The sequence below is a fragment of the Alishewanella tabrizica genome (assembly GCF_014652375.1).
Taxonomy (GTDB): domain Bacteria; phylum Pseudomonadota; class Gammaproteobacteria; order Enterobacterales; family Alteromonadaceae; genus Alishewanella; species Alishewanella tabrizica.
Map to the genome: position 1 here is coordinate 1 of NZ_BMYR01000001.1, position 57,671 is coordinate 57,671.

The 57,671-nt window shown below is 42.9% G+C and carries 46 protein-coding genes (1 of these 46 running past the window's edge); 4 read left to right on the plus strand and 42 right to left on the minus strand.

The annotated features are described in order from the left end of the window. The first annotated feature begins 144 nt into the window (after positions 1-144). Positions 145-1,452: a glycosyltransferase family 2 protein gene (locus tag IE070_RS00005; protein WP_189479229.1), complete on the plus strand. Its 1,308-nt coding sequence runs from the start codon at positions 145-147 to the stop codon at positions 1,450-1,452. 139 nt (positions 1,453-1,591) lie between these two features. Further along, on the plus strand, positions 1,592-3,253 hold the full coding sequence (locus tag IE070_RS00010) for a sulfotransferase family protein (protein WP_189479230.1): 1,662 nt from the start codon (positions 1,592-1,594) through the stop codon (positions 3,251-3,253). Positions 3,254-3,360: 107 nt separating this feature from the next. Here IE070_RS00010 and IE070_RS00015 read toward each other — a convergent pair whose 3' ends face one another. The 20 genes from IE070_RS00015 to IE070_RS00110 all read right to left on the minus strand — a co-directional run bounded on the left by IE070_RS00015 (position 3,361) and on the right by IE070_RS00110 (position 30,082). Continuing rightward, positions 3,361-4,248 (minus strand): glycosyltransferase family 2 protein, encoded by an 888-nt coding sequence (locus IE070_RS00015; protein WP_189479231.1) that lies wholly within the window; start codon positions 4,246-4,248, stop codon positions 3,361-3,363. Next, complete coding sequence (locus tag IE070_RS00020) at positions 4,245-5,438, minus strand: NAD(P)/FAD-dependent oxidoreductase (RefSeq protein ID WP_189479232.1); 1,194 nt, start codon at positions 5,436-5,438, stop codon at positions 4,245-4,247. The genes IE070_RS00015 and IE070_RS00020 overlap by 4 nt, the downstream gene beginning before the upstream one ends. A gap of 246 nt (positions 5,439-5,684) precedes the next feature. After that, positions 5,685-7,337: a hypothetical protein gene (locus IE070_RS00025; protein WP_189479233.1), complete on the minus strand. Its 1,653-nt coding sequence runs from the start codon at positions 7,335-7,337 to the stop codon at positions 5,685-5,687. A 26-nt stretch (positions 7,338-7,363) separates the two neighbouring features. After that, positions 7,364-10,159 carry a glycosyltransferase gene (locus IE070_RS00030; protein ID WP_229796870.1) on the minus strand — a complete coding sequence of 932 codons (2,796 nt, stop codon included), beginning with the start codon at positions 10,157-10,159 and terminating at the stop codon, positions 7,364-7,366. Positions 10,160-10,293: 134 nt separating this feature from the next. Then, a complete protein-coding gene (locus IE070_RS00035; protein ID WP_189479234.1) occupies positions 10,294-11,259 on the minus strand; it encodes a glycosyltransferase family protein in 966 nt (321 codons plus the stop codon). A gap of 110 nt (positions 11,260-11,369) precedes the next feature. Continuing rightward, complete coding sequence (locus IE070_RS00040) at positions 11,370-15,110, minus strand: glycoside hydrolase family 99-like domain-containing protein (protein WP_189479235.1); 3,741 nt, start codon at positions 15,108-15,110, stop codon at positions 11,370-11,372. Between the two features lie 24 nt (positions 15,111-15,134). Next, positions 15,135-15,677 carry a dTDP-4-dehydrorhamnose 3,5-epimerase gene (rfbC, locus tag IE070_RS00045; RefSeq protein ID WP_189479236.1) on the minus strand — a complete coding sequence of 181 codons (543 nt, stop codon included), beginning with the start codon at positions 15,675-15,677 and terminating at the stop codon, positions 15,135-15,137. Positions 15,678-15,695: 18 nt separating this feature from the next. After that, positions 15,696-16,571, minus strand: a complete 876-nt coding sequence (gene rfbA, locus IE070_RS00050) for a glucose-1-phosphate thymidylyltransferase RfbA (RefSeq protein WP_189479237.1) — start codon at positions 16,569-16,571, stop codon at positions 15,696-15,698. Between the two features lie 20 nt (positions 16,572-16,591). Next, positions 16,592-17,500 carry a dTDP-4-dehydrorhamnose reductase gene (gene rfbD / locus IE070_RS00055; protein ID WP_189479238.1) on the minus strand — a complete coding sequence of 303 codons (909 nt, stop codon included), beginning with the start codon at positions 17,498-17,500 and terminating at the stop codon, positions 16,592-16,594. 11 nt (positions 17,501-17,511) lie between these two features. Continuing rightward, positions 17,512-18,573 carry a dTDP-glucose 4,6-dehydratase gene (rfbB, locus tag IE070_RS00060; RefSeq protein WP_189479239.1) on the minus strand — a complete coding sequence of 354 codons (1,062 nt, stop codon included), beginning with the start codon at positions 18,571-18,573 and terminating at the stop codon, positions 17,512-17,514. 23 nt (positions 18,574-18,596) lie between these two features. Then, complete coding sequence (locus IE070_RS00065) at positions 18,597-19,685, minus strand: hypothetical protein (protein ID WP_189479240.1); 1,089 nt, start codon at positions 19,683-19,685, stop codon at positions 18,597-18,599. 2 nt (positions 19,686-19,687) lie between these two features. Beyond that, positions 19,688-21,307, minus strand: coding sequence for a coiled-coil domain-containing protein (locus IE070_RS00070; RefSeq protein ID WP_189479241.1), 1,620 nt, complete (start codon positions 21,305-21,307; stop codon positions 19,688-19,690). A 28-nt stretch (positions 21,308-21,335) separates the two neighbouring features. After that, the gene (galU, locus tag IE070_RS00075) at positions 21,336-22,238 is read right to left on the minus strand and encodes a UTP--glucose-1-phosphate uridylyltransferase GalU (protein WP_189479242.1); all 903 of its coding nucleotides are present in this window, start codon (positions 22,236-22,238) and stop codon (positions 21,336-21,338) included. Positions 22,239-22,408: 170 nt separating this feature from the next. Continuing rightward, entirely contained in the window at positions 22,409-23,554 is a 1,146-nt protein-coding gene (locus IE070_RS00080) for a glycosyltransferase family 4 protein (protein WP_189479243.1), read from the minus strand. A 3-nt stretch (positions 23,555-23,557) separates the two neighbouring features. Continuing rightward, positions 23,558-25,336 (minus strand): capsular polysaccharide export protein, LipB/KpsS family, encoded by a 1,779-nt coding sequence (locus IE070_RS00085; protein ID WP_189479244.1) that lies wholly within the window; start codon positions 25,334-25,336, stop codon positions 23,558-23,560. 68 nt (positions 25,337-25,404) lie between these two features. After that, a complete protein-coding gene (locus IE070_RS00090; protein WP_189479245.1) occupies positions 25,405-26,508 on the minus strand; it encodes a KpsE/RkpR family capsule polysaccharide export protein in 1,104 nt (367 codons plus the stop codon). Next, the gene (locus tag IE070_RS00095) at positions 26,505-27,176 is read right to left on the minus strand and encodes an ABC transporter ATP-binding protein (protein ID WP_189479246.1); all 672 of its coding nucleotides are present in this window, start codon (positions 27,174-27,176) and stop codon (positions 26,505-26,507) included. Before IE070_RS00095 ends, IE070_RS00090 begins: the two co-directional genes overlap by 4 nt. Next, positions 27,173-27,961, minus strand: coding sequence for an ABC transporter permease (locus IE070_RS00100; RefSeq protein ID WP_189479247.1), 789 nt, complete (start codon positions 27,959-27,961; stop codon positions 27,173-27,175). The genes IE070_RS00095 and IE070_RS00100 overlap by 4 nt, the downstream gene beginning before the upstream one ends. After that, positions 27,961-29,679: a polysaccharide biosynthesis/export family protein gene (locus tag IE070_RS00105; protein WP_189479248.1), complete on the minus strand. Its 1,719-nt coding sequence runs from the start codon at positions 29,677-29,679 to the stop codon at positions 27,961-27,963. Before IE070_RS00105 ends, IE070_RS00100 begins: the two co-directional genes overlap by 1 nt. Before the next feature lie 4 nt (positions 29,680-29,683). After that, on the minus strand, positions 29,684-30,082 hold the full coding sequence (locus IE070_RS00110; protein WP_189479249.1) for an RT0821/Lpp0805 family surface protein: 399 nt from the start codon (positions 30,080-30,082) through the stop codon (positions 29,684-29,686). 446 nt (positions 30,083-30,528) lie between these two features. On the opposite strand from IE070_RS00110, the gene IE070_RS00115 reads away from it, so the two are divergent. Further along, the gene (locus IE070_RS00115; RefSeq protein ID WP_189479250.1) at positions 30,529-31,881 is read left to right on the plus strand and encodes a hypothetical protein; all 1,353 of its coding nucleotides are present in this window, start codon (positions 30,529-30,531) and stop codon (positions 31,879-31,881) included. Between the two features lie 114 nt (positions 31,882-31,995). On the opposite strand, the gene IE070_RS00120 is transcribed toward IE070_RS00115, so the two are convergent. Further along, positions 31,996-32,748, minus strand: coding sequence for a hypothetical protein (locus IE070_RS00120; RefSeq protein ID WP_189479251.1), 753 nt, complete (start codon positions 32,746-32,748; stop codon positions 31,996-31,998). Between the two features lie 361 nt (positions 32,749-33,109). Here IE070_RS00120 and wecC point away from each other — a divergent pair, with 361 nt between their 5' ends. Next, entirely contained in the window at positions 33,110-34,357 is a 1,248-nt protein-coding gene (gene wecC / locus IE070_RS00125) for a UDP-N-acetyl-D-mannosamine dehydrogenase (RefSeq protein ID WP_189479252.1), read from the plus strand. Between the two features lie 23 nt (positions 34,358-34,380). On the opposite strand, the gene IE070_RS00130 is transcribed toward wecC, so the two are convergent. The 21 genes from IE070_RS00130 to cysD form a co-directional block, all read right to left on the minus strand. Then, positions 34,381-35,925 carry a phosphomannomutase gene (locus IE070_RS00130; RefSeq protein ID WP_189479253.1) on the minus strand — a complete coding sequence of 515 codons (1,545 nt, stop codon included), beginning with the start codon at positions 35,923-35,925 and terminating at the stop codon, positions 34,381-34,383. Between the two features lie 153 nt (positions 35,926-36,078). Then, positions 36,079-37,512 carry a mannose-1-phosphate guanylyltransferase/mannose-6-phosphate isomerase gene (locus tag IE070_RS00135; protein ID WP_189479254.1) on the minus strand — a complete coding sequence of 478 codons (1,434 nt, stop codon included), beginning with the start codon at positions 37,510-37,512 and terminating at the stop codon, positions 36,079-36,081. Between the two features lie 263 nt (positions 37,513-37,775). Further along, positions 37,776-41,189, minus strand: coding sequence for a LamG domain-containing protein (locus IE070_RS00140; RefSeq protein ID WP_189479255.1), 3,414 nt, complete (start codon positions 41,187-41,189; stop codon positions 37,776-37,778). Then, positions 41,186-41,596, minus strand: coding sequence for a PilX N-terminal domain-containing pilus assembly protein (locus IE070_RS00145; protein WP_189479256.1), 411 nt, complete (start codon positions 41,594-41,596; stop codon positions 41,186-41,188). Before IE070_RS00145 ends, IE070_RS00140 begins: the two co-directional genes overlap by 4 nt. Beyond that, positions 41,586-42,374 carry a PilW family protein gene (locus tag IE070_RS00150; RefSeq protein ID WP_189479257.1) on the minus strand — a complete coding sequence of 263 codons (789 nt, stop codon included), beginning with the start codon at positions 42,372-42,374 and terminating at the stop codon, positions 41,586-41,588. Before IE070_RS00150 ends, IE070_RS00145 begins: the two co-directional genes overlap by 11 nt. Continuing rightward, on the minus strand, positions 42,374-42,964 hold the full coding sequence (locus IE070_RS00155; RefSeq protein ID WP_229796871.1) for a type IV pilus modification PilV family protein: 591 nt from the start codon (positions 42,962-42,964) through the stop codon (positions 42,374-42,376). Before IE070_RS00155 ends, IE070_RS00150 begins: the two co-directional genes overlap by 1 nt. Continuing rightward, positions 42,958-43,413, minus strand: a complete 456-nt coding sequence (locus IE070_RS00160) for a type II secretion system protein (RefSeq protein ID WP_189479258.1) — start codon at positions 43,411-43,413, stop codon at positions 42,958-42,960. Before IE070_RS00160 ends, IE070_RS00155 begins: the two co-directional genes overlap by 7 nt. Positions 43,414-43,422: 9 nt before the next feature. Next, a complete protein-coding gene (locus IE070_RS16560) occupies positions 43,423-43,917 on the minus strand; it encodes a prepilin-type N-terminal cleavage/methylation domain-containing protein (protein WP_229796872.1) in 495 nt (164 codons plus the stop codon). A gap of 8 nt (positions 43,918-43,925) precedes the next feature. Next, the gene (locus IE070_RS16710; protein ID WP_189479259.1) at positions 43,926-44,504 is read right to left on the minus strand and encodes a prepilin-type N-terminal cleavage/methylation domain-containing protein; all 579 of its coding nucleotides are present in this window, start codon (positions 44,502-44,504) and stop codon (positions 43,926-43,928) included. 96 nt (positions 44,505-44,600) lie between these two features. Next, entirely contained in the window at positions 44,601-45,818 is a 1,218-nt protein-coding gene (locus tag IE070_RS00175) for a type II secretion system F family protein (RefSeq protein WP_189479260.1), read from the minus strand. Next, the gene (locus IE070_RS00180; protein WP_189479261.1) at positions 45,818-47,557 is read right to left on the minus strand and encodes a GspE/PulE family protein; all 1,740 of its coding nucleotides are present in this window, start codon (positions 47,555-47,557) and stop codon (positions 45,818-45,820) included. Before IE070_RS00180 ends, IE070_RS00175 begins: the two co-directional genes overlap by 1 nt. 6 nt (positions 47,558-47,563) lie before the next feature. Beyond that, positions 47,564-48,805 carry a hypothetical protein gene (locus tag IE070_RS00185; protein ID WP_189479262.1) on the minus strand — a complete coding sequence of 414 codons (1,242 nt, stop codon included), beginning with the start codon at positions 48,803-48,805 and terminating at the stop codon, positions 47,564-47,566. After that, the gene (locus IE070_RS00190) at positions 48,802-49,680 is read right to left on the minus strand and encodes an ExeA family protein (RefSeq protein WP_189479264.1); all 879 of its coding nucleotides are present in this window, start codon (positions 49,678-49,680) and stop codon (positions 48,802-48,804) included. Before IE070_RS00190 ends, IE070_RS00185 begins: the two co-directional genes overlap by 4 nt. A gap of 3 nt (positions 49,681-49,683) precedes the next feature. Next, on the minus strand, positions 49,684-51,348 hold the full coding sequence (gene mshL, locus IE070_RS00195; protein WP_189479266.1) for a pilus (MSHA type) biogenesis protein MshL: 1,665 nt from the start codon (positions 51,346-51,348) through the stop codon (positions 49,684-49,686). Then, positions 51,338-51,670, minus strand: a complete 333-nt coding sequence (locus IE070_RS00200; RefSeq protein WP_189479267.1) for a hypothetical protein — start codon at positions 51,668-51,670, stop codon at positions 51,338-51,340. Before IE070_RS00200 ends, mshL begins: the two co-directional genes overlap by 11 nt. After that, positions 51,648-52,298: a type II secretion system protein GspM gene (locus IE070_RS00205; RefSeq protein WP_189479269.1), complete on the minus strand. Its 651-nt coding sequence runs from the start codon at positions 52,296-52,298 to the stop codon at positions 51,648-51,650. Before IE070_RS00205 ends, IE070_RS00200 begins: the two co-directional genes overlap by 23 nt. After that, entirely contained in the window at positions 52,295-52,885 is a 591-nt protein-coding gene (locus IE070_RS00210; RefSeq protein ID WP_189479271.1) for a PilN domain-containing protein, read from the minus strand. The genes IE070_RS00205 and IE070_RS00210 overlap by 4 nt, the downstream gene beginning before the upstream one ends. After that, positions 52,869-53,813 (minus strand): hypothetical protein, encoded by a 945-nt coding sequence (locus tag IE070_RS00215; protein WP_189479273.1) that lies wholly within the window; start codon positions 53,811-53,813, stop codon positions 52,869-52,871. The genes IE070_RS00210 and IE070_RS00215 overlap by 17 nt, the downstream gene beginning before the upstream one ends. A gap of 137 nt (positions 53,814-53,950) precedes the next feature. Further along, positions 53,951-55,678: an SLC13 family permease gene (locus tag IE070_RS00220; RefSeq protein WP_189479275.1), complete on the minus strand. Its 1,728-nt coding sequence runs from the start codon at positions 55,676-55,678 to the stop codon at positions 53,951-53,953. Position 55,679: 1 nt separating this feature from the next. Beyond that, positions 55,680-57,086: a sulfate adenylyltransferase subunit CysN gene (gene cysN / locus IE070_RS00225; RefSeq protein WP_189479277.1), complete on the minus strand. Its 1,407-nt coding sequence runs from the start codon at positions 57,084-57,086 to the stop codon at positions 55,680-55,682. Continuing rightward, positions 57,086-57,671, minus strand: partial view of a sulfate adenylyltransferase subunit CysD gene (gene cysD, locus IE070_RS00230; RefSeq protein WP_189479279.1) — the 3' portion only. Its footprint extends 323 nt past the window's final position; only the last 586 of its 909 coding nucleotides appear in the window; the start codon falls outside the window, past its right edge — the gene reads right to left on this strand; it ends in the stop codon at positions 57,086-57,088. The genes cysN and cysD overlap by 1 nt, the downstream gene beginning before the upstream one ends.

A 57,671-nucleotide genomic window follows, 5' to 3' on the forward strand; every position in this document is an offset into this window, starting at 1 on the left:
CCTGCCAAATTTGAAGAAACGTATTTTTTGGAACAACAGACTGTCTAGTAAAAGCTGGGAAGTCCATAGTAAAGTTTTTGACCAGCAAGAAATTGAATACCTAAAAAGCGGCCTTAACACTCTTCTCTACTCGGAGATATTTTCATGAAACAAACAGAGAGCAACTTATCAACAAATTCAGAGTTAAAAAAGCTTACTGAAGAAAAAAACTGGCAAGAAATTCTAAACTTAACTAATGGGTTGGCAACAATTGACGCCAATACGAAATTCTTTGTGGCTAATGCTTACAAAGAACTTTCTAATTTTGAATTGAGTTTAGAAAATGTTGAGGAAGGGCTAACACAACAACCTAACAGCAGCTGGGGAATAATTCTTAAATATCAAACATTAAAAAAATTAAATAGAATTGATGAAGCTATTTCATTTGCAAGTAAAAAAATATTTGAAAGCAATATAGATAATTACTCTCTCACATCTGATCTAATAAAAGATTTAATCGAAAAAGATGATTTCGATAGTGCTGTAAATATAAATGAAAAAAGAGATGTTTTCAAAGATAAAGTTGAGAAAAAAATATGCATTTGTATTCAATCATTTAATAAAGCCGACACACTGGAAAAACTTCTTGATTCAATTGTAAAATGCAAAGATACAGAAAACTTTTCAATAATAATAATTCAAGATTCTTGGATAGGTTCAAAAAATGAATCAAAATATAAAATTGGTTTCGATGAAGTTACAGCTGTTATATCTAGACATGTCTCAACACTGAGTGAGTGTTTTCACAATGTAGAAATCATAAAAAATAAAAAAAATCTCGGCACAGCAACTACTTGCAGAAAATTATTAGATTATGTTTCTAGTAAATATGACGCGTTTGCTTTTTTTGAAGACGATTGCGTACTAGCTGATGATTGTCTAAATTGGATTAACTTCTGTGTTAGCAGTGCTATATCTGAGTATGGCGCACACTTTGCAACATGCGAATCAGTTTTTTTTGACTATGGTAAAAAAGAAAAACCCACTGAGTCAAAGATTGAAGAACTAATTGAAATCTCAAAGAAGCTTAGTAAGTATTATTGTAAACTTAGTTTCGTACCTTCGACATCTTTCATTACTACAAGCAAGATTTGGCAATCATATAACAAGATTAGAAGTTTTCCACGCGGTCCAGAGAGCCTGAACAGCTATTATAAAAAGCATTCTCAAAAAACAATATTCCCTATTGTCGCTAGAGCTATAGATATAGGCATGGAGCATGAATCAGGCTATAGTATAGCCAATCTTGGAAAAGGCAATGTAAAAGAGATTAAAAATTCATATGCGATGGCAAAAGATTATGGTGACATTAGATATTTAGAATACAGTGAGAATTTAGATTTACTTTTTTCAGCTACATCTAACATTGAAGAAAAAAGCATAATGAAACTTACAAAAATATTTGAAATTTAACTAGATTTCATAAATCGTTTATTTAAAAATTACTCAAAGAAGAAATTAGGCAGAAGCAATTTATAGTTATGGCTGCATAAAATCTTCCGAATAATCTATTTTGTAATTATAAATACGAACCTTAAGCGAAATATAAGATATGGATAACGCTCTTTTATGTACTGGTTTTCATCGTAGCGCCACATCAGTCACCACAAATTATTTATATAATGCAGGTTTGCGCATAGGCTCTAATTTAATGCCGGGAGGTATTAGCAATCCCAAAGGCCATTTTGAAGATATCGACTTAGTCTCACTACATGATAGTCAGCTAAAGTTCTCAGGTACTAACTGGCAATACCATGATGAGGTATTACTAAAAACTGAGCCTAACTTTCTTGAAAATTACGTTAAAAGACGTTTCGAAGCAGATCGTATTTGGGGAGTAAAAGATCCAAGAGCCTGTTTATTTCTTGATGAATGGGATAAGGCACTGGGTGAAAATGGTTCTTACTTGTTCGTAATACGGCATTGGAGCAGTTGTATAGAGTCTTTATTACACCGCCATAGTCGAGAATTTGCTTATGACTTAGATAACAAGGCGGTAAGTTCTAACTTACTCGATTTTTGGCGTGATCCTACCTTAGCAGCAAAAATGTGGTTAAGTTATAACAAAAGAATTTTATCTTTTACCAAGAAAAACCCGCAAAAAGTTATTATTGTCAGTCAACGCGCATTATTTAATGGCGCGCCAATAATTGAAAAGATCAACAATAAATTTGGTTTAACTTTAAACAATGAGGTTAAGTCACCTTTTGATTTAACTCTTTTAAGAGATGAAAGCAACCAAGAAATATTTGAAACGCTGTCAATTTCTCTTAAATCGCAGCTTGATGCAGTTTGGCTTGAGTTGTTGGCACTTGCTGATTTTTCAGCGGAGGATGAGCATCCTAAAATTTATTTTCATCCTCCCTTGGAGTCCAGCCTGTTTAAAGAGTACCAAACCGCTCTTAGCACTGTAAAAGTTACAACTACGTCGTTAACTGAGCAGACTACTATCAACGAGAGTGAAGTGTGGCTAGATGTATTAAATACAATTAAAGTAGATACTGAATTGGTGGTTTATTTAGATGCGGCTACAAAAAAAGATATCGCTACCGATAAACATTTAACATTGCTGAGTATCATAGATACTAAATTTCCTACTAGTGCAGTAGTTCAGCTCTCAGCCGCGAAATTACTACTCAAACTTGAAGCTTATTCTCTGGCATTAGCGCGTTTTAAAACCGCTCTATCCTTAGGTGTCTACTTTCCCTACGTTGATATGATGATAGCACAGTGCTATCAGGCGCTGCCTGGGCACCGGCTAGAAGCTGAATTCTTTTACAATAAAGCATTAAAAGCAAACCCCAAAAATGTGAGTTTCTATATACATTTTGCACGTTTTTTATCCCAAAACAGCGAGAATACTCGAGCAATAGCTATTATTAACCAATCTTTTGAAGTCTGCGGCCAGCAGCCTAATAATATAATCGCTTTATGTGAGCTACTCGAAAAAGAAAACAGGCTTCCAGAAGCGATTGACGCGCTGGAAAAACTAAAAAATACTGGCGATAACAGAGGCGTAGCATTTTTAGCCAGGCTTAAATTGCAAACTCAGTATCAAAATGGCATCGCCGATTATAATGAAATTACAAGAGAAAAAATTAAAGATAAAGATAAATTAATCTGGTTGGCTAAAGTTGGTAATCAATTAAATATTGCTTCTGCAGAAAACGATTTTATTTCAAGATGTGTTAAGCACTGGAAATTATTAGAATAACTATCCCCCAAGGACAGGCTCTAAAAAATGAACATAAAGCATTAACTTTATGTTCATTATTATATTTTTAAAAAATTAAACAGCATAACGATATTAATTTCAAAGACTTAATTATTATTAAAAGGATTTATCCAAATTGGCGTTATGCCTCTTTCGCTATATATGTAATCTTTTGCACAGTAAAACCAGTTACGATTTACAGCCTGTTTAGCTTTATCGTTAGACAGTATTTGCTTGCAATATTTTGCCATAACATTCGCCGAAGCAATCCGTTGTTGTAAATGTATACGCCATTGGCTATGCGTGCTGTCAGAGTAATACCGCTTTTGTAGCATCTCTATATCAACATAGATAAATGATCCAGTTAGTCTTAGCGCTGCCAACCACAGGCGTTCAGAGTGAATTAACTCTGGGGTAGCTATTATAAATAAATTAAGTTGATGTATTACTTTACACCTAATTACGCCTTTAAATGCTCCCTCATAAGAACCAAGCCAAAATAAATCGATTGCAGCGTCAGTATCATGTTTCACGTCTGCAGTAAGTTGTTTTAATAATCTGGGCTGGGAGTTCTTGTCAGGTAAAATATTGCCTTTTAAATCCCACCCAGTAACATGCCCGAATGCTAAGTTTGCCATAGGGTATTGATCTAATGTATGACACAAAGCTAATGAGGCCTCAACATTACTAGAATCATCGTGAGGTAAAATTCTAACATATTCACCTCGGGCAGCATTAAGCAGTAAATTGATGTTTTCTACCCAGTTTAAAGCACTACGACTACTAAAATAACGTATAGATGATTCGCCTTCAAAAAGCGCCTGCAACTCGGCTAACATAGAATCTTCGCAGTGCTGATCGGAAATTAAAATTTCTACACCATCGGACAAATGAGATCTGATATTTTCAATCAGAATCGTTTCAAAACGTGCAGAACGATATAAAGGAATTAATATCGACAATTTCGGTGGTGATGCTGTCGAAAAAAGATTCAAATAGCGCTCCCTAAAATGTTTTTTATGTAATCAAAAGCCTGTTTGGCAAACAATGGGCCTGTGCAATATTTACCTGTATCAATACTTAGCCAGTTACCATAACAGTGTAAACCTATATGATGACGTTGATGAAGTTCACTTTGCGGGTCATCAATATCAGTTTTCCCCCAACTACAAATAAAACCACCAGCAACAAAGGGGGGCTTACTAAAGTTAAGCTCTGCTAAAGCAGGGACAAAACGACTAAGGTGTTTTACTGTATCTTGAATTATTTGCTGCTTATCACAAAAGCACTGCAAATTTTCTAAGTTGGCTAATTCATTTGGTTCAGTACTTTGCGTTTCTCCTATTTTGCAGATAGGGTACCAAGACAAGTAAAAACGACCTTGACCATGATTTACAACATCACCATAAGGGCCGGTAATAAGGGTCGTAGAAGGTATTGTCTTCTGACTGTTCGTGGCAAATTGAACCGAAAGTTTAAATCGGTTAAGCGTAGGCTTATTATTTAAAAAACCAAGCTGCTTATCAAAATGCAGGCGCTGTTCCCATAAACAATTAACCACCAGAGAGTATCTCTCCTGCTGTATTGCTCCAGCCTGGTCATGATAGGTAAGGTTAAAACCAGCATCAAGCTTTGATACGTCTTTAAGCGTACAACCTAGCTTTTTAACAATCAATGGTTCCGACATTACAACAGCAATCAGTGCACTAGCAACCTGAGCAGGATCAACACAAATCTCTTGCGTACTAATTGCACCTAGCAGTTCTTGCGAATTTAACCCAAGTAGCTGTAAAGCTGAACTAGTGTGATGCACAACCGAATGTCTTTTTGCTAACTCATCAACCTGTTGTGCATGCTGACAAATTTCAGTAAAACTAAGCTGTGAATCTTTTGGGACTGCATAGATAAACGCTTTGGAGCGCATAAACCAGCTTTCAGGTAAATCGGTTAATGTTGCAAGCTCGCGAATAAAAGATTGAGATCCCTCTACCATCAAATGGTGAGTTTGCCGTGTAGGATCTGCAGCATAAACATAACCTAGGTGTAACTTACCCTCGTTATATAAACTGGCACCTTGCATAGGCAAGGGGGCTTTGTCATAAAGATGCACTTTAACACCAAGCTTGGCTAAGCGAAGTGCCAAGCAACAACCAGTAATTCCGGCACCTAAAATTGCTATATCCATCAAAACCCTTTTTAGCTCAACTAAATCTAATAAAAATAATTTCTAAACGATAAATTTTGACCTTGAATCTATAAAGTCTACAATGTAAGAAACTTTTAAACCCGTTGCTTCAAATAAACCTAAAATGTTTCTGGCATTATAATTTACACCTACCATAGCAGACTCTCTGTCATGTCAAAGAGGTTTTTTATTTAATTTCATTATTTATATTTATCTCTTTTGATACTTTGATATAGAAAAACAAATTTAAAGTAAATTAACTACAGACGATATATTACTCTGAATCAGAATTTTTGTTTCTAAGTAATAACTTTCAACGTCGTTTTCAGCAGCAAGCTTTTCAATTATCATTATAGGATCATTTCCAAATGAGAAAAGCGTGTAGTTATTATCTATATTACTAAGCCTCACGCAAGTTCCTGAAACAGCAATGCCAGAAAATTCATTATCATGTAATAATTCAAATATTATGTTATCTGTGAATGCATTTTTAATAAAAAAGTATTCGAAGTTTACGATAGAGATTGCTGAACATGGATCAAAGCGTAATTTATGTTTTTTAGAACATTGGAAAGGTATAGAGATAGTTTGCCACTGATCTAGTTCTACTCTCGTTTTTATTGAATTAATTTCAGAATATGCGCCTGTTTCTTCGTGAGGCAAAAAAAGTTGTAACTCGGTTGTTTTAGCTTCTGGTGATATTGCATAACCAGTAAAATCACTATAACTTTTTATAGCGTAATTTGAAAAATATTTAACTATCCGCAAAAACTCAAATTTTTGCGCATAATTCTGCTGTAAGGCACAAAGCTGCTGAATTGGCCCCATACAACCTTTGCTAAAATCGAGCAACACAAGCTTCTTATCTAAGTCAAAACTGAACCATCCGTTCAGTTCAACATCACTTAATAAGGCTTCATCAAAGTGAAAATACTGTGTTGCTACCAGTACACAAGCTTTATCGGAAAAATGAGTTCGATATTTTGCAATAGTACTGATAAGTTGCTGCATAGTTTGACAACAATCTATGGTTAACAGATCAATTGTGTTTGCAACCGCTTCACTAAACTCACTTAATTCGGTACGGCTTAAAAAACTTGATAACCCGCTATACCATTTTTTCTGGTGTCCCTCTGCTTGGCTCAACGTCTCATTATCTAAAAGAGATGTATCTAAGTAGAGCTTTTTATATTCCAACTCTTCGCTGCTGTTTACTAATGCTTGACAGATAGCAAAATGAAATGCAGCGCTATCTGTAGCTAAGCTTATTACCGAATTAGGCTTTAATGCAGCTACCAACCAATACGCTACAGGTAATAGAAAGGTACTGACCGGTGAATCATAATATTTAGGCGTAAGATATAACGTATCAAATACTAAATTACGATAGTCTAGCGCATTAAAATAGTAAGACTGATTGACTAAGCGGCGTTTAAAAGCTGCATCTGTGCCTTGTGCAATGAGCTCTAATTGGTTTTTAACCCGGGTGTTTAAATGACTTTTCGATGGTTCAAAGCCATTTAGCAACTGCAGCGCATGTTGGTAATTCGCCATCGCTGCAGGCTCATTTTGGTTTAAAAAAGCCATATTGCCGAAATTGTTATAAACACTGCTTAATAACATTTTCGTCGCAGTCGTTGGTTCAACGCCTGCAGCTATGGCTTTGCTAATAAGTACTTTGCCCGCTGCACTATCACTTAGCTGAAAATTGGCTATCGCCACATACAAGTAACAATAACCTGCATTACTACTTGCATCAAAGTCAGCTTGATCAAAAGCTGACAGCGCTTGCCAATCACCTAATTGCCAGAGCAGGCTAACTTGATTAAAAACGTCATTAGCGTGTTTAACGTTACCAGCAGCTTTAGCCGCAGGTAATTTACTTTTCGCTTTTTGCATAATTAAGCTCAATATTTAAAGTCTTATTAGCGGTAGGCGTATAGCCCCACGCTTGCCATTATTTTTTTGAACACTTTGTAGCCATATTCTGCAGAGTAACGCTCTTTAACCAGAATAGCGGAAGCATCGGCAAATTTTTTCCACAGTTTCTGATCATCGTACAGTTTGATAATATTGGCTACCCACTCTTCAGGTGTATCAGCAATAAGCGTTGAAATAGCATGGGTTAACCCGGTGCCTTCTGCTGCTGTTTCAGTAAGTACTGTTGGTGTTTGATATGCCATCGCCTCCAATACTTTACCTTTAATACCCGCGCCAGAGAGCAATGGCGCCACAAAAACCCGATGTGCATAAAAAACATCATCAAGATTTTCGGCAAATCCCACCATCTCAATATTGGGTGTTTCCAGTGCTTTGTATTCTTCTGGCATGGCACTGCCGTAAACGTAAAGCTTAATATCAGGCCGCACTTTTTCCAGTAATGGCATAATTTCAGCTACTAGATAATCAACCGCCTCTTTATTAGGGTAATGATTAAATCCCCCCAAAAACGCAATACCTTCACGTGCTTTAAAGGCAGGCGCTTCGCCTTTGTCTTCTAAAACCCATGGCGTTAAATGCAGCTTATCAGTTTCTAAGATATGCGAGGTAATTACTGCATGTTCTGTGCTGTTGTAGCATAAAATGGCATCCACTTTACGACAGACGGCTAACTCGTTTTCGCGCGTTTTAAGTGCCGAATTTAGCGCCTCTTGCGAACGGCTTACTTTTAATGCAGTTCTAAGCTCACGCAAGAAATGCAGATCGGCATTGTTAAATACAACCTTTATACTGGGTTTAACATTCTTAATGGCATCAAGATACTTTTCTGCCACGTTATAGCGGGTAATGTAAACCGCATCCATTTCATGTAAGCGTTTGTTAATCACATCAAATACACTGGCATAAAACGGTGCATACAACACCTCAATCCCCATTTTTTGTAATTCAAGCGTATAACTACCGAAAAAAGCCAGGTTCTCGGGTATAAAGGTTACCTTAAAGCCTAACGCCAAAAGTAACTTCATTTCCTGTACAGCAGCATAACTACCAGCATCCTTATTCGGCTGCGGCGTAGCATAGTCGATAACCAGAACCCTAGCACCAACATTGCGATCTTTTTCGATCATCATGTTCTCTAGACTGGCTTTGCCATTATTGCGAAAAGCTTTATACCATTTTGATGCAAAGGTTTTTTGGTTGATGACCTGATAACGTTTTAAACCTTTAGTGACATCCTTGCCATGGCTCTTGCCTTCGAAATGAATAACCTTGGAAAAGGGCGTGAACACAGTTCGGTAGCCTTTATCGCGGACTTTAAAGGCGATATCAGTATCTTCAAAATAACAGGGGGCCAACTCTTCTGAGAAGCCGCCAACTTCTTGCCAAACTTTGCTAGGTAAACACATAGCGGCGCCGGTGAGGTAGTCAACATCGCGCACATAGTTAAATTCGGGTGCATAAGGGCTATAACCCCGCCCTACATTCCACGGTAAACCATCTTCCCACACAATACCGCCGGCTTCCTGCATTGAGCCATCTTCATTAATTAGCATGGAACCTGTCATGCCAATATTGGCTTTTGTTTCAAACTCAGCAATCAACGTGTCTAACCAGAATGACGTCACTTCCGTATCGTTGTTTAGGAAAACAATATATTCACCCTGTGCAAGTTTGGCTGCGCGATTACAACTGCGTAAAAACCGCATATTTTCAGGGTTTCTGGATACCACAATGTTTTTAATAATAAACTCAGCTTCACTGGTAAAATCGTCTGAGCAGTCATCAGCCAGAATGACTTCATATGAAGTTTTGTTATAAGCAAAAGCAATAGATGCAATACAGGTATAGGTTAACTCAAATTTATTATACGCCGGAACAATAATAGAGACTTTTGGCTTTTCAAATACCGGCAACTCAAAAGAAGGAAATTTCTTTCTACCCTCGTAACCTTCACACAACACTTTATGAAGTTGCATTAGCGTTACCGGGGCAATGTTACTCTCGCCTTTTGCTATTGCTGCAAGCTGATATTGTAAGGTTTCGTAACGATGATCCGCTTGTTTAGGTAATAGCGACATCCCCGGTTCTTGAGAACTACTGCTAAGATACTGCCAAGGCGTTAGTATTGGCGTAGCGGTAATATAACCAAACCCGAGCGGACTTGCCATTTGCTCTAACGCAAAAGTAACTTCAAGTTGCTTACCCGTGATAAATTTAGTGGGTAGTAAAAAGTAGGCTTTTTCAGATTTAGCCTCTGTCTCAAAAGCAACAGTACCAATGACCTCGCCATTTACCATAGCCTGAACTTTTACACCCTTGAGGCTAGCCGTTGATAATACCGCAGTAGAAACATGTCCGTCCTGATATACAGGAGCGCTTAATGTAACGTCGTAATCTAGTGCTGGGATAACAAACTTACTGTGTTTAATTCTTTGACCGGCAGCAGTACGGAGTTCTATTTGGGTATCTGCTTTTGTATTATATGCTTGTAAAGGTACAGCAAAACCGTGCAAACCTTTATGAATACCTGCTTTTTCAAGATCAGCACGATATAAATCAGCTGTCACTGTAGCTAATAACTGCCCATTACCATAAATAGATAGCTCAATAGGCTCATCGCTGGCTTCTGCCGCTACCCAGCCTGCGAGATTACCAAAAGTTGCATTCTCAACATTACATTTAAACAACGCTTGCGCCTTCGTAACTTTTGCTATTTTGCTCGCTTCGGTTACTTCCGAAGTGGTAGTGGTTTTGTTAGTAACTTCAATGTTATCTTTCATGCTGCACCAGGTAAGTTAGATTAAAATTTTTTAACTTTCTAAATAATGGTTAAATGTTAGTCTGCATCCAAAATATATACTTTGAACTGAAGTTTTATTGAATTAAATACTAACAACCATTTAAGTTGGTTAATTTAACTCTTAATAACCCCAAAATCTGAAAATAAGAAACTATTAAAATTCTTAAAGAATTCGGAAAACTCTAACTCAGAGTGCTCGTTATAAAAAATCAGTTCATTATTGGAATTAATTTTAAAATAGCCATCAGCTAAATCCAGACAGCTTCCTTCATTGAACTTTTTCTTATTAGCTTCAATTATCTCCTCAACAAATCTTGACATAGTGTCATTTTCTATTCCATCAGATCCTCTTTCCAATATTTCTTCGAGAGTAATACCTTCAGGAAAAACCATTCCCCTCTCAAGCTTTCTAATATTAGCTTTTATTCTTTGCTCATAAGAAAGTTGATTATAATGAAAAAGTATAAATGCCCCTTTGCTGTGTGAAAACCATTTAATGTCCTTAGGAAATTCTTCGCTATGAATAAGGCTTTTAGTTGATTTGTGCGAAGATGAAACTATTGGTTTTCCCCAGCGGCCACCCCAAACCAATTTGGTTCTATCGTTACCTATATAAAATTGATCTTTGCAACCAGGCCGATTCTCAATCCAAACACATGGTGTTGAAAAACCATGCGGTATCTCTAAAACTTCTCTAGATTCTTCGTATTTACTGCGCAGAACACCGTCATAAAAATACAAAAATTCGTCTGTATCTATTATTATTCTGTGTTCGCAAGAAGACTCAAGTGAATCATATAGCTCAGGGAAAATTGATGAGTCATGAATTCTATTATGATGTTCACTAAATGTGAATTTAATAATCTGAGGATATTTATCATAGATTAATTTAACCATATCATCATCAGACCCATTATCAGCAATTATGAGGCTGTTAAAACCAAAAAAGTTCCCATGATGTATAATCCAATCTTCAAGGAAGTACGGATCATTGAAGGTTTTGAGTATGATCTTTATCTTACATTTTGTGGACTTTATGGAATTAACTATTTCAGCTTTATCTGAAAACCAACTTAACATCAAAACCTCTTAATTTCAAAAAAATGTATTATATTATTATATACACGTAAAAATAATTTTTTTTCTACTCTTACAATAACTTGATAAAGAAAAAAATTAAGATTTATATTTCAACCAAAATAGTCAACTAAGTGACTATTCCATCTTGAAATTTTTTCGGCAACCACCTCGTCATTACCTATCTTACAAGAAGTAGCAAGACTATTTTGGATAAAAACAATTTCATTCAAGTGATTAGAACTTTTGGTTACACTATTTAAATGACGCCTATGTTTGTTAAAGCTTTCACTACAAAAGGCAATCTTAGATTCAAAAATAACTTTAGAATAGATAAACCAATCACCTGCGACTTTAAATGAATTAATCTTGTCTTTATTATTTACAAGCACACTACAAAAAACGTCTCTTTTTAGTAAAACAGAACTCACATTAGGAATCGTATTTTTAATACAAAGTGCTCTTTTTATTTCTTCTTCACCCGAAATAACATAATCCTCCCGCCAGTAATCACCAATATCATCGGTATAAGCTAGGTAGTCATTTGCCAACAAATTACCATCTTGGTCAATTTGCTTTGACTGGCTATACGCTAAAACAACCTCGGGGTCGGCAAAAAACTTAATTAGCGTTTCAACAAATTTTGGCTCGGCTAAATCGTCGGCTTCAGCAATCCATAGATATTCGCCTTTAGCCAGCTCTGCACCTTTTTGCCATTGTTTAAAAACCGAACCTGAATTTTGCTCATTTACTACCAAACGGTAAGGAATTTGGCAGCTTTGCAGGTACTCAGTTATCACTTCAACACTATTATCTGAAGAAACATCATCCAGCACGATCAACTCATACAATGGAAAGGTTTGCTTTACAATAGAATCTAAGCGACTAACGATATATTTGGCATAGTTATAGTTTGGTACAGCTACAGAAACACGAGGTAGTGGCTGCTTTGCATAATCAAGTAAATCAAATAAATAGTGATAAAAGCTTAACTCGGTTTGCACAATATGTTGTCCGGTTTGTGCAAGTTTAGCTGCTTGTTGCGGGTTTTGTAATAAGGAACTCATCGCTTCGGCATACGCCGCTACGTTATCTTTCGGTACTAACAGGCCACAATCACGCTGTAACAGATTTTCAAAACCACCGCAGTCTTTAAAGGCCACTACTGGCGTCAGTGCATCCAAGGCTTCCATTACCACTGACGGGAAAGGATCTTCGCGTGAGGTTAATGCATAAACATCAGCGGCAATGTAGTACTTTCTAGGGTCCTCAACTAAGCCGGTAAAGATAAAATGGCGCTCTGTGCCTGCTTGTATTGCGTTTTGCATACTGGCATCGACAAAGGGTTTATCTAAATGCCCGACCCAAAGCGCATAAATTGTAGGATCTTTCGCAATTAGGTTAGAACACGCCTGTACAAAATAATCAAAGCCCTTACGGTGGTCAGCATAACCGGCGCACATGATGATTTTGGCGTTAGGGGCCAGACCAAGGTTAGCCCGTACTTCATTACGAACGGCTATTTTATCCGCTCCCTGGCGCAATAAACTCGGTAAATAGACGCCCTGAGGTTTAATAACGGCTTGAGTCAATTCCTTATTAATAAACCCCTCAAACCCTTGCTGAACTTGCTTGGCAGGAAAGACTATTTTGTCAGCGTATTGTGCTATAGCTGTTGCATGCTGCTGCAACTTGTAACCTTGCAAAATACTTGGCAATTCATGTATGAGGGATACCACGGTTATTCCCGCTTGCTTTAAGTGAGGCACAAACAAACCAGAAACCGTGGTATTTACCAAAGCTGCAGTTACTCCAGCGGCTTTCACTTTGTTAATGGTATTGGTGATCTCCGCGGCAGTAGCGAATTGTAAGTTTAGCTGCTGCACTGTGGCATAGCGGCGATACTTATCCAACATAACGCCCTCACCCAGCACAATCATTTGCACGTCAAAATGTAATTGCTCAGCAAAATATTTAGCAAAATTTAAGCATAAGATTTGTGCGCCATGTGGGTGTGCATCATGGCTCACAATCAAAATACTTTTTTTTTCAGTATTCACTGTTTCATGGGCATTTCTTACAGCCTGTAACCATGCATAGCCATAGCGTTCGTCAGGCTCAAGGTGAGCGCCCTCTGCCCATTCATTCCAGGCATTTATAAACACAAAACGTTCATCTGGGTTTTCACGTTTTAACAACGTTTCTTTAAAGGCGTTAGTGAGATAACGTTCAAATAATTTCGGACAGCTATTATGAAATACAGTACCTTTATTCTTTTTACGTGCCGTATTGTCCCAAGAGGGTGTTGCACTGCGGAACAGCTTGTATCCGGGGTCAATATATTCATCGCTGCGTTCAACAAATATGCGCCAATCGTAAACCGTGGTTTGAAAGTCATCAACCACTGCTTTTTGTTCATCCGTGATACGCGGCGGCTTACTGTTGTTAGGCGGGAATTCTATTGCCGCATCAAAATCATAAGCTGCTGGATCAACGGTTTCAAAGGATTGCGGGTAAGCTAGATAAATTTCACCAATACCATTTTTCCGGCACCAATCACGCCAGCGTTTAGTTGTTGCCTTCATATCCGGGAATAAATTTGGGCGGTAAACAAGCAGCAATGGCTTACCGTTTACCCGAATATAACGCTCATCTCTTAAATACTTTGAAATATTAGCAATAAAAGCCAGATCATCTTCGGGAGAATAGTTTTGTATCATTAACAGGTCATTTTCTAAACCATCCCAACGGCGGCTCCAATTTTCATTGGCCCAACACACACAGAATGGAAAATCTAAGGTGGGATCGGCAAGCATTTTATCCAGCGGTTGCTCTAATAAACGTTGGCCAGAGAACCAGTATAGGTAATAACAAAAGCCTTCTATACCATATTGCTTTGCCAGTTCAATTTGCTTAGCTTGCGCATCGCGCTCTAGCAGATTGTAATAACCAATATCAGCATGTGGAACATGCGGCTGGTAATGACCTTCAAATCGCGGTATTGCAGGCTTAACATTAGTCCATTCTGTAAAGCCTTTACCCCACCATTTGTCATTTTCAGGAATGGCGTGAAATTGAGGTAGATAGAAACAGATAGTTCTCACTGCTTTGGTTACAGGACTAACATCGTTACTTACTCGAGGAACATATTCAACCGGTGCAACTTCATATCTAGATTTATAAGGTTTGGGTACGGCTTCACGACCTTCATTAATACCATTACATACATAATGAATATAAGGATTTATGCCTGCAGCAGCCACATCAGGATTACATTTTAAATAATGCTCAGTGTTAAAGTTTTCCGACGGGTTATGGCCCAATTTGATACCCGTATTAAGATAATAGGCTAACGGGTTTTCTCCATCGGGAATAAAAGATTGGTAGTGTTTTATATAAAATGTTAAATCAAACGTTTTAGACTCTTGGATCTTTTCAAAAAAATAATCGTCTAAATTTTCAGGTTTGTTTAATATTAAATTACTATTCTGTATTAACTGAGCTGGCCGCTCGGCGTTTGCGTGTTCAAGCACATTAGACTGTTCGATAGAGTTATGGATGTTAGCTTGAGCTGTGAAAGATGGAATATCTAATGACTGTTCTGGCAATTCAGGACACGTTGTATTTTGAAATAATGCCTTAAGTTCAGCTACCGCTTGCTGATCATAAAGTTTTTCAATTAACGGCAACGCCTGTGGAAGCCCGGCCTGCTTTGCAATAAAACGCATATTAAATTTTAGGCTATCTTGCAATACAGGCACAGCAACTGCAGCATCAAGATAATAATTTACTGCTGCTGTGTAATTTTTATTATTTAAGGCTTTATTCGCCTTCACAACTAAATAATCACTCACTCTAACACCACATCCCTTCTAAGCTTAGAATTTAACAATATCTGCGAATAGTGTCCCTTCTTTATCTTTTGCAGATAAAGTGGGCGCAATTTCGGTTAAAGGCCATTTAATACCAATTTCCGGATCGTTCCATAGCAATGAGTATTCATCTCCGGGATTGTAATAATCAGTGCATTTATATTGAAACTCTGCCATTTCGCTTGTGACATAAAAGCCATGCGCAAAGCCCGGTGGTACCCAAAGCATTTGTTTGTTTGATTCGCTTAGTAATACACCTACCCACTGGCCAAAGGTTGGGGAGTTCTGGCGCATATCCACCGCGACATCAAATACCTCACCTTTGGTTACTCGGACTAGCTTGCCTTGTGGTTTTTGATGTTGAAAGTGCAAACCGCGAAGAATTCCTTGCTTTGAACTTGAGTGGTTATCTTGAACAAATTGGTAATTACCACAGTGCTTAATAAATTCTTCATGGCGAAAGGTTTCCATAAAAAAACCACGTTCATCACCAAATACTTTAGGCGTTAACAATACTACATCCGGAATTGCTAGCGGTTGATATTCCATTTTGTTGCTCCCTTTGTTTTACTTACCGTACTTTAATAAGTTGAGCAAATATTGACCGTACTGGGTTTTACTAAAAATTGTGCCTTGTTTCTGCAGCTGGACATCATCAATCCAACCATTGCGCCATGCTATTTCCTCTAAGCTCGCCACTTTTAGCCCTTGGCGATGCTCAATGGTTTGGACATAGCTACTGGCTTCGAGCAAGCTGTCGTGTGTGCCCGTATCTAACCAAGCAAAACCGCGGCCTAATTTCTCAACCGTTAAATCACCACGCTCTAAATAGGCGTTATTCACACTAGTAATTTCTAACTCACCGCGCTCAGAGAGTTTTACTGCTTTGGCAATTTGTACTACATCGTTATCGTAAAAATATAAACCCGTTACCGCGTAATTCGATCTTGGCTGTTTGGGTTTTTCTTCAATCGAAATCGCTTTACCGGTTTGGTCAAACTCCACCACCCCAAAGCGATCAGGATCATTTACCATATAGCCGAATACGGTGGCACCGCTCTGTTTTTCAGCGGCGCGCTTTAACTGCACCGAGAAATGCTGACCATGGAAAATGTTATCGCCCAGTACTAAACATACTGGATCATGGCCAATAAACTCTTCGCCAATAATAAAGGCTTGCGCTAAGCCATCGGGCGATGGCTGCTCGGCATACTGAAACGCCACACCAAACTGCTCGCCAGTGCCCAGTAACTTTTTAAAACCGGGCAAATCTTCAGGGGTAGAAATAATCAGAATATCTTTAATGCCTGCCAACATTAATACCGAGATCGGGTAGTAAATCATCGGTTTATCATAAATTGGTAATTGCTGCTTCGACACCCCTAAGGTGATGGGGTGTAACCGCGTACCTGAACCACCGGCTAGTACAATACCTTTACGCATAATAGTAATAATCCCTTATGTTACTGAGCGGTTAGCTCAGTGAATGTAAGTGCGACTTGCTGCTGCCAACTGGGCAGTTGCAAATTAAATGTGTGTTCTAACTTTGTTATGTTTAAACGCGAATTAGCTGGCCGTTTGGCTGGCGTAGGATATTCGGCGGTAGTAATTGGCATAAACTGTTCAGGTTTAAGCGCTAATGTAATACCTTGACTGCGCGCTAAGCTAAAAATTTCTGCGGCAAATTCATACCAACTGCAATAGCCTTGAGGTGCTAAATGATATACACCAGAATAACGCCCAGTATTCTCGCCCGCGGCTTGCGATAACCATACTTGCTGAATAGCCAAAACCGTTACCTGCGCAATTAAGCGCGCCGGCGTAGGTGCGCCAATTTGATCAGCAACCACCTTTAGGGCTTCACGGCTTTGTGCCAATTTTAGCATGGTACGCATAAAGTTATTACCGCGCGCGGCATATACCCAACTGGTGCGAAAGATCAGGTATTGATCGGTGTTTTGCATCACAGCGTTATCACCGTCTAGTTTGCTTTGACCATATACAGACAGCGGTCCAGTCTCATCGCTTTCTTGCCAAGGCGTGCTGCCCTCCCCCGGATACACATAATCACTTGAGTAATGCACCAACCACGCATTGCGTTGCTTGGCTAAAGTAGCCAAGGCCGCAGGCAATACAACGTTAATTAGGTTGCAGGCGGCTTGCTCAGTTTCTGCTTTATCCACGGCTGTCCACGCAGCAGCATTAATAATTAACGTTGGGTTTAATGCAGCGACTTGGCTAATAACAGCTTGGGTGTCGGCAAAATCTACCTCGCTGCGGCTAAGTGTGTGTAGCGTGCCCAACGGGGCCACAGCACGCGCCACTTCAAAACCAACCTGCCCCGTGGGAGCGAGCAATACTATAGTTTGCATTATGTTATTCCTTAGCGCGCAACATGCTGATAGCTGCCATCTAAAATAGCTTGCCACCATGCGGTATTGTTTAAATACCACTGCACGGTTTTGCGCAGGCCCGTTTCAAACGTTTCTTGTGGCACCCAACCTAGTTCACGTTCAATTTTGCTGGCATCAATGGCATAGCGCACATCATGGCCCGGGCGGTCAGTTACATAGGTAATTAAATCGCTGTATTGCTTTATACCTGCGGGTTTGGTTGGCGCCAGCTCTTCAAGCAAAGCACACAAGGTGTGCACCACTTCAATATTTTGCTTTTCGTTATGGCCGCCAATATTGTACGTTTCGCCGATAGCACCAGTGGTAGCTACACATACCAAGGCACGGGCATGATCTTCTACAAATAACCAATCGCGGATTTGTTTACCATCACCATATACCGGTAAGGCTTTACCGGCTAAGGCATTTAAAATCATTAACGGGATCAGCTTTTCTGGGAAATGAAACGGGCCGTAGTTATTAGAACAGTTCGTTACTACGGTCGGTAAACCAAAAGTACGTAACCAAGCACGTACTAAATGATCAGAGCCCGCTTTACTGGCAGAGTATGGGCTACTAGGCGCATAAGGTGTGGTTTCAGTAAACAAATCATCGGTGCCATGTAAATCACCATACACTTCGTCAGTTGAAATATGATGAAACCGAAACGCCGCTTTTTTTTCGGCAGCTAATGCGCTCCAGTAAGCCCGCGCCGCTTCAAGTAGCGTGTACGTACCGACGATGTTGGTTTGAATAAATTCGCCTGGGCCATTAATAGAGCGATCAACATGGCTTTCTGCGGCCAAATGCATAACAACATCGGGCTGATATTTAGCAAACAAGGCCGCCATGGCAGCGGCATCACAAATATCCGCTTGCTCAAAATGATAACGTTCAGCGTTAGCAACACTAGTTACCGAGCTAAGATTACCTGCATAGGTAAGCTTATCAACATTAACCACGGTATGCGGCGTATCGCTAATTAAATGCCGTACCACGGCTGAGCCGATAAATCCGGCACCACCGGTGACTAAAAAGGTTTTTGCTGACACGGGGTCGTCCTCACATTAATTTATTAAGGTTTTAACAGTAGTTCTTTTATTATGTCTATTTGCACTTCAGCTTTTTGTATCTCATGCTCTAAAGCCTGTTGCCGTTTGCTTAGATCCGTATTTACTTGTAAAAGCTCGCAATTGGTTTTTTCTAATTCGGTGATTCTAACTAATTGACTAGAAAAATCCTTTTTAACTTGCGCCAATTCTTCTTTCAAATTTTCTTGCTGAGTTTTCGCAGCATCAAGCTGTTTCAAGAGTTCTACTTTTTGCTGCTCAGCCTGTTGCTTCATCAAAGCAACTTGTTGATTTGCTAACTCAAGTTGTTTAGTTAATTCTTCGTTTTGCTGCTCAGTCTGTTGCTTCATCAAAGCGACTAATTGATTTGCTAGCTCAAGTTGTTTAGTTAATTCTATTTTTTGCTGCTCAGCCTGTTGCTTATTTATATCTAACTCTTTCGTAACACTTTCAAGTTGCTCAGAAAGCATGGCGTTGCTTAGCGTTAACGTTGAAATTTCTTGAGCTATAAAGTTTTTCGTAAATGTTAAATAAGGTAGGTCTGGATCCGTGTTATCTTCTGCAGTGATCTGATAAAACTGCGCTTTAAGTGCTTCTTCGGTTTTATCTCTTGACTGCATATCTTTGTATAGGACATGCTCGCTGCTTAAAATTATGATTGTCACGAAATGCTTTAGTAAATCTAATTTTTGTAATTCAAGAATAAAATCTGAAGCTAAGTCAGGAACATCAATGATTAGAGTGTTCGCTGAGTTGTCAAGATTAAGGCTCAGTACTATCTCGCCGATGGCCTTCGTTGTAACTATATCTTCTTGATTGACTTTTAGACCAGGAAAAATTGTCTTTAAACCTGTAGCAGGTTTAATTGCTGAAAATTCTGCTAAGTTATAAGTTGTAAAATTGGCTTTTCCTGTTTCAACCGCAATAATGGTGTGTTCAATTTGAATATTAGATGCACCATACCGCTTGGCTAAAGCGCTGATAGCAGATTCTCTCGCGTCCACCAATAAAATATGTTGGTAATCATCAAAATCAACTTGAGGCTGTTCAACATTACCCGCACCTAGCCAAATTAAATTCCTATTTGTTGTCATGCTTAGTCCTCTCCTTGCTCAGTATGGTCCTCTAATAATTTAGGCGACGCAGTGCGCCCTTCACTACGACCAAATTTTACGAAATGCAGTAAAGGATTAATACCTGTTTGAGCAACGTCAGGATAGCGTTGTAAATACCAAACTCCATCAAAATCAGGACCAGGTCTGCGTCCTTCTGAGGCACCAAAGCGCAAATAATGTTCAGCGGGGTTAATACTCTCATTATCCACGTCAGGATAAGCTTTTAGATACCATTCAGTGTCAAAAAGCTCGCTGGTAATAATTAATGCAACATCGCGTTGTATCTGTTTTTTGAACTTGTCTTCTTTATGTATTAAACGGCCAAGCATTCTAACTGGGCCAGTTACTTTCCACGCCTTAGAGTTTTGTATGGATGTAAGATCTTGCTGGAGGTTGTTGAATTTAAATTCAGCTTCATCAGCTCTAGCTGTCGATTTCCTTAATTGACTTTGTAAACGCTTTAGTTCACGCTTTTGTTGTTTATCACGGCTTATTGCATCATGTTTGTTTTTATCTAACAGTAAGTAGTAGGATTCAAGTTTTTCTTGTAAAAACATTAACTCAGAGATGATCTCAGTATTATCTTGCTGGCTTTCAGAATACTTAATTTGCCATAAACGCAGCTGCTCTTCAGATTGATTTAATTGTAATTCAAACTGCTGATTCGTTTTGACCTCAGATTGCAATAACTCTTTAAGTTGATTATGTTTTTGTTGCTCAGCATTAAAATGCTGATGCAAGTTGTTGTATTGTTGCTGGCTTTGCTGCAGTTGTTTTTCTAATTGCTGTACTGTTAGAAACTGTTGTTCAAGTTCTTCCTGAGTTTTCATTAAGTATGATAGTAGGTGCGCGTGTTCAGATTCTAAGAACTTATGTTCGTTCTTATGCTCTTGGCATGCAGTCACCGTTTGATCTAGCGAGTTTTGTGCGAAATGCAATTGAGTTTGTAAATCTACAATATCAGCATTTAGCGTTATTAGCTTTCGCTCTAAAGCGCTAGCTTGTAGGTTATTTTGCTTTTGCTCCGATAAAAGAGTCTGATATTGCAGTAAAATAACATCAAGGTTAGCAGGTTGCACTTGATCACTAATAACAATACTACTAGCCTTAAGTAACTGACATAACTTACTAAGCTTAGGATCTTGCTGTAATAATTGTGACGCTATTACTGTATAAAGCTGAGTAAGTGGGGCGAGTAATGGCTTTGTTAGCGGCCAGCCCAGTTCAGCTATGATACTTAAATCATCTAATTGGCAAGATACGAGCTGGCTTAAATTAAGCAATTTTAACTTCCGTCGCGATTGACGGTGTAACGCAAGTAATGCCTGAACGTGATGTTGCCACTGCTCTGCGGCGTCAGTTAACGGTATCCCCTCAGCTAACAGCTCAGCTATTGTTTGCTCAGGTGCAGCATACGCCAACAAGACTTTAGGGTATTGCACAACTAAGTCTGTTAACTGCTCTAGGGTAACCGGAGTATTAACTAATACCGGTGTTTGAGACTGTGTCAGCTCTGCTAGCGTTGCTACTATGGGTAACACGTTTTGCTCCAAGGCTTGCAACCACATAGGCTCGTTCTTAAGGGTTAACACCACGGTCATGCTTGACTCCAAAAAAAAACTTGACTGCTTAGCTGGTATACTGTGTTACCAGCTTTTGTAAGTTGGCTAAAAAGTCTTTGCCTAAATGCTTATCGCGAATACCGTATTCGGCAAAGGTGGTGATGTAGCCTAATTTGTTGCCGCAATCGTGGCTGCGGCCTTTAATGTGGTAGGCGTTTACTTGCTGCTCTTTCATTAAAATAGCAATAGCATCGGTAAGTTGTATTTCGTCGCCAGCACCAAGCGGCGTGTACTCCAACGCTTCCCAAATTTCAGGGGTAAAAACGTAACGGCCTACTACAGAAAGATTAGAAGGCGCCTCGTCTACTGGCGGTTTTTCAACTATGGCGGTCATTTTTACGCTTTCAGCTTGTTGTAGCTGTTTGCCTTCTACGTCGGCTACACCATAGCTGCTTACGTTTTCCATTGGCACCGGCTCAACCATAATTTGGCTTATGCCAGTTTTTTCGAACAAGGTGTTCATATGCGCCAAGTTGTCGATTTTTAAATTGCTATCAACATGATCAATTAATACATCGGGCAGCACAACCGCAAACGGCACATTGCCAATCAGTGGCCTGGCGCAAAGCACCGCATGGCCTAAGCCTTTGGCTTCGCCTTGGCGCACATGCATAATAGTTACGTCTTTGGGGCAAATATTTTGTACTTCTTCGAGTAATTGGCGTTTTACCCGTTTTTCCAGCATAGATTCGAGCTCAAAGCTTTTATCAAAATGGTTTTCTATGCTGTTTTTTGAGGAATGCGTGACTAAGACAATTTCTTTGATGCCGGCAGCTATACATTCTTGCACAACATACTGAATAAGCGGCCGGTCGACCACAGGTAACATTTCTTTTGGTATCGCTTTAGTAGCAGGTAACATACGTGTGCCGAGGCCGGCAACCGGAATAACAGCTTTAGTGACTTTCACGATAGTTTTATCCTTAAAATTAATCACGCTTTTTCAGCAATTATGTAAATCTTTAGTGTAGCTAAAACAAGGTTTCGCTTTAGTTAAGGGGTTACCTGTTCATTTGTTGCAAATGGTAGCATTTAACCTATCTTATTGCAGCCAAAAATACTGTTTAACACCAAAGTCTGTTACTGCAGCGTAGCTAATAACTTAATAATAGTGGTATTAATTTGTTGTACATTAAAGTGTTTTTCTGCCATTTCACGGCTTTTTTGCCCCATAGCGTTAATCAGCGCTGGCTGTTGAATAAACTGCAGCATAGCCTGCTCTAAGGCCTCTTGGTTATGAGGCATTACTAAAAAGCCATTTTCACCATCTATCACCGTTTGCCGACAGCCTGGCATATCGGTGGTAATAATGGCGCGGCCTACCGCCATGGCTTCTTGAGTGCTGCGGGGTACACCTTCTCTATAATAGGTTGGCAACACAAATACACTGCTTTGCGTTAAAAAAGGGATAACATTTTGTACCCTGCCAGGATAATAAATAATATCTTGTTGCACATAGAACTGCAGTTCTTGCCGAGACAACGCATAACTACCGCTATCTGGTTCGCCTAATACTACAAACTCTACGTATGGGTAGCGTTTTTTTAAGGCCTGCGCGGCAGTAAGAAAATAGCGGATCCCTTTTTCGTTTAATAAACGTCCCACAAAAATAAAGCGGATAGGCTCAGTAACAGGGGGCACCTGCGGATAACGCTGTAAATTAACCCCGATACCACCAAGCACATGGCTATTACCTACCGGAATACGATTATGGATAAGTAAATCGGCTTGATCTTCAGGATTTAAAAAAAACACCAAATGCGCCTTGGGTAAGCTTAACTTATACAAAAGTACTTGAAAGGCACGCACTAACTTGGCTCTACGGCGCATGCCCGAAGCGGGTTCGGTGAAAGCGCGGCCTAGCCCTTCTATTTTGGCTACGCGTATCGGCACTTTTGCGAGCCAAGCGGCTAAGGTGCCGTAAATAACCGGTTTAGCAAAATAGCAAAAACTCAGGCTTATGCAGTGCTGTTTAAACAGCCGATAAAGTTGCCAGGTGGTTTTAAGCTCAGCAAACGGGTTTAAACCAAAACGGCTCAACTGATAGTCAACAGGGATAGCGCCCAACTTACGAACCGCGGCTTTGGTTTGCTCGGTGTAATCAGTAGCAAAGGCAAATACGGTATGGCCCGCTGCCACAAAATCGCTTATTAAATCGGCCCTAAAGCCCAAAATAGTGCTAGCAATACTGCCAACGACGGCAATACTTTGAGGTTTTAGTGGCATAGTTTATTGCTTACCGCGAACTAAATTAATGCACTTACGCAACATCCTGTGCCATAAGGTGGTTTGTTGTTTTGGGTTTGCCCGCCATTGTGCTAGCGCCTTGGCAGTGGCAAGGGCATTACTGTAATACCCGCTATGTTTACTTAAATACAGCGGGTAACTGATTAACGTACCCGCAACTAACTCGTCTAGCGTAAGCCGACGTTGCCGCCTGGGGCAGAGCTCGGTATCCTGGGTTAAGCCCCATCCGGCGTAAAAAGGTAAGCCGTAACAAAACACCTTAGTACCCCGTAACAGCGCTTCAAACCCCGCTAATGAGGTAAGCACGTGAACTTCGTCAACTTGCTCAAGCATAGTTGAAATATCCACATTTTCCGCTATTTCATCACAAATATTATGAGCTTTTTGCTCATTTTCACCTTGGGCCCGCCCACCGGCTAGGACATCGGGGTGCGGTTTGTAAATAAGGTAAGCATTTGGATTATTTAATCTTACGTGTTGTAACAATTCGATATTCTTTTTTAAACCTGGCGCACCAAAGGCAAGAGACGCATCGCGTTCAACTTGCCCTACAACCAAAAGTACCCTTTTACCGGTAACAGGCCGTTGCCATTGTGCTACACCCGTATTGTATTTTGAAATATGGTGCTGCAGTAAACACTGCCGTAATGCCTGTGCCTGTTCTAACTGATTTAAGCTGAACCGCTGCTGACTTAATAGCACTTCAAGATCACTTGGGCAGGTAGCATCAAAGTAAAGCCCGCGGCTGTCTACCACCCACGACAAGGGTTTAGTAAATAAAATACCTAAGCCTACTGAACGTAAAAAGCCATCCTCTAGCCGATACAGTGTTACATTTTTGGACAGAGCCGATACGGCTTTGCGCCCCCAAATGACTGCAGTACTGCCAGCAGGAACTTGCCGTGGCTGTTTGACAAAGTGAACGTGGCTACCTTGAAAAAAAGCCGCTACCACCGGGCGCCAAAAAATACTAAAGCCGATGGCGTATATGTGCTCAGCAAAGCGCCAGCGTTGTACATTTTGTTCATGTAGCCACTGTAACGCCTGTTCTAGCGACACTTCCTGCTGCGTTTCGGGGCAATAACTAGCGGTAAGCTCAAATAAAATGCCATAAATAAGCTGATTTAAGCTAAGAGTTGCTAGCGCTGGCAGAAGATCTTGCGTTAACCCTAATCTAGCGTAAAACGGTTGGCCTAAAACGATAACCGGCTTTTGCCACAGCAAGGCTTCAAATCCGAGAGGACTATTTAAAACCATTACACTATGTGCTGCAGCGATTAAACTGGCATGATGCGAAGGCTGCGTTAGCCATTGCACGTTAAGCTCATGCGGTATCACCACTTTACTTGTAAAATTTGGCTTACAGGTGGCATCAGGTTCATCTGAAATTATCAAAATATCTACTATATGCTGTTGCTGACAGTATTTTATGGCCTGTTCTAGCATAAAATCTGTTATCGATTTTTTAGCCTCTTCAATAACGACAAGCAGATAATTGTGGGTGTTTAGTTTAGCTGGCCTAGCGTTGTTATGCCGCGATATTTGCCATTGTGACCATTGTGATAAAAATTGGGTTACGCGCTTTTGTTCATTTTCAGCTAAAGGTCTATTGAACTCTTCAAAAAAACGCAAACGTTCGGCATCATTAGTACTCAGTGGCATTTCTTGCCAAAAGAAAGCGAGTGCTTGCGTTTTACCTGCCAAAGGTGGGCACCAAAAAACAACTTGGTTGGAAGATAAGTTTTTTAGTTTATTGTGCATGCAGCGTCCTTGCTGAATAACTGAATTAAAAATAAATTTAACAAAATACTAGGTTACTTCTATTTCATTTAGTCTCTATGATCACGAATTATAGCTCGTGCTAAATGAGCTATCGCTGTGATAAATATAGCAAAAAATACGAAAACCGCAATATTGTAGCTACGGCGTGGCTCGGTAGAAAACTCAGCTTGGGTTGGATATTGCAATACCGAGACCTGCTTAAGTTTACGTGCGGCTTCTACCCGCGTGCTTTCTAATGCCATTAAGGAGTTGGAATACAGCTCTAGTGCAAACTGCGCACGCAATTCTAAGGTTTGATAATCGGCTGAAACGCGGTTTAATGAATCACCGCTGCTGGCGGCCAGCTTTTGCTTTTCAATATCAATTTGCTGCCTTAGGGCACTAATTTCGCTATTTAAGCGCACCACTTCTGGCGATGCTGCACTTTGAAAACTACTGGCCGATTTTTTACGAGCCTCTAACACTGCTAATTGCCCTTGTAACTGGCCAATGACCACCAAAGTCGTTTGAACAGCACCAGTGGGAGATACTAGCCCTTCTTTATTCTGGAAGGCAAGAAGCTCTTCTCTCACGCTATATAATCGAGTTTCGAGTTTTTTTACTTGTTGCTCAATAAAGGCTACTTGTTCTTCGGCTAAGCGCTGCCCCATTAAGTTCATATGGCGCTCGCCTTCGTCTAACAGCGTTTGCGCAATGGCTTTCGCCATTTCAGGTGTATAGGCTTGTACCCGAATACGTAAAACGGCAGCGTAGTCGTCAAACACAATATCAATGCGCTTCTGCATATAGCTATAAAGCTTTTCAAGCGCAACATCTTCTTGGCTTAAACGGCTTAAAAAATCAATATCGCCACTGGCATAGTGCGCGCGAATATTGAGATTTTGCTGCAGCTTTTGCAGCATATCCACCGATTCTAAATGATCTTTTAATAACAGGAGATCGCCCGAGCCTTGCGTGCCCGACAACAATGACGAGATATTAAAGCCAGTAGGATTAATTTCGGGGCTTTGCAATACAATATGCGTTTCAGACACATAGCGATTGGTGGCAATAAGGCTCCAGTAAATCACCGCGAAAAAAATGGCAATAAGGCAAAGCGCCCAATGAGGCTGTTTTTTTAAACGGCTGCGGGTGCGCGCTAGGGTGTTCATGTTGGGAGTTTACCTATACTGTTGTGATAATCGTTAATGGCATCGTCGAGTTTGTCGTACCAAATGGCTTGGCCTTGATGTAACCAAATGCCGGCTTGGCATAAATCTTTTAGAATGCCTGTGCTATGCGAGACCATGATAATACTCGAATCACCAATACGATCTTTAAATGCTTGTGTCGCTTTAGCCCTAAAAGCGGCATCACCAACCGAAGTAGCCTCATCTGATAAGTACACATCAAAATCAAAGGCTAACGACAAGCCAAAGGCTAATCGGCTGCGCATACCACTTGAATAGGTTTTTACTGGCTGATCAAAGGCTTTGCCAATTTCTGCAAAGTCTTGGACAAAATTAATGATCTGATTGATATTGCTGTTGCCGCCGTGAATGCGTGCTACAAATTTTACATTCTGTCTACCCGTCATGCTGCCTTGAAAACCAACGCCTAAACCGATAGGCCATGATACCCGACAATTTTGGGTAATACTGCCCTTATCGGGCATATCCATACCACCGAGCAAACGTAATAAGGTGGATTTACCGGCACCATTTCTGCCAACTAAGCCCACACTAATGCCGCGCGGAATACTAAAACTAACATCTTTTAGTACCCAATCACCGCCAAAGGGGCCGTGATAGCGTTTGTAAAGATTTTTTACTTCAATCATTCAGACATTAACCGATTCTTAAAGCGTATTTGTAGCATAAGACCAAACACTACTAACGACAGGGTCCAAAACATTACATATTGCATATTAATGCCATAAATACTTTGATAATTTGTAAAAAATGCTAAACGGAAAGATTCAACGATGTGCAAAATAGGATTAAATAACAGTACTGTTTGTAAGCTATGAGGTAATACTTGAACTGGTATCATGACACCGGATAAAAAGTATAAAGGAAAGGTAACCATACCAATAAACTTTGCCATTTCTTGAATCGTTGTAACGATAACTGAAAAAACTAAACCTACTCCAAGCGCAAATATCCACATGGTGCACCATACACTAGCCGCTGCCAGTGCATTAGCAGGTAAGATGTCGTATTCCAAAAAAGCGGCTCCGCCAACCAGTAATAATAATACAATTACTTTTATCAATACTTCTAATATGGCACGCACAACAATTGTATCAACTGGATGCACTTGTCTATAAGCAAATAAGGCGCGGCTGGCACTGATGGCTCCCATACTGCGGTTCATTACGGTACTAAACATTAAGTAAATAACCATACCAGTGATAAACCAGGGTATAAACTCCGCACCGGCAATATGCCTCACTCGCCCCATTAATTGCCGAATAGCGACAAAGAGTAAAATATGCACCAGCGGTTCAATAAAAATCCAGGTCCAGCCTAAGCGGTCACCAGTGATACGTGCACTGGCTTCGCGCATAAACAGCGCATGCCAGACATGTAAGGTTACCTTGTAGGGCGAACGCGCACTGTGCATTACAGATCCAACGCTACTTTAGTGGCTACCGCAATTTGATACAGTATTTGTGTCATGGTGCTAGCCAGTTGCAGGTTTTTGGTGCTTACTGCTGGCAGAATTAAAATTTCATCGCCGGGGCGTAAGGTAACGTCGCTGGCATTGCGTACTTCGCCATTTTGCCGCACCACTAGTACCCGTTTCTTATCGGCATGTTGGCTAAAACCACCCGCGCCTTGAATATAGTCCATGGCGGTTTTACCTGGCACAAACACCACCGATTGCGGAATATAAACCTCACCGCTAATTAAAATGGCATCGGTACGCGGTGGAATGGTAATAATGTCGCCATCTTGTAAGCGAATATCAACAATCTCCCCCTCGTGCGCCACCACTAAACGGCCGTTGGGTTCAACTTGGCGTGCTTTGGCGACAAACTGACTGATTAACTCCGCTTCACGAATACGAATGGCGGACTCTTCAGCCGTAGAGGATGGTGCCCCTAGGTAGGTCGTTTCTAAACGGCGTAAGCTATCGTCGAGTGATTGCTTTTGCCGCTCGGCAACACTGTTACGACGCAGTGAAATATTCTCAAAATCGGTAAGCATTGGCTCAATAGGAATAATATTCAACAATTGCTGTAAGGTTACGTTACGGGGTAAGACAAAATGCGATTGTCCTAAAAACTCACCTTCTAACTGCACTACAATGTGGTTTTCATGCTGATCAGCAATAAACAGCACTTCGTCGCCGTTATTTAGGGGGGTTGTGGCAAAATCCGTTAACGCTAGGTAATTAGCAAAGGGGCCGCTGGCTCGGGTGCCACGCACCAGCGCATGCGATACACCAGCGTTTAATTGGGTCAGCTCGGTAATGGCAGCGCCACTTAGCGCATTGCTGGAAAGTTGTTGTGGATGCAGCTCGTAATGATATGGCCGCCCTACATCGCCTTGAACAGTAACCACGGGGCCGCGATTTTCGACAATAATGGTGTCGCCATTTTGTAGCTGATCATGCAGCAATTGGCCATGTAAAATAAACTGGTATAAATCTAGTTCGGCAATGGTTTGGTTTTGCCGAATTAAGCGAATGCGCCGATAACTGCCTAGCTGATCATCCACGCCAGAGGCTTGATCGATAAAATACAGCACGGAGTCGCTGGGTACCCCGGCGTAACGGCCCGGTTTATTCACAAAGCCCGTTACAAACACAGCAACCGGTTGTACACCTTGCAAATTGGTGTAAACGCTGACGTTGTCGGAATACACTTTGCGTACTGCACCGCGCACGATGCCATCTAATTGGCTATGGCTGGCCCCCATCACCTGTACGGGGCCAATAGTGGGAATAAAGATATTGCCTTGTGCATCTACCGGCATAATGCGATCGATATCCACGGCGCCCCAAACGCGTAGGGTAATTTGATCGCCTGGTAAAATTTTATATTCTGGGTTTAAGCCGTCGGCACGAATACCCCGGAAGCCACCACTAAAAAGCTCTGAGCCAAACGGTTTGATATCAGCAGGGTTTAGCATTGGCTTGTTTGGCATAACAGGGCCATATGTGCCTTGCTGCCAATTGGTATTACTGGGGGTTTCATTGGCCGGAGGCGCTACTTGGCGCGCTTGTAACTCTGCGGCTAAATCGCCAAAGCTTTGAGCTTGCAGTGGCTGTAAAACACTGATGGCGAAGGACAATGCCAAACAGGCATAGGCGGTTTTCATTAACGTTGTGGTCATTGACTTACCCTTGCGACGCTGAAAGCAGAATATTGGGGTTCAATACCCATAGTTGTTGATACTGGCAGGCAACCGCGTTGTTTGCTGCGGCGCTGTTATCTGCTGATACGTTGCTGGCGGCGATGCTAAGTTTTAAGCAGGTGCGGCCGCTCGCTGAAAAATAGCGTTCTTGCACGTATACGGTGGCGTTATTGCCCCAAGGAGAAGATGCGGCCACAAATTGCTGGCCGACATTGGCATTTTGCAACTGATTGCTTATTTCAGCCGGTAAATAATTTAGATTAGAGTAATCATGGTAGGGCGAAGGTGTAATCTGCTGCGTTGTAACACAGCCTGAAACAAACAGGGTTACACCAACAACAGCGGCAACACGCCATAAAGAACGTGGCTTAAAATTTGGCATGGTTAATTCCATCTAAACGAGAATCTTTTAAAATAGCGATATAATCTACCACATTGACCAACAATGACAAAAATAAATTCCTCATCCCTGCCCAACTGCACATAAAACCAACACTTATCCACACAGCTCCAGTACCATTTATCCACACAACTCCGGTACGCAACGCGTTATGTGCATATCTTATTCACACAACTCCGGTACCAACTCCGGTACCGAATTAGTTATCAACATGTCTCCGGTACAGTTGTTAATCAGTGATAGGTTTTTCACATTTAAGTTGATAAAATTGTTAACTCAACTTGTGACGATACTAAAGCAATATGTGTTTGCCAGCGTTTAGTCAGTTCATTTTCATGCTTGTGATATAACGTAATGCCTTAAAAATCAGGTTTTCTGCGTTTAATCATAAATATAATCATTGCGTAATCTTACTTTAGGATGGGGATATGTTAAAAACACGGTTGTTAGCTGCTTTAGTTGCTGGCAGCGCACTAAGCGCATGTGGTGGTGGCGACTCAGGAAATTCCGGTACAGGCGGTGGTGGTAGTGGCGGCGGGATAATTACACCAACAACCTTTACAGCTAAATTTATGTCGGCATCGGCTTGCGGAACTACCCAAGCCTCGACAAACGGTGAATTGGTTATTCATGATCAAAACTGGCGGGTGATTAGTCGGCATCGCCCCGATAGCAATGGTAATGTTTCGGCTAATTTTTCTGGTGGAAATGTTGCTAATATCAGCACTATAACTTACAGCACTGGGCAAAATGCAGAATTTTCAGTTACGTCGTATGCGCAACATCCAGTAACAGACTTAGGTAGCTTTTATGTTCCTGGTACTAGCCAGCAAGGCTGTGACTGTCAAAATGTAAATGTTGTGGTGTCATCTGCCTTTGGCTCGCTGTCGACTGCAGATGTGCAATTAACCGGTTTTACTACCAGTGAACAGCGTCGTTCGCAATTATCTTTTAATGAAGTGCAATTTGAACAAGTTGGTGTATGCCGTGTGCCAAACGGTGCATGGCCGCTACTTACCGCAGTAGCCAATAATGGCACTGCTCGGGCGATAGCAGGTAGTGTTAGACAGTACAATATTGCGAATCCAGTTAATTTAACGCTTAACCAAAATGCCACCGTATTGCCAGTTAGCTTAAATACCTTTGATGTATCGTTATCTGAGACCCATTACACGACTACAGGTGGATTTGGCTTCCGCTCGCGCTTTGGTACTAACGATGTATTTATCTTTAATCAGCTGGAAGGTGTCGAGGTTATTTCGTTGCGTGCTGCAACTAACCAAGTTGAATCGACTGATGGCGGCTTTATTTTCCGCTCTGCCACCCAACGCCAAAACTTTACGGTGCCGTTAAACAATATGCCGGTGTTTAATGTGCCCAATACCGATGCACAGCAGGCGTTGGAATCTTTTTTGGTTCGTGACTTACCATCAAATAATAACAATTACAACCTAAGCAGTGTGCAAGGGTTTAATACCTTTTATTTGTATGCCCAAACTAGGCTTACCGATGGTACAAATTATTTCCAAAGCTTTATTGGGCCATTGCAAGGCACTTACCCCGATGAGATCGTCCCCGCAGATTACAACATAGACAGCAGATTGGATGAAAACGCCAGTGCCACGATAAATGCTAGTGTGATTCGCTATGGTGATAACCAAACCTATAGGCAGTATTTGCTAGACTTATCAGAACGAGGCGACTTGCCCTTTGCCGCACGCCTTACCGGTAAATGGGCTAATTACAGCACGGTGAGTGTACAAATTACGACAACGCCTTAATCAGCCTCGATTTATCCACACGTATCAGTTAGCGTTGTTGGCAATCTGGTTTATAATGCGCGTTAAGCGCTAGAAAGGCTTCCGGCAACGCATTGCCGGGAGCCATTTAACACATTATTTACTGTATTGGGTTAACAGCACATTACCCTGACCATCGACCAACTCAACTGCAACAACCTGCACTTTAACCGCATTTTGCGCCGGATCGGTCGCTTGCACAAAAGTATAAAGGTTTAAATTGAGTTGCTGAAACTTACTTCTCAGCTCTTCAATCCGTCTCGCTGTCGCTTCATCCTTTACCACTAGGTTTTTAAAATCATCACCATTGGTAAAACTTATTTGATAAGGATGGTAACGATGATTTTCCTGCCAATAGAAAATGCTGTTATTGGTTAGTTTCGATTGCGGAAAGGATAAGGAGGTAAAGTCATAAGCTTCTAGAATGAAATAATTCCAAGAAGTCTTTAAATACTTTACGTTAGCTGCAGCGGCGATCTCAGCATCAATTTGCTCTTTCAGAGCATTTTTTAAGTCGTTCTTTCTAAAATTGTCATTGGAATCACGGTATTCCTGTGAATAATTTTCTAGGACTTTATCGTAATCAACGGGGATTTTAGATAAGGCATAATAGGTGAACATCACGTGATTGTTACCCTGCCATTCCGCGTATTCAGCTAAGGGCTTGGCCGCATCACCAACCGATAATTTAGCTACCGTTGGCGCTTCCGATGTCACTGCCGCTGCTTGTTCTTGTGGAACTTCAGCTGCAGGCGTGTTGCTTTGTTCGGCGGGCTTGTCAGAACACCCCGTTAACGTTAATAACAGTAAACTTGCAGAAGTAATTAAGGTCAGAGCCGTTTTTTGCATATTAAAATCCACTTTCAAAAGTCAAAATAGGAACCAAGTAATTTAGGCTATAAATAAGACATAAAAGCCTTAATCATCATGCTTAGATATTTAGCATTTCGCAATTCTACTTTAGCGTTATTTAAATATAATCTAATACCATTAACTTAACTGCATTTTCAGTTATTTAAGAGAGCTTCAGCCGTTATTAAACGCCTTATTTACTATGCCAATTTGCCCTGGTTGTTGGCGTAACTGTGTGTGACATCGGTATAACAATAAGTTTTTTATGCATTGTAAATTGTATATTCATATTGCTGCCTTTAAGATGGCTGCCATACTCTGTTAACTCAGCTTCTATTAGCGTTATAAGGATTCCATAATGCTTTCTCAATTTTCAAAAGTGTCTGTTATTGGTTTAGGCTACATTGGTTTACCCACTGCAGCGGTTATCGCCTCTCGTGGTGTTGAAGTGGTGGGTGTGGATGTATCCGAGCACGCGGTTAACACCATTAACCAGGGTAAAATTCATATTGTTGAGCCCGACTTAGATATGTTGGTGCAAGCAGCAGTGACCACCGGTAAGCTACGTGCATCGTTAACGCCAGAGCCAGCGCAAGCTTTTATGATTGCCGTGCCTACGCCGTTTAAAGAAAATAAAGCGCCTGATTTAAGCTATATTCGCGCTGCGCTTGAAAACATTGCGCCAGTGATTGAGAAAGGTAATTTAATTGTTTTAGAGTCTACCTCGCCTGTTGGCACTACCGAGCAAATTGCAGAATGGCTGCGTGAGCTGCGCCCCGATTTAAAAGTGCCGCTAGACCAATCTGATGTGGCCGATGTGTTTATTGCACATTGTCCTGAGCGCGTATTGCCTGGCCGTGTATTACAAGAGCTGGTTAGTAACGATCGGATCATTGGTGGTATTACCGAGCGCTGTGCTGATAAGGCCACTTCGTTGTATCAATTGTTTGTGCGCGGTGAGTGTTTACGCACCAATGCCCGTACCGCAGAAATGGCTAAACTGACCGAAAACGCCTTTCGCGATGTGAATATTGCCTTTGCAAACGAACTCTCATTGATTTGTGACAAGCTAAAAATAAACGTATGGGACTTAATTAAGTTATCTAATCGCCACCCGCGCGTAAATATTTTAAGCCCAGGCCCAGGTGTCGGTGGCCATTGTATCGCGGTTGATCCTTGGTTTATTGTGGATTCTGCGCCAGAGCTTGCGAAGTTGATCCGTTCAGCGCGTGAAATTAACGATGCCAAACCACATTATGTTATCGATAAAGTGAAAGAAGCAGCGGACCAATTTAAACGCCCGATTATTGCTTGCTTAGGCTTAGCCTTTAAAGCAGACATTGACGATTTACGTGAAAGCCCGGCCTTGGATATTGCTGAGCATTTGATTAACGACAATGTGGGCGAGATTTTATTGGTTGAACCCAATATTCAATCATTACCTAAGCGGTTAAGCCAGCACAATGACAAGCTAACCACCCTACCAAAAGCCTTAGAGCGTGCCAATGTGTTAGTGGTGTTGGTAGACCATCGCCAATTCAAAGCATTGCATGTTAACGATGTGGCTACCAAGGTGGTTATTGATACCCGTGGTATTTTTGGCTAAGCCTTTATAACGCAGCCTGTATTTTAAAACTGAGCTAATAGCTGTTGTTGTATGCTATTAGCCAGTTGTTCCGCTTTAACCTGCGTATCACTTTCGGTATAAATGCGCAGCTCCGGCGCATTGCCCGATGCCCTTAAATGTATGATTTGCCCCAGATCATCGCCAATATCCAAGGTTATCCTTACTCCATCAATTGTGTTTACCGCTACAATCTGAGTTTGCTTAAGTCCAAGATCGGCTAAAAAAGCCACTGTGTTGTTCATCGCATGTTGCAGCAATGGCTGGCTTTGTGCTGGTGCAACATTTTGTAAGCGCTGACTGGCGGTAAAACGCTGTGGTAAGGCTTTTATCAGCGAGGAAATAGGCTTATGCGCAGCGTGGTGCAAAATGGCAATGAGCGGTAATAAGGCATCACGAGTTGGTAATGCGTTAAGCACTGTGCCGTTAATTGTTAATGAGGATGCTAATAAGAAACCGCCGTTAGCCTCAAAACCAGCAACTTTGCTATGCTTATTGTCTGCTTCAGGTGAGGCAGCTGTACCAGACGTATCAAGTAATTGCTGCATGCCTGCTATTACATAAGGCGAGCCAATGCGGGTTCGTAATACGGTAGTAAAGGCACCACATAAATCGATAGCACTGTTGGCATTTACCGGTACCGCTAATGCTGTAATCCCCAGGGCTTGCGCAGTGAGTAACCCCACCGTATCGCCGCGTAGCCAGGTGCCGGTTTCATCGGCAATTAAGGGTCGGTCACCATCACCGTCGGTAGAGAAAATTGCATCAAAACCGTATTGTACGGCCCATTGCTGCGCTTTTAGTTGATCGGCATCACTTACCGCTTCGGTATCAATAGGGACAAAATGATCTGTACGCTCCAGCCGTGTTACTTTCGCACCCAGTTGTGTTAATAGCTGATGGTATAGATCACGCCCAGCACTGGAGTGTTCGTAAATACCAATATGTTTACCCTTTAATACATTGGGAGAGCACATATCAAGGTAACGTTTTAGGTAAAAATGAGCAGCAGTATGGCTGGGTGTTAACGCCATAGGCGTGGTATTTGAGCTTGCAATTGTGGTTGCTGCTAAATCATTTACCGCCGTAGGTTCAGCAACGGATGAAGGTAGCGCATCTGTTTTAAAAACGGCATCGCATTCAAGTATTTGCAACTCATCTTGTTTGCTAATTTCACCATCTGGGCGATAAAACTTTATGCCATTGCGATCAAAAGGAATATGACTACCGGTGATCATAATAGCGGGGATCCCGTCTGCCATCGCTTTTAACGCCAGTGCAGGCGTAGGAAGCACACCATAGTAATGCACAGTAAGCCCCATGGCTTGCGCTATGGCAGCGCAGTGTTGTGCCATACCCGCACTACTTGGCCGATTATCGATAGCGATGGCAACCGCGTTAAACTGGAAAGCACGCAGCATAACGTGGATAAAGCTTTGCGTAAACGCAGCACAAACGTGCGGTGTAAATTGCGTGACTAAACCACGCGCGCCACTGGTGCCAAAGGCAATACCGCTATTAGCAATAACCCTGTTAATTTGCTCTGCCATCACGCCAATATGTTCCTTTTATCATTACGCTATTACTGCGTTATTCCGGTTTTATGTTCTGCACGCTTTGACGGCAATCATAGCCTTACTGAAAAAATAGTTTATTAAAAACAATAACTTATCTAAAAACAATAGCCTGATTTCAATAATGGCTTAGTTGCGACCATAGCGATCAGAAAAGCGCACGATATCATCTTCACCAAGATAGGCGCCCGATTGCACTTCAATCAGCTCAAGCGGAATTTTGCCTGGGTTTTCTAGCGAGTGTACTGCCCCTATTGGGATATACACCGATTGATTTTCGGTCAGTAATTGCTCTTGCTCATTTATGGTCACTTTGGCCGTGCCATGCACGACGATCCAGTGTTCTGCCCGATGATGATGCATTTGGATCGACAGTTTTTCGCCTGGTTTCACGGTAATACGCTTAACCTGATAACGATGCCCATTATCGATACTGTCGTACTTACCCCAAGGCCGATATACCTCACGATGAATATGATGCTCGGTGCGCCCACTGTTTTTTAATTGTTGAACAATGTGCTTAACATCTTGTACCTGATCTTTGGCGGCTACAAGAATGGCATCTTTGGTTTGAATAATTACCGTATTATGCAGCCCTACCGTGGTGACAATGCCGGTTTCAGAGTAAACATAATTGTGTGATGAATTATGCTGAAATACATCGCCGTGCAGTACGTTATTTTGCGCATCTTTGCTGCTTATATCCCATAACGATGACCAGGCGCCAACATCACTCCATCCTGCATCTAACGGGACTACCACGGCATCCTGCGTTTTCTCCATTACGGCATAATCGATAGAGTCTGCTGGGCAGGCGGCAAACGCCGCTTTGTTTACCCGAATAAAATCTAAATCAGGCTCTGGGCTGTCTATCGCTTGTTCGCACGCAGCAAGAATATCGGGGCGATAGTGTTGCAATTTGGCTAAGTACACGCTGGCTTTAAACAAAAACATGCCACTGTTCCAGTAGTATTCACCACTGGCTAAATACTGCTCGGCAATCGTTTTTGAGGGTTTTTCTACAAATTCGGCTACGGTAAAAGCGGTCGTTGATAAGGTGTGTTCTTCAGTACTGTCCGTGGTTTTCGTGCCTCGGCGAATATAGCCGTATCCCGTTTCCGGTGCAGTTGGCACAATACCAAAGGTCACTAGCTTGTTGGCTTTGGCTAATTCAGTGGCAGTGGCAATGGCCTGATGAAAAGCAGGTACATCTTGAATAACATGATCGGCTGCCAACACTAACAGCAAAGGATCTTGCCCTTTACGCTGTGCTGATAATGCTGCTAATGCAATGGCTGGTGCAGTATTACGGCCTACGGGCTCTAAAATAATATTGTGCTGTAACTGATTAATTTGCCGCAATTGCTCGGCGGCAATAAAGCGATGATCTTCGTTACAAATCACTAAGGGTTGCACTGCGTCTAAGCCTTGCAAGCGTTCTAGGGTGGCTTGCAGCATGGTAGATTGACCACACAGCGTTAAAAATTGCTTGGGCATTAATTCCCGAGATAATGGCCATAAACGGCTACCGGTTCCGCCTGCCATAATGATAGGTAAGAGCATGCTCGATCCTTGATTCTTAGTGATGTTAATTATGCTAGCTACTTTAAATCATCTTACGTAATAAGCAATAGATTACGGCAAAACACCCCCAGCTCACCCTTTGAAACCTATGAGATAATATAAATACAAACAGCAAGTTAAGCATTTTCTGCCATTTTATGTTGCGGCATTTCGAAGGTAAGCGTTATAACGATGTTTTATCCACACGTCTCCTATACCAACTCCGGTACCAACTCCAGTACGGGGTAAAAGACCACCCTACTTTATTGCTCTCGCCAAAAGATCAAGCGCGGATTACCGCGATAACGGCCAAAAATAACCTCATTTTGGGGCTGTTGTGTGTAATCGGCACTGCCATCCCAGCTGTAGGTTAACCACGGTGGTGCAATATATTGATAGGTAAGTTGCGCTGTAGTACCTGGCGCGGCCAATAACAAGGATAAAGGCGAGCTTTTACCTGCTTGCATTGTTGCGCCGCTACCACTAATAGCCGGCGTGATTGTACCGGTTAATTTCACTAAATTACTGGGTTCAACGAGGGTGCAGTTGTCTAGGGTATTTTCGGCAAAAAGGCTGCCATTCCAATATTCTGCACGCAATGTTAAGGGTAAACGATCAAACTCAGGACCAAAGGCATTATCCAGCACAGCACGGCCATAACGTAAATGCAGCGGATCACCAAGCGTTACCGCATTGCAATTACCAACACAACTGCCGGTAAGATTGGCATTAAAGTTGGGATTGGCTAACGGTCTGTTGTCTATTTCGCTAGCAATTTGCAAACCCAATTGTAGCGCAGCGAAGGGGCCATCAGGCTGCTGATTAACTTGACGATTAAATCGAACATCGTTTTGTGCTATTTGATAACGCCCCGCCACCCAATTAGCGGTTGTTACTGCCAAGCGATTGCCCAAGTTGATACTTTCGTTGCCGGTAAGGGTATTTTTAGCAACAACACTAAATTGCGCGGTACCGGTATAAAGCGCACTGTCGTAGTTTTGCAGCGTTCTACTGCCGCTTACCGCATCGCCCCTCGCTAGCAGGTCGTAACTTACTTGAATACCCGGCTGTGCCATATAGGTAAAGCTGTTGTTACATGCATCTTGAACAGTTGCGGTGCTAAGTGCCAACTCAGCTGGGTAAAAACGCCCAATATTTCCGCTAAGCGGTTTATTCAGCGCGTCGCCGGTTCCTAAATAACTGTTATTAAGTAATCCCATGCGAAGCCGTATCGTACCGGCTTCTTGCCAAATAGCACCTGAACTGCCTTGTCGCCCCGGAAATTGAGCCGCATTGCTAACAGGTTCAAAACTCCCTGCGGTAAATAATCCAGCATTACCAACCCCTGTTGCTGGATAGACTAATTGGGCAAATTCAGCCGTTAAACGTTGTGATGGCGTTTCATTTCCAAAATTGGGGGTTACTTGGCCTTGGGCGTTGCGGGCCTCTCCAATTAACCTAAATGGTCGCCCTGCAGGCCAAAAGCCTGCACCTGAATTTGTACTGCCAGGATTAGCATTAGCTTGATACGGCAAACTCGAGGCTTCAAGCCATTGCAAGGTATGAGGCCGCATGATCACATTATTTGAAGTGCCATTAAGTGTAACGGCTGGCCCAGCTTGTTCTTCTGGCAGGGCTAATGATGCATGCAAACGCACACTGCCCACGTCGGTATATTGATAAGTAAAATCTGCTGAACCCTGGGTATCAAAAGCAAGATTTATAGGGGTGCGACTCCCACTTGCGCCCGCATTATTTTTGTTGATGTTGATATTATTGATTAAGAACTGTTGATCACTGACGCAACTGCCGGGATTTAAACACTCTACACCGAATTGCACCGTGCGAGGTTCAGTTAAACGCGCTTCGCAGGCCATAGTTTGTGGATTAGTTCTTACAACCCTTATCTTCGCGTTGTAGCTTACGCCTGCATGGCCGTTGTCTAGTAAGTTACTACCGTTTTGGGGATTATTAAAAATTATCCCAACATCAGAAAACTGCATAACACAGTTTTCTGCAGCCCCAATAAAACAACGGCTTGCCGTAGTTGTACTAAAACTCGTTGTGGCCGCCAAAGAAACGTTGCCCGATATGCCACGATTAAAAGTGTAGCTTCCTAAACCCGCAGTTAATAAGGAAGAACCGTTTAAACTGGTATTTAATAAAAAATCTACCGGCACATAACCTGGAAATAATGCCGTGCAGTCAGCGTTGATGCAGGCTTTTATCACAACCGATTCAGCATCGCAGGTAAGCCCCTCACCATCGTGTTCAATTCTTAAATGATCGATATTGACACAGGCATGTGTTGAATCACGATCAGCAATCACATCACTGCTGCTAATTTCGTAGTTATAGACCTTAATCTCATCAAAATAACCGTCTGCAGAATTAATTGTACTGGCACCAAGCTGGCTAATATTATTAGGGTTGTCACCCAAAAATAAGGTGGTTAAACTGGCAGGAAGTTGGCCGTTTGTGGTTCTTTGCTGGCTTTGCACTAATACGCCATCAAGGTAAATCCGCAGGATAGTTTGATTGTTTCCTGGCGCAAATCGCCATGACACAGCGATATGTTTCCACGTGTTTGCCGCAAAATTGTAATTACCAGTCTCTGCTGCAACTGTTGTGCCCTGAGTATCACTAACTCTAAACTGTAAGCTACCGTTAATGCGCTTGGTAAGATGGAACCAGGCATTTCCAACTGATGTTGCATCAAATAATTGATTGTCTCGGGTAGTCCACGTTGTGTTTCCGCGATACCAGAACGTAATACTGCCCCTATTGCCAATGGCAGAATCCACATCGATATTAGTGTTAATACCTGAAACAGTTGTATTTGTATTAAGTGGGACATTTGCTGCACGGCAAACACGTCCATTTGCAACAGATTGCACTACACCGAGCATATTTCCGGCATAACCATTTCCAGTCCAATCAACTACCTCGTTTGGTCGACCCGACCAGCTTTGCTCTTCTAGCCAGTAATCGGCTAAGCGTATCGGATCGCCACTTGGTTTAAACCATCTTATGGCGGTACCTGCATAACTAAAACTGTTATTAAACGCGTAAAGTGTAAAATCTGAATTATTCACTTCAACGCCAATCGTTGCGCTAAAACCGCTGGCGTTTCCGGTTCCATATTGAAAAACAAACTCGCCATTTTCAAATAAAATGACTTGAAAACTGTATTGGCCAGGTAAACTGAAATGTGGCACATTCTCCCAGGACACAACAAATCGACGATTTGGTCCTGTACCTTTAGTTTGGTAACGTACAGTGCCACCAAGTGCTGGGTTGATGTCGTCCCAATACACCAAAATTAAACGATCTGCTTGAGTGCCTGCAGTACAATTTGTACAACTTGGCGGTAAAGTATTTACTGGTAAATTTGTATTATTGAATTGTCGATGAAACTGGGTATCAGCACCAAACTGTAAGCTGCCATTTGCTAATATTCTGACTTGAGTGTAGTTAACACCGCCAAAATTAAAGGTAAAACCGAGATTAACGACTTGCTTATCATCATCGGCGGGAAACCCTGTTTGCGTTCTATCCCAAATAACATCGGTATTTGCGCTTTCCCATTCGTAATTGGTTGAACGAAACGCATAGGTTGCCGCTAATGCGTCCACACAAAGAAATAGGCTAAATACAATTAGCAGAAAAAATTTCACTCGCGTACCTCCATACTTATCGTACGGCTGGTAATAAAACCATCGGCTTCACAACGCCCAAGACTAGTAAGTTGATACATATTGTTTGCCACGCTATTAGCCGGCAACGTTTGTTGTTGACAGCTTATACGTACTTCGCAACCACGTAAGCCTGGGTCATCAAAAGTAAACACATTGTTATTGCAGACACTACTTCCCGCTCGGGGGAACACTTCGGTTAAGGCTAATTCTAGACCACTTTGTGCAGCAAAAAAGGCGCGCGTGCCTTGTACTTCATAGACCAATGATTCAGATGAGCTCAGTAACAAGCGAGATAAACTGACCACAAGCGCTAGCATTACCACAATTATAAAAATAGCAATGACTAAAGCACTGCCGCGCTGCTGCCTAGCGAAATTAGGGCACATTATTGAGATGTACCTCGTAATTAAAAAATAAGTCGGCATTGTCTGTGCCGGCAAATCGCAAGAGTACATTTACAACATTATTGCGCGCCAGCATCGACGGTAAACTGTTAAAACTGACCTCTGCAAGTTTATTAGCCATTAACACTCCGTTGCTCAGCGGTGGCAAAGGCTGAGCAATTTGATAGGCGTAATTGGTGTAACGCCGCAGTTGTTGCGTAAGGGCGTTGTAACAAAAACTGACTGGGCTGGCACTTAAAAGATAAAAGCGCTGCTCAGGTGACCCCGCTGGAAAACTATGTGCCGTATTTAGCGCTAAGGTTATCGTTGCCGCTAGACCATCACTATCGGCTTGCTCGGTGGCTTGTAGCAATAGGGTAGATGCACCGAACTGATAGATATCAGCAGGTTGACGCGGATAAACACTAAACGGCAATCCCAAAAACGCATTCTGCCAGTTCATATGAATAAGCTGTAATTGTGTACCACTTTCAGGCGCTATGGGTAATGATTGATATAAACCACTGGAGACCACCGGCACAAATTCGATGCATTGCACGCCGGCCGTATTGCTGATGCGCACACTGTTGGGTGCGGCAGAGCGTAATTCGCGTACGAGTCGTTCGGCGGCAAAACGACCATCGGCTAGTATTTGTTCGCGCTGACTGGCTTCGCTGAACATGGTGGCGCCAATGCCTAAATAACTGCTGGCCCCTATGGCTAAAATGGCTAGCACCACCATAACGACCACTAATTCTATTAAGGTAAACCCTTTGTTCATTACCAATTCCCCCGATAGGCCGCAAACTGCAGATTGGCGCCTGTTGGCGTGGTAATGGTAATTTCAATTTTTTTGGCCTGCGATGCCGCTAAATTTATGCCGGTGACCTGTGTGGGCGCGGCATAAGTCACATTAACCGCCACTTGGTAATTAAGATACTGGTCTGCCAGCGAGCTCCCTAATAAATTGGTTAGCTCGGCTGCACTGCCAACAAAGCCTTGGAAATCGTCAACATCATTATAGGTTTCACGCGTTTCACTGCCATCCGGACCAAACTGGGCGGCATCGGTACATGGCGGCGCGCCCGTTTCACCGCAGCGCAGCATTCCGCCGGAACGATCACTATTTTCGTCATAGCTGCGGGCTAAAATTTCATTCATTAAGCTATGGCCAAGCTCAGTTGCTCGCACTTGATGCCACGGATCCGTACTTTTAATAAATAACGGCGCTAAAATAGATGTGATTAGGCTTAACGCAATGGCAAGCACGGTGATCCCCACCACTAACTCGACCAACGATACGCCACGTTGCCGTAAAAAACTGACCATGGGAACACGCGAGCGCACTGACAACTTATTGGCCGCTAACATGGATGAATATACCCTTCGCTCTCTAAGCAAAGCGGTAAGCTTTGCTGACCTTGCAAAATTAGGACGCAGCCGCTGGCCGCACATTGTGGCGCCCTGCCCCAGCTATCGAAGGTTAACGTGGTTAACGCAGCGGGTTGTGTTTGTAAACTGACATCAGTACCGCTTAAACATAGATGACTGGCGTCGTTTAGGCAGGCGGAACTCGTGCCTAAGCGATCTGCAGCAAGGCTTAGCACTACATTAGGGCAAATAGCCGGATCGCTTGAGGTGCATTGCATGGCTTGTTGCTGCACCCGCTGTAACAGCGCCAGCGCTTGTGCACGAGCAAATACTTCGCTGCTGCCCGAGCTGGTAAAAAAACGGGGCACTAAGCTTATCGCCAGTACCCCGATTAAAATAATAACCACAATTAGCTCAACTAAGGTAAAGCCGCGTGGTTTTATTTTCATATTACTTAATTAACAACCTTCAGGATTAATTGCTATAACTGGTTTGATACCCTGACCAGCCGAAGCGGTATAAGTGACACGACAATCATTCGCATTTGCAGGTTCAAATCCTTCAGGCCGGATGACAATAGTTGCCCCGTCTTCTGTTAAAGCCCATTCTGCATCAGATAATTCTGCAATATTCCTTAATACTTCTTCTTCTGCAGCAGGATAACCATTAGACAACAGAAATTGACCAGCAAGACAACTACCGTCAGTTTGTGCTTGAACCTCTCCACCGGCAGTTAAACAAGCAGGTCCAACCTGACGCCCAGCAATAATGGCTTTACCATATACCAAGGCTGATGCAGATTCTAAGGCGCCCTTTACACCGTTTAAAGTTGAAGCTCTGGCATCACTCCCAAAATCAAAAAACCTTGGCGCTGCAGTAATAGCCAAAATACCTAATATTACAATTACGATAATCAGTTCAATTAACGTAAAACCACTCTGTTGACGTTTCATAGCAACCCTCAGTTTTTATTTATAAAAGTATTAACACGGCCAGTGGCCGGGACATAAACAAAGCCATTAACATTGTTTTGGCTATTAGGTGCTACCGTTAAACCAGACGTTTGATAAAACGTACAGGCATGATCGGGAGCAAACAACTGGGTGTCGACCCGCACAAATAAGCGGGCGCGACGGATATCATCCATATTTGTTGACGTCGTGGCACGCGGTGGGCTTTGCATTATGCCATCAAGTACCAGTAAACATTGTTGTGCTGTCATCGCTTGCGGCAAACCGCCGCCAGAAGGATAACCATTGGCTCCAATGGCGATTACGGTGCCTTCAAGCTCAACTTGCCCAAAGGGCCGACCGTTTAATTCCCATTGACTGCGAGCTAAACTCACCGCCGAGGCAAAAGCACCTGCAACGGCTTCAATTGACACATCTTCGGCATCGCGCGTTGCACTGATAAACCGCGGTAACGCAACCGCTGCTAATACACCCAAAATGATAATCACAATAACGATTTCAATTAGGGTAAAGCCTTGTTGTTTAGGCGATAAAACGCTGTCTCGATGTTTGTATACGGCTTTATACATATTTGACTCTATTATTGTTTTATAAATTATTATGTATGAGAAACATATTGTTCGCTAGGTTGTAATGACACAAAACGCAAAAAATATGTATTTTTTTTAACGCCCTTTGTAGGCGTCTAACATATCCCACATCGGCGTAAAAATTCCCAATGCCAAAATAAGTACCATTACAGCAACAATCGTGATCAAGATGGGTTCAATTTTACTGGTGAGACTTTTTAAATCGAACGCCACTTCACGTTCATAAAAACCAGCCACCTCGGTGAGCATTTCGTCCATCTGCCCCGTTTCTTCGCCTACCGCCAACATTTGTAATACCAAGGGAGTAAAAATACCGCTTTGCTGCGAAACCCGGTACAAGCTTTCACCACGTTCGATATTGCGGCGCATCTCTCTAATAATTTCAGCGAGATAATCATTATCAACCGCTTCGGCCACTAAATTTAGCGCAGTTGTAATAGGAACGCCGGCATTTAACATCATACTAAAACTACGGGCAAATCGACCTAAGGTCGCGCGGTTTATAATATCGCCAACCAGGGGCAATCCCAGTTTCCAGCGCCCCCACTTTACTTTGCCCGCCGGTGTTTTTATGTAATGCTTCCAACTGAAAATAAGTGCAATAACAACCACAATTATCAACAGCCAGTACTGTGTAAAAAACTCTGAAGTGGCCAACAACACTTTGGTGGCCCAAGGCAATTCGGCATTAAAACGGCTAAACATATTGGCAAATTGCGGAATAACAAACAGGTTCATCACAAACAGCGCCACCGATAAGGCAATTAACACCATGGTGGGATAACGGCTGGCCTGCTTAATTTGTTTGCGCGTTTCTTGCTCTTGTTCAAAGTATAAACTTAATTGCAAAAAGGCTTCGTCGAGGCGACCGGTGTTTTCGCCAACGTGTACCATACTCACAATTAATCGATTAAATATCTGCGGATGGGCCGCGAGGGCAGTGGATAAATTACGGCCATTTTGTAATTGATCTAATAAATCGTGCAGTACCTGTTTCATCGCAGGCGAACGGGTACTTTCTTGCAAACTACTGATAGCACGAATAATGGGGATACCCGCTTTGATCAGTGAGTACATTTGTCGGGCGAAGATAATAAGCTCTGGGAGATCGACTTTTGCACCAAATTGCCAGCGCCCACTGTTTGCCGTTGTACTTTTTTGCGCAGTTAAACTCAGTAAAATTAAGCCCCGTTCACGCAAGGTGCCGGCCGCACTGGACGCATCAGCTGCCTCGATTTGTCCTGATACGGCTTTGCCACTCAGATCACGCGCTTGATACTGAAAACCCGGCATTAGCTTTCCTCCACCTGAGCGGTAAAGGCACTTTGTGGATCTGACTCGAGGTATTCAGAGACCTTCATCACTTCGTCTAAGGATGTGATCCCTTGTTTGGCGTATTCTAATGCCATCAGTCCCAAACTGACAAAGCCTTCGTTATGATAGGCTAAATGAGTAAAGGCCTCGGTATCATCACGACGCAGCGCATCAGCCAGCGGTTTGTTCATAACCAACAATTCAAACACGCCTAAGCGCCCTTTATAGCCAGTGTTATTGCATGATTGACAGCCGCGGCCTTGATAAAACACGGTGTGTTCTGCAATCTTATGATGCCGTAGCCAGTTTTGCTCAAGCTCGTCGGGCTGATAGGGCTGTTTACAGTATTCACATAATCGCCGTACCAGTCGCTGAGCAATAATAGCCCGCAGCGCACTGGCCACTAAGTAAGGCGCAGCACCCATATCAATTAAACGTAGTGTACTGGTTACCGCATCGTTAGTGTGTAACGTAGACAATACCAAGTGGCCGGTTAAAGCGCCACGTAACCCCATTTCTGCGGTTTCTTGATCGCGCATTTCCCCCACCATAATGATGTCGGGATCTTGGCGTAAAGTGGTACGCAGTACTTTACTAAAGGTCAGATCGATCTTAGTGTTTACTTGTACTTGGTTAATGCGCGGCAGGCGATATTCGACCGGATCTTCTACCGTGATAATTTTCGTGCCGGCTTGGTTAAGCTCACTGAGCATGCCGTATAAGGTGGTGGTTTTGCCCGAACCCGTGGGACCAGTAACCAGTACCATCCCATGTGGCGTTTGCATAATCCGCCGCAGCCGCGTCAGCATATGTGGCGGGATCCCCGTATCATCCAGCGTTAATACCCCAGCCGATTGATCCAGCAAACGCATTACCACCGACTCACCGTATTGCACTGGCATAGTCGACATCCGCACATCAATTTTATGCTGCTTTACTGTAATTTGAAAACGGCCGTCTTGTGGTAAACGTTTTTCCGAAATATCTAAGCTCGCCATCAGCTTTAAACGCAATACCAAAGCGGCGGCAATACTCACTTCGTTTAAGATGTTTTCTTGCAGCACGCCATCGATACGCTGACGAATACGCAGCACTTTTTCATCGGGTTCGATATGTATATCTGAGGCGCGAACTTGCACGGCATCTTCAAAAATGGATTGCAACAGGCGCGAAATAGTATTGTCGGCTTCAGATTGCTCCGATAAATTAAATTCTTGCTCAGGCGTTACGCCATATTCTTGTTTTAACTGTGTGGCAAAGCTTTCGATATCTTTAGTGCGGCGATACAGCGTATCAAAGGCCTGCATCAATTGGGTTTCGCGCACTACTGCTAAGCGAATTTCACGTGGTGCTAAAAATTGGGCTAATTGATCTAGTGCGGTGAGATCGGCCGGATCGCTCATGCCAAGCAATACTGATTGCGCGTCGGCTTCAAGCACGAGCGCCCGAAAACGGCGAGCTTGTACTTCAGATAATAATTGCGCGACTTGGCTGTCGATACGCTTTTGCGCAATATCTAAAAACGGCAGTTGTAATTGCTGCGCCAAAAACTGTAGCAGTTGTTGCTCAGATAGCACCTGCATTTCAATTAGAGTTGCGCCCAGTTTTCGACCGGTGTCTTGTTGCTGCTTTAAGGCCGCCGTTAATTGCGCCTCACTAATAATGTGTTCGTGAACCAGTAAATCACCCAGTCGCATTTTAAGTTTTGGTTTTTGCATAGCGTTCTAATTCATTGGGTTCAATTGTTGTTGTAAAAATTGCTGGCTGGCTTGCGACAAATTTTGTCGACCTAACCATGCAACCTGAAAATACTGGTTAGCCAGCCCGGTTTGCTGTAATTGCTGCGCCGCGATACCGGCCGATAAATTCCAGCTGGCGTGCTGTGGCTCTTGTAATAATAACTGTTGATACAGCGCTAGTGCTGCCGACCATTGCTGCAATTGTTGCAGTACGGCTGCTTTTAAGGCAAATAGCGGCGGATAATCGGCTACGGCAGCATCGGTTTCTAATAAGTATAGCGCCTCTTCCCAGCGCTGCTGGGCGATGGCGCTTGCCGCTTGCTCCATTTGTTGCGCCAATTTTTGCTGCGGCAATGCTTCAATCTGTAATTGCGCGGGATCTTTGCCAATAGCCTTGCCAAGATCCGCCGACGTCATGGTTGTGTTAGTGGAAGATGTAACCGAATCTGACAAATCGCTGCTTGCAGCAGAAGAGGCTACAACGCCATTGCTCTGTGTAGGGGGGACCACTGCAGCTGTTACTACTTCAGATGCTGTTTCTGGCGCTGTATTTTCTTGTGCTGTTGTTTCTGGCTGCGTTGCTATTGGGGCTGCGGTTAATGCTGTGTTTAATTCTGTAGTGGGTTCTGTTTTGGGTGCTGCAGTTGATGCCGTCTTAAGTTCTGTAGTGGGTTCTGTAGCGGGTACAGTTGTTGGTGCAGCAGTTATTGCTGCTGAAGCCACTGCAGAAAAAGATGTGGCCGTTTCAGGTGCCACGGTAACGGGTTCTGCGCTAACCGGTATAGCAGTAATTGGTACTGAGGTTTCAGGCGTTGCAGTCATTGGCGCAGCGGTAATTGTTGCTGCATTCTCAGGCGCTGTGATAACGGGCTCAGCGGTTATTGGCGCGGCATTCTCAAACGACGTTGTTGTGCCAGGTGCTAAAAGCAGCGACTTATCAGCAACACCCTGTAAAGCGCGGTAACCCAACAATATGATGAGCAGTACACTGAGTGCTAACAGCAGTTTTCGTGTTTTTTTAAACGGCTGCGGCTTAAGCGCACTCGTTAATGACGATGGCGTAAATGGCGCGGCTTGCTGCTGTGCTTGCTGCTGTACTTGCAATTGTGCCTGCTGCTGTAATTGTAGCTGTGTTTGCAGCACGTCTTTACGCACAACTTGCTGATCAGTTTGCTGCTCGGCTTGCCGTTTGGCTAAATCGTGTAGCATTTTATTTATAACGCTCATCTTGCCACCCGCCACGCGGCTAACCACATTAAAAGCGGGCCAACGATCGGTAAATGATGACCTGTCGCCTTAACCGCAGGCGTATCTGCAGCGGCATAGCGCATATGCTGCCAAGTCACCTGCGTCCGCCCTTCGCCATAAGCTAGCATTAAACATTTGTGCGCTAAGATATTCACCAAACGTGGAATACCTCGGCTGTAATGGTGTAATAAGCGTAAAGCAGTGTCAGAAAATAATGGCGTGAAGCACCCTGCAATGGCTAAGCGATGCGCAATATAGTGCCGAATTTGTAAGGTGTTCATCACCGTTAATTGGTGTGAAAAGGTAATGCGCTGTTGTAATTGCCGAAAGGCGGTACTGGATAAACGCTGATCCAGCTCTGGCTGCGCAAATAAGACCACTTGCAAGAGCTTTTGCTGTTCAGTTTCTAAATTTGTCAGCAAGCGTAAGGTTTCTAAGGTGTCATTGGGTAACGCTTGCGCTTCATCAATCACCAAAATTACGCGCTTTTGTTGGCTAACCAACAAAATTAATTGCCGTTGCAATAATTGCAATAATTGCGGTGTGTCGATATTTGCTGAAAATTTTAGACCTAATTCTTGTGCCAGAGCCCAGCGTAGCTCTAGCGGTGTTAAGGCCGGATCCGGCAAATAAGCCATTTGCCAGTTTGTCGGTGCTTGTTTTAAAAACAGCCGACATAACAAGGTTTTGCCTGTACCTACTTCGCCGGTCACTTTAATAAAACCTTCGCCACTGTTTATGGCGGTATGAAGCACATTTAATGCTGCTTCGTGCTGCGGTAACCCCAAATAAAAAGACGTATCTGGCGTTAAGCTAAAAGGGACCTGTGCCAGCTGAAAAAAGCCGGTGTACATGGCCTACTGCCCCTGCGACCAGCGTTGTAATTGCTCTACCGATTGACCAATTTGCTCTGGCCACACACCGGATTCGACGACGATTGGCCTTAATAAGATCACTAATTCTTTTTTCTGCTCAATTTGACGCTTGCTGGTAAACAACTGGCCTAACCCAGGTATGGCTCCCAACACTGGCGTGCGTGAGACTGAATCTGATACCACCGTTTGCATTAAACCGCCAATCACCACAATTTCGCCACTGCGCGCTCGAATTAAGGTATCCGATTGCCGGATATTGCTTTGTGCCAACGGCAGTACCACCGTTTCGTCACTAAAACGAATGGTTTTACTTTGTTCAGACGTTTCGGTTACCGAAGGATTTACGTGCAAGATCACCGTGCCATTTTGATCAATTTGCGGTGTAACGTCTAACGCAATACCTGAGAAAAAGGGCTGCAAACTGATATTGGGTGAGCTTGTTGTCGCCCCAGTGCCGGCGATGGTTGTATTGCTGGTAACGTCGGTAACAAAATATTCATCTTGCCCAACTTTAATCACGGCTTTTTGGTTGTTCATTGCCGTGACACGCGGGCTTGACAGCACTTGGGCATTGCCCTGGGTTTGCAACAGATTGATCACCCCATTAAAGTCGGCGTTGGCAAAGCTAATGGCCGTAACGCCGCCTAAGCCTGCACTCACGGCATTGGCTGGCACACTCCCAGAGGTAGTAAGATTAAACTCGGTATTGCGCAGATTGGTTAAGGCACTTTGCCAGTTAATCCCTTGCTGATAATCGTCATTAAGGGTGACTTCGATAATGCGTGCTTCTAGCACCACTTGCCGTTGCAAATGCTGCTCGGTTTGCCCTAAAAATTGTTTAATTGCGGCCAATTCATCAGGCATTCCGCGCACAGTCACTAAGCCCGCTTGTGGGCTAACAATCACCATTCTATCGGGGGTAGCTGCCAAAAACGACGTGAGTGTTTGTTCTAAATCTTTCCAAAAATCCGTCCGGTTTTCAGTTTGAATACTGCTGCCGCTAAATTGCTGCTGATTACCCTGGCCGCCTAGACTATTTGAACTATTGCTACTGCCCAAATTGTTTGTGCTTTGTGTACCACGGCCATTTTGACCATTTTGGCTATTGCCATTTTGCGATACACCACCTGAGTTTACGGTAATTGAGGAGAGCCCTTGGCGTTGTAACATTAAATAATTGACTGCGATCGTTTCGGTACGTAGTGCAGCAGGAAATACCTGATAGATAGTGCCACTGCGGCGAATATCGACACCAAATAGCTGTTGGATCTGCATCAATGTTTCAGCCAAGGTCACCTGCTTTAATTGCAAACTCACCTCGCCACTGATCGCAGGATGCACCACCATACTGTAAGGGGTATCCGATACCAACGAGCGTAAAAAGTCACCTAACGGCACGGCATTGGCATTGACGTTAAAGCGAGGTTCGTTTTGCTGTAAGGGTTTAAGCGAGTCAGCCAGCAATTCTTGTTGCACCGCTAAAGGAATAACGGGTGCACTTGGGGCAGCACTTGGCGGGGTTTGCACGGCTTGCGAAAGCGCCTCTCGTGCTTGTTGAGTACTTTGCTCAGTAGCCGTTATTTTACACCCCTGTAAAAGTAATGCTGAGCTTGCAACTGCATACAAACTGATCTGTTTAAGGTTCATAGTGTAATTTCTTGTTATCTTTAACGTTATTATTGTGGATAAACAATGGCATTTCGCCTTGATCGCTGCGCAAAATTACCTGCTCGGCATTAATACTGTGAACCCGATATTGTTGAAAGGTATCGCCAACCTTTACCATAGACCCATTGAGCATAGCCTGATAGCCCTGCTCTGTCTGCAGAATAATTTGTAATTTGGGCGCACCAATTGGGCTACTGACACTTGCCTCATTAGCTAACGTCACGCTTGTTGCTGGACGTGTCGGATCCGCCAGCACGGGTAACACCAGTAACACCAAACTAAAAACGAATATAGCTTTCATGTTCACTCACCGTAGCCAGTTGTAACATTAATTGTGCTTTGGGGTGTTGCTGTACCTGATATTCAACTTGCTGCCATTGCAGCAACCAAGGTAGTGCTTCGAGTTTTAACAACATCTGTTGTAATTGCCCATACTCGCCACTGACCACCAAGGTTGTAACATGACGATATAACGCAGGCGTTTCGTCTGGCTGCTGCCCCGGCAATAACAGCGGTTGCGCTGGCGCGGTAGTCAGCGATACTAATTGCAACGGCTGTAACGAGCCTAAAAGATCTTGCAGCAACAGTACCGTTTGTTGCCCTGTCATAAATTGCTGCCGATATGGCTGCAATTGTGCATTTTGGCTTTGCATTAATTGCTGTTGCTGGGCCAACTGCTCATGCAGGGGTTGGTTGATATCTAAAGATAATTGTTGTTGCAATAGGCTGGCTTGTTCTTGCAACGCCTGTAATTGCTGCTGTACTTGTTGCACCTGCGTTTGACTTTGCTGAAAACGTAAATACACCGGTTCAAGGATCAGAATAAGCATTAACCAGCAGCCTAACGCTAGGCTACCAAAGAAAATCAGACGTTTCTCACGGATTTGTAAGCCATTGTAGCGCTGTTGCAATTGCTGCCATTGACTCATGGTGTGCCCCCTGTCGATTGCAACGTAAATTCAATTAATGGGGCATCTTCTTGTTGTTGTAGCTGTATTTGCTGAAATTGCTGTCCTTGCAATTGCGCTAAGCTGGCTAGCTGTTGCAGCCATACTGCCACGCTTTGCGGCTGTTGGGTAATACCTTGCCAGCTGCTGCTATGAGGTGTTAACACAAACTGCTGCAACCAGAGTTCGGGGCGATCAATTTTCACAAGGTGTGCAAACACAGGGCTAAAAAAAGTAATTTGCTGTTGCTGCTGTTGCAAAAATTGCAGTAATGCTTGGCGACGTTGCCATTGCGTTTGTGCCAACGCGACTTGCTGCTGTAATTGTGTGTCGGGTTGGCGCTGCAGTATCGCTTGTTGCATTAAATCAGCCTGCGTTTGTTGCTGTTGTTTTTGCTGACTGAGTACCTGTAATTGCTGCTGTTGCTGTTGCTGAAGAAACCAAAGCACAGCACTCAAAACAAAAATTAGCGCAGCAATACTGCCTAAACTTATCCCTAGGTGCTTTAATGACAGCGTTTGCTTGGGCGGTAATAACGCCGCTGAAAATAAGTTAACCCGCAGCTTCATGCTTGGGCTCCTTGGCAAACGCGAGTTGCTGCATGGCCGCAATGGCTGGCCAGCATGTTATGGCATTAAGTGAGGCGGCCCATTCCAACGCTACAGGCAATTGTAAGGCTTTGGCCTGATTAAACCCGGTTTTTTTAAATAATGCTACCACGTCATCTAATTGCGGATGGGCCAGCATCAGCAGCATTTCACGCACTGGGGGCAGTTTTAACTGTGACTCAACAAAGTCCATCGAACGCTGCATTTCTAGCAATAAATTGTCTAACAAACCATATTGTAACTGCTCGATCGGGGTATCACTGAATTGATCAAAACCGCGTAATTGACGACTAAAACAGAGTTGCCCTTCACGGATCACTTGCACTTGCATCGGCTGTCCCGCCTGCTGGATCAATAACAATCGCGTAAGCGCATCGGTTGGCATCAATTCCATCGTTAGCCATTCTTGTGGGGCAATCAGTTGCGGGTTCAGCTTATACTTAAGTAGCTCTTTGCAAAGCTGTTGCAGCGCAGACTTTGACGTGACCACAATATTTATACGCGGATTCGCTGGGGTACCCGGAATATCTAAATAATCTAGCTGCATATCATCGGGTGCTAAGCTGCATAAATCTTTGATCAGCCACGGCAAGGCTTGAATAACTTCTTCAGCAGGCAATTTGGGTTTATCTAAGGGCAGTAATTGATAGCGCTGCGCATCCAACACTACAGCAACATCACTGCCAGCAGGCTGGGTTGCCAGCAAGGGCAACAGATTATCGGGGAAGGCGTTATCAGCCAATAAGTGTTCTGTACAGGTACAGTGCAACTGGCCTGCTTTAAAACTGGCTGATAATAGGATCACTTTATTACCTACCAGATAAAACACCCTAAACGCTTTAGAAGCCCCGGCTGGTTTTGACAGTTTTTGCCAAATTCGCTGCAACATCAGTTACGTAACCTTAATTTTTATTATGATTTAGCATAGCGATATGTTACTGAATGAGCAATATTTTATTCGCGTTAGCAGCAAGCTATTTATTGGGATAACCCGCTAAAACAGCGGCGGAATATAACCGCCGCCGTTTAAAAAGGAAATACTATAGGAATAAGAAGTATACACACGGCTAAGTAGGTGATAGCAACCGGCAACCCTACTTTTACAAAGTGTATTAAAGTGTAGTTACCCGCGTTAAACACCATTAGATTGGTTTGATAACCATAGGGCGTAATAAAACTGGCTGACGCTGCAAACGCAACAGCTATGACCATTGGCATCACGTTAATGCCTAAACCTTCAGCCAAACTAAAAGCAATAGGAAACATTAAGGCAGCAGCGGCATTATTGGTAATTAACTCTGTTAAGGCGTAGGTAAGCAACATAATGCCAACCAACGCGATAATCGGCGATTGCCCATCCAAGACAGAACCGGCTAAACGACTGATGGCTTCAGACAATCCCGTGGTGTTCATCGCCGACGCGATACAAAGCGCGCCACAGACAATTAACCAAATTTCTATTGGGAACCGACGTTTAATTTCATTTACCGATAAACAGCCTGTAAACAGGAGAATAGCCAGCAAAAAAATACCGCCGGTTAATAATGATACGCCCGTAAGCACACTCACGCTGATTAAACCGACAAATCCCCACCACGTCAGTTTTTCGCGCCATCCGCTTAGCATGTGATCGGGTTTAATACCGGATACGACATAAAAGTTTTTACTTAAATTTTGGCGGCTAGCAAAATCAGGCCCCGTTGCCAACAGTAAAAAATCGCCGGCTTTTAACACAATGTCGCCTAATTTGCCATTAACTCGGCCGCCATCACGGCGAATTGCTACCACAGCAGCATCAAATCGCGCTCGAAAACCGCTTTGTTTCAAGCTTTTTCCAATGATCGCCGATTCTTCTTTTATGATAACTTCAGTCAATTGTTGAGTGGCTAGGCCATTGGCTTCGGCAAAGAGTTGCAGTCCTGGAAACTGCTTTAAACTTAACACCTTTTGTACATTGCCCGTAAAGACCAATTTATCTGCAGCTTCTAACACATCGTAGCGCGCCACAGGGCGAAGTAGCTTATCGCCCCGATAAATTTCTACCAGAAATAATTCATCTAAATTGCGTAATCCGGCCTCTTCTACGGTTTTACCTACCAAGGGCGAATCAGCTAATAACTTAGCTTCTAATAAGTATTCGGTGCTTTTTTCCTGCTTTAATTCCGCCGTTGGCAGTAAACGACTAAACACCAGTAACACCGTACCGCCTGCCAGCACCACCCCTAAACCGACTAACGTGAAATCAAAAAAGGCAAAACCTGGATGGCCCTTCTCAGTGAGCATTGAATGTACAATAAGATTTGTTGATGTACCAATCAGGGTTAAGGTGCCGCCCATAATGGCTGCGTAGGATAAGGGGATCAGTAATTTTGAAGCCGGTACTTTATTATTCGACAGCACCGCATTTAGCATAGCTGCAACGACTGCCGTATTATTCAGTACCGATGACGCTAATGCTGAGAAACCCACAGTACGCAAGACAGAACCTTGCACTGATGTGGTAAACAAATAAGCGGATATACGCCGTAATAAACTGGTTTTTTCTAATGCATAAGAAATAAGTACCAATAAGACTAAGGTTGCTAAGCCTGAATTCGCAGCATTACGCAATACATCGGGGGTACCAATAAACCCTGCTACGAGCATAACCAGAATTGCGGCACCAAACACTTCTGTTGCGTGCTGCTGAAAGCGAATTAACGCTATCAGCAGTACGATCAGTAGCAGCACCATGAATAGCACACTGCTGGGCATGTTAACGCTGACTCAATTGTGGGAAATGCTTACGTAACAGTAATATCAGCTCATGCTCAAATGCTGATAAACCGCTAATTTCAGGTTCCTTATTGTCATTGTCGGCCACCAGCGCATTATCAATCATACCGGCACCAACCGTTAAATTGGTAAGCCGATCGATGATAATAAAGCCGCCAGTTTGTTTATTTTTTTGATAGCTATCAAAGGCCATCGGCTCGGTCAGTTTAACATCGACTAAACCAATTTCATTCATAGCCAAGGTGTCGGCTTCTTTTTCAGCTAAGGTGTTTACATCAATTCGATGATGCAGTTTTTCAACTTCGCCAGAGAGTGTTTTACAATTAAATTTAAAATAGTATTGGCGCGCAATGTGAAGTGGATTGTCGTGCATCCAAATTAGCCGTGCGCGCAAGCGCGTTGACAACTGAGGCAGTGCATCTTTCTTTACCAACATATTGCCGCGGCTTACATCAACTTCATCGTTCAACGTGATAGTAACAGCTTGCTGCGCATACGCCTGTGTCAGCTGGCCGTCAAAGGTAACGATCTCTTTCACTGTAGAAACGGTGCCAGAGGGTAATACCCGCACCGTATCCCCTACCGCTACGCTGCCAGAGACGATGGTGCCCTGAAAACCACGAAACTCGGAGTTGGGGCGGCTAACTAACTGTACCGGAAAACGAAAGTCTTCATTGGCTACCGTACTAATATCAATATTTTCTAAATACTGCATTAAGGTTGAGCCACGGAACCAATTCAGCTTTTCACTGGCGTTTACCACATTATCGCCTTCTAACGCTGAAATAGGCACAAACCGAATATCTGGGATATCTAACGCGCCAGCCAGTTTTAGGTACTCTTCTTGAATTTCTTTGTAGCGGGTTTGCGAGTAATCGACTAAGTCCATTTTGTTAATGGCAACGATGACATGCTTAATGCCCAATAATGAGCAGATAAAACTGTGGCGACGGGTTTGCGTTTGAACCCCTCGACGTGCGTCAATAAGAATAATGGCTAAATCACAGGTTGATGCCCCCGTGGCCATATTACGGGTGTATTGCTCGTGCCCTGGGGTATCCGCAATAATAAATTTACGCTTGTCGGTGGAAAAATACCGATACGCAACATCAATGGTTATGCCCTGCTCGCGTTCCGATTGCAAACCATCCACTAGCAGCGCTAAATCAATATTGTTACCTTGGGTGCCCACTTTTTTACTGTCTTCGGTAATAGCGGCCAATTGATCTTCAAAAATCATTTTACTGTCGTGCAGCAAACGACCAATTAGGGTACTTTTACCATCGTCAACACTGCCACAGGTGATAAAGCGCAGCAATTGCTTGTTTTCGTGCTGTTTTAAATAGGCCAGAATATCGTTTTCAATTAATGCTGATGCGTGGCTCATTAAAAATATCCTTCCATTTTTTTCTTTTCCATCGAACCGCTGCTGTCGTGATCAATCACCCGCCCTTGCCGTTCAGAGGTTTTGGTTAACAACATCTCTTGAATAATATCGGGCAACGTTGTGGCATCAGATTCCACCGCGCCCGTTAACGGGTAGCAGCCTAGGGTTCTAAACCGCACATTTTTCATTTGCGGTACTTCACCCTCTTTTAACGGCATCCGCTGATCGTCTACCATAATAAGGGTGCCATCACGCTCGACAACTGGCCGCGGTTTAGCAAAATAGAGTTGCGGAATGTCGATATTTTCTAAGTAGATATATTGCCAAATATCTAGCTCTGTCCAATTTGACAAAGGAAAAACCCGAATACTCTCGCCTTTATCTACTCGACCATTGTAAATATTCCACAGCTCAGGCCGTTGGTTTTTGGGATCCCAGCGATGATGCCGATCACGAAAGGAATAAACACGCTCTTTGGCACGCGATTTTTCTTCGTCGCGGCGGGCGCCACCAAAAGCAGCATCAAATTTATACTTGTCCAAAGCCTGCTTTAACGCTTGGGTTTTCATTATATCGGTATGCTTA

What these genes read in the sequence shown, in the direction of transcription:
- IE070_RS00005 (WP_189479229.1), top strand. Translation starts at nt 145, where the DNA reads ATGAAACAAACAGAGAGCAACTTATCAACAAATTCAGAGTTAAAAAAG.
- IE070_RS00010 (WP_189479230.1), top strand. Translation starts at nt 1,592, where the DNA reads ATGGATAACGCTCTTTTATGTACTGGTTTTCATCGTAGCGCCACATCA.
- IE070_RS00020 (WP_189479232.1), bottom strand. Translation starts at nt 5,438, where the DNA reads ATGGATATAGCAATTTTAGGTGCCGGAATTACTGGTTGTTGCTTGGCA.
- IE070_RS00025 (WP_189479233.1), bottom strand. Translation starts at nt 7,337, where the DNA reads ATGCAAAAAGCGAAAAGTAAATTACCTGCGGCTAAAGCTGCTGGTAAC.
- IE070_RS00030 (WP_229796870.1), bottom strand. Translation starts at nt 10,159, where the DNA reads ATGAAAGATAACATTGAAGTTACTAACAAAACCACTACCACTTCGGAA.
- IE070_RS00035 (WP_189479234.1), bottom strand. Translation starts at nt 11,259, where the DNA reads ATGTTAAGTTGGTTTTCAGATAAAGCTGAAATAGTTAATTCCATAAAG.
- rfbC (WP_189479236.1), bottom strand. Translation starts at nt 15,677, where the DNA reads ATGGAATATCAACCGCTAGCAATTCCGGATGTAGTATTGTTAACGCCT.
- rfbA (WP_189479237.1), bottom strand. Translation starts at nt 16,571, where the DNA reads ATGCGTAAAGGTATTGTACTAGCCGGTGGTTCAGGTACGCGGTTACAC.
- rfbD (WP_189479238.1), bottom strand. Translation starts at nt 17,500, where the DNA reads ATGCAAACTATAGTATTGCTCGCTCCCACGGGGCAGGTTGGTTTTGAA.
- IE070_RS00065 (WP_189479240.1), bottom strand. Translation starts at nt 19,685, where the DNA reads ATGACAACAAATAGGAATTTAATTTGGCTAGGTGCGGGTAATGTTGAA.
- IE070_RS00070 (WP_189479241.1), bottom strand. Translation starts at nt 21,307, where the DNA reads ATGACCGTGGTGTTAACCCTTAAGAACGAGCCTATGTGGTTGCAAGCC.
- IE070_RS00080 (WP_189479243.1), bottom strand. Translation starts at nt 23,554, where the DNA reads ATGCCACTAAAACCTCAAAGTATTGCCGTCGTTGGCAGTATTGCTAGC.
- IE070_RS00085 (WP_189479244.1), bottom strand. Translation starts at nt 25,336, where the DNA reads ATGCACAATAAACTAAAAAACTTATCTTCCAACCAAGTTGTTTTTTGG.
- IE070_RS00090 (WP_189479245.1), bottom strand. Translation starts at nt 26,508, where the DNA reads ATGAACACCCTAGCGCGCACCCGCAGCCGTTTAAAAAAACAGCCTCAT.
- IE070_RS00095 (WP_189479246.1), bottom strand. Translation starts at nt 27,176, where the DNA reads ATGATTGAAGTAAAAAATCTTTACAAACGCTATCACGGCCCCTTTGGC.
- IE070_RS00100 (WP_189479247.1), bottom strand. Translation starts at nt 27,961, where the DNA reads ATGCACAGTGCGCGTTCGCCCTACAAGGTAACCTTACATGTCTGGCAT.
- IE070_RS00105 (WP_189479248.1), bottom strand. Translation starts at nt 29,679, where the DNA reads ATGACCACAACGTTAATGAAAACCGCCTATGCCTGTTTGGCATTGTCC.
- IE070_RS00110 (WP_189479249.1), bottom strand. Translation starts at nt 30,082, where the DNA reads ATGCCAAATTTTAAGCCACGTTCTTTATGGCGTGTTGCCGCTGTTGTT.
- IE070_RS00115 (WP_189479250.1), top strand. Translation starts at nt 30,529, where the DNA reads ATGTTAAAAACACGGTTGTTAGCTGCTTTAGTTGCTGGCAGCGCACTA.
- IE070_RS00120 (WP_189479251.1), bottom strand. Translation starts at nt 32,748, where the DNA reads ATGCAAAAAACGGCTCTGACCTTAATTACTTCTGCAAGTTTACTGTTA.
- wecC (WP_189479252.1), top strand. Translation starts at nt 33,110, where the DNA reads ATGCTTTCTCAATTTTCAAAAGTGTCTGTTATTGGTTTAGGCTACATT.
- IE070_RS00130 (WP_189479253.1), bottom strand. Translation starts at nt 35,925, where the DNA reads ATGGCAGAGCAAATTAACAGGGTTATTGCTAATAGCGGTATTGCCTTT.
- IE070_RS00135 (WP_189479254.1), bottom strand. Translation starts at nt 37,512, where the DNA reads ATGCTCTTACCTATCATTATGGCAGGCGGAACCGGTAGCCGTTTATGG.
- IE070_RS00145 (WP_189479256.1), bottom strand. Translation starts at nt 41,596, where the DNA reads ATGTGCCCTAATTTCGCTAGGCAGCAGCGCGGCAGTGCTTTAGTCATT.
- IE070_RS00150 (WP_189479257.1), bottom strand. Translation starts at nt 42,374, where the DNA reads ATGAACAAAGGGTTTACCTTAATAGAATTAGTGGTCGTTATGGTGGTG.
- IE070_RS00155 (WP_229796871.1), bottom strand. Translation starts at nt 42,964, where the DNA reads ATGTTAGCGGCCAATAAGTTGTCAGTGCGCTCGCGTGTTCCCATGGTC.
- IE070_RS00160 (WP_189479258.1), bottom strand. Translation starts at nt 43,413, where the DNA reads ATGAAAATAAAACCACGCGGCTTTACCTTAGTTGAGCTAATTGTGGTT.
- IE070_RS16560 (WP_229796872.1), bottom strand. Translation starts at nt 43,917, where the DNA reads ATGAAACGTCAACAGAGTGGTTTTACGTTAATTGAACTGATTATCGTA.
- IE070_RS16710 (WP_189479259.1), bottom strand. Translation starts at nt 44,504, where the DNA reads ATGTATAAAGCCGTATACAAACATCGAGACAGCGTTTTATCGCCTAAA.
- IE070_RS00175 (WP_189479260.1), bottom strand. Translation starts at nt 45,818, where the DNA reads ATGCCGGGTTTTCAGTATCAAGCGCGTGATCTGAGTGGCAAAGCCGTA.
- IE070_RS00180 (WP_189479261.1), bottom strand. Translation starts at nt 47,557, where the DNA reads ATGCAAAAACCAAAACTTAAAATGCGACTGGGTGATTTACTGGTTCAC.
- IE070_RS00185 (WP_189479262.1), bottom strand. Translation starts at nt 48,805, where the DNA reads ATGAGCGTTATAAATAAAATGCTACACGATTTAGCCAAACGGCAAGCC.
- IE070_RS00190 (WP_189479264.1), bottom strand. Translation starts at nt 49,680, where the DNA reads ATGTACACCGGCTTTTTTCAGCTGGCACAGGTCCCTTTTAGCTTAACG.
- mshL (WP_189479266.1), bottom strand. Translation starts at nt 51,348, where the DNA reads ATGAACCTTAAACAGATCAGTTTGTATGCAGTTGCAAGCTCAGCATTA.
- IE070_RS00200 (WP_189479267.1), bottom strand. Translation starts at nt 51,670, where the DNA reads ATGAAAGCTATATTCGTTTTTAGTTTGGTGTTACTGGTGTTACCCGTG.
- IE070_RS00205 (WP_189479269.1), bottom strand. Translation starts at nt 52,298, where the DNA reads ATGAGTCAATGGCAGCAATTGCAACAGCGCTACAATGGCTTACAAATC.
- IE070_RS00210 (WP_189479271.1), bottom strand. Translation starts at nt 52,885, where the DNA reads ATGAAGCTGCGGGTTAACTTATTTTCAGCGGCGTTATTACCGCCCAAG.
- IE070_RS00215 (WP_189479273.1), bottom strand. Translation starts at nt 53,813, where the DNA reads ATGTTGCAGCGAATTTGGCAAAAACTGTCAAAACCAGCCGGGGCTTCT.
- IE070_RS00220 (WP_189479275.1), bottom strand. Translation starts at nt 55,678, where the DNA reads ATGCCCAGCAGTGTGCTATTCATGGTGCTGCTACTGATCGTACTGCTG.
- cysN (WP_189479277.1), bottom strand. Translation starts at nt 57,086, where the DNA reads ATGAGCCACGCATCAGCATTAATTGAAAACGATATTCTGGCCTATTTA.